The 57,671-nt window shown below is 36.5% G+C and carries 56 protein-coding genes, 2 tRNA genes and 2 riboswitches (1 of these 60 running past the window's edge); of the genes, 20 read left to right on the top strand and 38 right to left on the bottom strand.

The annotated features are described in order from the left end of the window. From BAZ10_RS05835 to BAZ10_RS05790, 9 genes are all read left to right on the top strand, one after another. Positions 1 to 39, top strand: partial view of a sigma-54-dependent transcriptional regulator gene (locus BAZ10_RS05835; protein ID WP_078771266.1) — the final stretch only. Its footprint begins 1,308 nt before the window's first position; 39 of the gene's 1,347 nt are visible here — the last part of the coding sequence; the start codon falls outside the window, past its left edge; the stop codon is at positions 37 to 39. After that, the gene (locus tag BAZ10_RS05830) at positions 39 to 1,358 is read left to right on the top strand and encodes a sensor histidine kinase (RefSeq protein ID WP_078771265.1); all 1,320 of its coding nucleotides are present in this window, start codon (positions 39 to 41) and stop codon (positions 1,356 to 1,358) included. The genes BAZ10_RS05835 and BAZ10_RS05830 overlap by 1 nt, the downstream gene beginning before the upstream one ends. Positions 1,359 to 1,391: 33 nt before the next feature. Further along, entirely contained in the window at positions 1,392 to 1,934 is a 543-nt protein-coding gene (locus BAZ10_RS05825; RefSeq protein WP_078771264.1) for a dihydrofolate reductase family protein, read from the top strand. A 246-nt stretch (positions 1,935 to 2,180) separates the two neighbouring features. After that, positions 2,181 to 5,156, top strand: a complete 2,976-nt coding sequence (locus BAZ10_RS05820; protein WP_078771263.1) for a SusC/RagA family TonB-linked outer membrane protein — start codon at positions 2,181 to 2,183, stop codon at positions 5,154 to 5,156. Between the two features lie 11 nt (positions 5,157 to 5,167). Beyond that, positions 5,168 to 6,613, top strand: a complete 1,446-nt coding sequence (locus BAZ10_RS05815) for a SusD/RagB family nutrient-binding outer membrane lipoprotein (RefSeq protein ID WP_078771262.1) — start codon at positions 5,168 to 5,170, stop codon at positions 6,611 to 6,613. Between the two features lie 20 nt (positions 6,614 to 6,633). Continuing rightward, the gene (locus BAZ10_RS05810; RefSeq protein WP_078771261.1) at positions 6,634 to 8,211 is read left to right on the top strand and encodes a calcineurin-like phosphoesterase C-terminal domain-containing protein; all 1,578 of its coding nucleotides are present in this window, start codon (positions 6,634 to 6,636) and stop codon (positions 8,209 to 8,211) included. 121 nt (positions 8,212 to 8,332) lie between these two features. Further along, the gene (locus tag BAZ10_RS05805; protein WP_078771260.1) at positions 8,333 to 8,785 is read left to right on the top strand and encodes an SRPBCC family protein; all 453 of its coding nucleotides are present in this window, start codon (positions 8,333 to 8,335) and stop codon (positions 8,783 to 8,785) included. 7 nt (positions 8,786 to 8,792) lie between these two features. Next, positions 8,793 to 8,864, top strand: a tRNA-Arg gene (locus tag BAZ10_RS05800). Positions 8,865 to 9,220: 356 nt separating this feature from the next. After that, a complete protein-coding gene (locus BAZ10_RS05790) occupies positions 9,221 to 9,739 on the top strand; it encodes a GNAT family N-acetyltransferase (RefSeq protein WP_078771258.1) in 519 nt (172 codons plus the stop codon). A gap of 282 nt (positions 9,740 to 10,021) precedes the next feature. On the opposite strand, the gene BAZ10_RS05785 is transcribed toward BAZ10_RS05790, so the two are convergent. Then, entirely contained in the window at positions 10,022 to 10,381 is a 360-nt protein-coding gene (locus tag BAZ10_RS05785; protein WP_078771257.1) for a prevent-host-death protein, read from the bottom strand. A gap of 631 nt (positions 10,382 to 11,012) precedes the next feature. Between BAZ10_RS05785 and BAZ10_RS05780 the strand changes: the two genes are divergently transcribed. The 4 genes from BAZ10_RS05780 to BAZ10_RS05765 all read left to right on the top strand — a co-directional run bounded on the left by BAZ10_RS05780 (position 11,013) and on the right by BAZ10_RS05765 (position 14,272). Beyond that, positions 11,013 to 11,903, top strand: coding sequence for a helix-turn-helix domain-containing protein (locus BAZ10_RS05780; RefSeq protein WP_078771256.1), 891 nt, complete (start codon positions 11,013 to 11,015; stop codon positions 11,901 to 11,903). 66 nt (positions 11,904 to 11,969) lie between these two features. Continuing rightward, positions 11,970 to 12,953, top strand: a complete 984-nt coding sequence (locus BAZ10_RS05775; protein ID WP_078771255.1) for a DUF6268 family outer membrane beta-barrel protein — start codon at positions 11,970 to 11,972, stop codon at positions 12,951 to 12,953. A gap of 19 nt (positions 12,954 to 12,972) precedes the next feature. After that, complete coding sequence (locus BAZ10_RS05770) at positions 12,973 to 13,380, top strand: hypothetical protein (RefSeq protein ID WP_078771254.1); 408 nt, start codon at positions 12,973 to 12,975, stop codon at positions 13,378 to 13,380. Then, on the top strand, positions 13,367 to 14,272 hold the full coding sequence (locus BAZ10_RS05765) for an NmrA family NAD(P)-binding protein (RefSeq protein WP_078771253.1): 906 nt from the start codon (positions 13,367 to 13,369) through the stop codon (positions 14,270 to 14,272). Before BAZ10_RS05770 ends, BAZ10_RS05765 begins: the two co-directional genes overlap by 14 nt. 100 nt (positions 14,273 to 14,372) lie before the next feature. Here BAZ10_RS05765 and BAZ10_RS05760 read toward each other — a convergent pair whose 3' ends face one another. Further along, a complete protein-coding gene (locus tag BAZ10_RS05760; protein WP_165689691.1) occupies positions 14,373 to 14,795 on the bottom strand; it encodes a GNAT family N-acetyltransferase in 423 nt (140 codons plus the stop codon). A 357-nt stretch (positions 14,796 to 15,152) separates the two neighbouring features. Between BAZ10_RS05760 and BAZ10_RS05755 the strand changes: the two genes are divergently transcribed. After that, complete coding sequence (locus BAZ10_RS05755) at positions 15,153 to 15,779, top strand: outer membrane beta-barrel protein (protein WP_245803766.1); 627 nt, start codon at positions 15,153 to 15,155, stop codon at positions 15,777 to 15,779. 81 nt (positions 15,780 to 15,860) lie between these two features. On the opposite strand, the gene BAZ10_RS05750 is transcribed toward BAZ10_RS05755, so the two are convergent. The 3 genes from BAZ10_RS05750 to BAZ10_RS05740 all read right to left on the bottom strand — a co-directional run bounded on the left by BAZ10_RS05750 (position 15,861) and on the right by BAZ10_RS05740 (position 17,457). Then, the gene (locus tag BAZ10_RS05750) at positions 15,861 to 16,127 is read right to left on the bottom strand and encodes a GIY-YIG nuclease family protein (protein WP_078771251.1); all 267 of its coding nucleotides are present in this window, start codon (positions 16,125 to 16,127) and stop codon (positions 15,861 to 15,863) included. A 109-nt stretch (positions 16,128 to 16,236) separates the two neighbouring features. Further along, positions 16,237 to 16,713 carry a ribonuclease domain-containing protein gene (locus BAZ10_RS05745; RefSeq protein ID WP_078771250.1) on the bottom strand — a complete coding sequence of 159 codons (477 nt, stop codon included), beginning with the start codon at positions 16,711 to 16,713 and terminating at the stop codon, positions 16,237 to 16,239. 69 nt (positions 16,714 to 16,782) lie between these two features. Next, positions 16,783 to 17,457: a glycosyltransferase family 32 protein gene (locus BAZ10_RS05740; protein ID WP_078771249.1), complete on the bottom strand. Its 675-nt coding sequence runs from the start codon at positions 17,455 to 17,457 to the stop codon at positions 16,783 to 16,785. A 413-nt stretch (positions 17,458 to 17,870) separates the two neighbouring features. On the opposite strand from BAZ10_RS05740, the gene BAZ10_RS05735 reads away from it, so the two are divergent. Next, positions 17,871 to 18,296 carry a hypothetical protein gene (locus BAZ10_RS05735; RefSeq protein WP_078771248.1) on the top strand — a complete coding sequence of 142 codons (426 nt, stop codon included), beginning with the start codon at positions 17,871 to 17,873 and terminating at the stop codon, positions 18,294 to 18,296. 115 nt (positions 18,297 to 18,411) lie between these two features. Here the strand turns inward: BAZ10_RS05735 and BAZ10_RS05730 are convergent, their stop codons facing one another. From BAZ10_RS05730 to BAZ10_RS05645, 18 genes are all read right to left on the bottom strand, one after another. Continuing rightward, complete coding sequence (locus BAZ10_RS05730) at positions 18,412 to 19,068, bottom strand: epoxyqueuosine reductase QueH (protein ID WP_078771247.1); 657 nt, start codon at positions 19,066 to 19,068, stop codon at positions 18,412 to 18,414. 17 nt (positions 19,069 to 19,085) lie between these two features. Next, entirely contained in the window at positions 19,086 to 19,868 is a 783-nt protein-coding gene (locus tag BAZ10_RS05725) for an enoyl-CoA hydratase-related protein (protein WP_078771246.1), read from the bottom strand. Between the two features lie 5 nt (positions 19,869 to 19,873). After that, complete coding sequence (gene mmsB / locus BAZ10_RS05720; protein WP_078771245.1) at positions 19,874 to 20,755, bottom strand: 3-hydroxyisobutyrate dehydrogenase; 882 nt, start codon at positions 20,753 to 20,755, stop codon at positions 19,874 to 19,876. 9 nt (positions 20,756 to 20,764) lie between these two features. Next, complete coding sequence (locus tag BAZ10_RS05715) at positions 20,765 to 21,871, bottom strand: enoyl-CoA hydratase/isomerase family protein (protein WP_078771244.1); 1,107 nt, start codon at positions 21,869 to 21,871, stop codon at positions 20,765 to 20,767. A gap of 38 nt (positions 21,872 to 21,909) precedes the next feature. After that, the gene (locus tag BAZ10_RS05710; RefSeq protein WP_078771243.1) at positions 21,910 to 23,070 is read right to left on the bottom strand and encodes an acyl-CoA dehydrogenase family protein; all 1,161 of its coding nucleotides are present in this window, start codon (positions 23,068 to 23,070) and stop codon (positions 21,910 to 21,912) included. A gap of 46 nt (positions 23,071 to 23,116) precedes the next feature. Continuing rightward, positions 23,117 to 24,613 carry a CoA-acylating methylmalonate-semialdehyde dehydrogenase gene (locus BAZ10_RS05705; RefSeq protein ID WP_078771242.1) on the bottom strand — a complete coding sequence of 499 codons (1,497 nt, stop codon included), beginning with the start codon at positions 24,611 to 24,613 and terminating at the stop codon, positions 23,117 to 23,119. An 81-nt stretch (positions 24,614 to 24,694) separates the two neighbouring features. Further along, on the bottom strand, positions 24,695 to 26,143 hold the full coding sequence (locus BAZ10_RS05700; protein ID WP_059323793.1) for a bifunctional 2-methylcitrate dehydratase/aconitate hydratase: 1,449 nt from the start codon (positions 26,141 to 26,143) through the stop codon (positions 24,695 to 24,697). A 45-nt stretch (positions 26,144 to 26,188) separates the two neighbouring features. Beyond that, positions 26,189 to 27,340 (bottom strand): bifunctional 2-methylcitrate synthase/citrate synthase, encoded by a 1,152-nt coding sequence (gene prpC, locus BAZ10_RS05695; protein WP_078771241.1) that lies wholly within the window; start codon positions 27,338 to 27,340, stop codon positions 26,189 to 26,191. Then, entirely contained in the window at positions 27,330 to 28,235 is a 906-nt protein-coding gene (gene prpB, locus BAZ10_RS05690) for a methylisocitrate lyase (protein WP_078771240.1), read from the bottom strand. The genes prpC and prpB overlap by 11 nt, the downstream gene beginning before the upstream one ends. 320 nt (positions 28,236 to 28,555) lie before the next feature. After that, a riboswitch (cobalamin riboswitch) is annotated at positions 28,556 to 28,751 on the bottom strand. A gap of 352 nt (positions 28,752 to 29,103) precedes the next feature. Further along, positions 29,104 to 29,355: a hypothetical protein gene (locus BAZ10_RS05685; RefSeq protein WP_009089860.1), complete on the bottom strand. Its 252-nt coding sequence runs from the start codon at positions 29,353 to 29,355 to the stop codon at positions 29,104 to 29,106. 263 nt (positions 29,356 to 29,618) lie between these two features. After that, on the bottom strand, positions 29,619 to 30,617 hold the full coding sequence (locus tag BAZ10_RS05680; RefSeq protein WP_034846600.1) for a M28 family metallopeptidase: 999 nt from the start codon (positions 30,615 to 30,617) through the stop codon (positions 29,619 to 29,621). A gap of 124 nt (positions 30,618 to 30,741) precedes the next feature. Beyond that, positions 30,742 to 33,342, bottom strand: a complete 2,601-nt coding sequence (locus tag BAZ10_RS05675) for a multicopper oxidase domain-containing protein (protein WP_078771239.1) — start codon at positions 33,340 to 33,342, stop codon at positions 30,742 to 30,744. A 4-nt stretch (positions 33,343 to 33,346) separates the two neighbouring features. Then, positions 33,347 to 33,817 carry a DUF3347 domain-containing protein gene (locus tag BAZ10_RS05670; protein ID WP_078771238.1) on the bottom strand — a complete coding sequence of 157 codons (471 nt, stop codon included), beginning with the start codon at positions 33,815 to 33,817 and terminating at the stop codon, positions 33,347 to 33,349. Positions 33,818 to 33,922: 105 nt separating this feature from the next. After that, complete coding sequence (locus tag BAZ10_RS05665; RefSeq protein ID WP_078771237.1) at positions 33,923 to 34,312, bottom strand: HYC_CC_PP family protein; 390 nt, start codon at positions 34,310 to 34,312, stop codon at positions 33,923 to 33,925. Positions 34,313 to 34,339: 27 nt separating this feature from the next. After that, the gene (locus BAZ10_RS05660) at positions 34,340 to 35,527 is read right to left on the bottom strand and encodes an MFS transporter (protein WP_185116411.1); all 1,188 of its coding nucleotides are present in this window, start codon (positions 35,525 to 35,527) and stop codon (positions 34,340 to 34,342) included. A gap of 80 nt (positions 35,528 to 35,607) precedes the next feature. Next, on the bottom strand, positions 35,608 to 36,066 hold the full coding sequence (locus BAZ10_RS05655; RefSeq protein WP_021347270.1) for a GNAT family N-acetyltransferase: 459 nt from the start codon (positions 36,064 to 36,066) through the stop codon (positions 35,608 to 35,610). Positions 36,067 to 36,103: 37 nt separating this feature from the next. Continuing rightward, positions 36,104 to 36,676 (bottom strand): pentapeptide repeat-containing protein, encoded by a 573-nt coding sequence (locus BAZ10_RS05650; RefSeq protein ID WP_078771236.1) that lies wholly within the window; start codon positions 36,674 to 36,676, stop codon positions 36,104 to 36,106. A 255-nt stretch (positions 36,677 to 36,931) separates the two neighbouring features. Next, positions 36,932 to 38,266: a Na+/H+ antiporter NhaC family protein gene (locus tag BAZ10_RS05645; RefSeq protein ID WP_078771235.1), complete on the bottom strand. Its 1,335-nt coding sequence runs from the start codon at positions 38,264 to 38,266 to the stop codon at positions 36,932 to 36,934. A gap of 52 nt (positions 38,267 to 38,318) precedes the next feature. Beyond that, positions 38,319 to 38,414, bottom strand: a riboswitch (SAM-I-IV-variant riboswitch). Between the two features lie 144 nt (positions 38,415 to 38,558). On the opposite strand from BAZ10_RS05645, the gene BAZ10_RS05640 reads away from it, so the two are divergent. Next, positions 38,559 to 39,521, top strand: a complete 963-nt coding sequence (locus BAZ10_RS05640; protein ID WP_078771234.1) for an aldo/keto reductase — start codon at positions 38,559 to 38,561, stop codon at positions 39,519 to 39,521. 56 nt (positions 39,522 to 39,577) lie between these two features. On the opposite strand, the gene BAZ10_RS05635 is transcribed toward BAZ10_RS05640, so the two are convergent. Beyond that, entirely contained in the window at positions 39,578 to 39,853 is a 276-nt protein-coding gene (locus BAZ10_RS05635) for a TM2 domain-containing protein (protein WP_078771233.1), read from the bottom strand. 46 nt (positions 39,854 to 39,899) lie between these two features. Beyond that, positions 39,900 to 41,264 carry a signal recognition particle protein gene (gene ffh / locus BAZ10_RS05630; RefSeq protein ID WP_009089839.1) on the bottom strand — a complete coding sequence of 455 codons (1,365 nt, stop codon included), beginning with the start codon at positions 41,262 to 41,264 and terminating at the stop codon, positions 39,900 to 39,902. Positions 41,265 to 41,657: 393 nt separating this feature from the next. Between ffh and pnuC the strand changes: the two genes are divergently transcribed. Then, entirely contained in the window at positions 41,658 to 42,251 is a 594-nt protein-coding gene (pnuC, locus tag BAZ10_RS05625) for a nicotinamide riboside transporter PnuC (protein WP_078771232.1), read from the top strand. Between the two features lie 64 nt (positions 42,252 to 42,315). Here the strand turns inward: pnuC and BAZ10_RS05620 are convergent, their stop codons facing one another. The 6 genes from BAZ10_RS05620 to rbfA form a co-directional block, all read right to left on the bottom strand. Next, positions 42,316 to 42,912 (bottom strand): IMPACT family protein, encoded by a 597-nt coding sequence (locus tag BAZ10_RS05620; RefSeq protein WP_078771231.1) that lies wholly within the window; start codon positions 42,910 to 42,912, stop codon positions 42,316 to 42,318. A gap of 2 nt (positions 42,913 to 42,914) precedes the next feature. Further along, complete coding sequence (ribD, locus tag BAZ10_RS05615) at positions 42,915 to 43,976, bottom strand: bifunctional diaminohydroxyphosphoribosylaminopyrimidine deaminase/5-amino-6-(5-phosphoribosylamino)uracil reductase RibD (RefSeq protein ID WP_078771230.1); 1,062 nt, start codon at positions 43,974 to 43,976, stop codon at positions 42,915 to 42,917. Between the two features lie 30 nt (positions 43,977 to 44,006). Next, positions 44,007 to 45,872, bottom strand: coding sequence for a DUF349 domain-containing protein (locus tag BAZ10_RS05610; protein WP_078771229.1), 1,866 nt, complete (start codon positions 45,870 to 45,872; stop codon positions 44,007 to 44,009). A gap of 66 nt (positions 45,873 to 45,938) precedes the next feature. After that, positions 45,939 to 46,673 carry a shikimate dehydrogenase family protein gene (locus BAZ10_RS05605; protein WP_078771228.1) on the bottom strand — a complete coding sequence of 245 codons (735 nt, stop codon included), beginning with the start codon at positions 46,671 to 46,673 and terminating at the stop codon, positions 45,939 to 45,941. Between the two features lie 114 nt (positions 46,674 to 46,787). Continuing rightward, positions 46,788 to 47,987: an ABC transporter permease gene (locus BAZ10_RS05600; RefSeq protein ID WP_078771227.1), complete on the bottom strand. Its 1,200-nt coding sequence runs from the start codon at positions 47,985 to 47,987 to the stop codon at positions 46,788 to 46,790. 3 nt (positions 47,988 to 47,990) lie between these two features. Further along, positions 47,991 to 48,350 (bottom strand): 30S ribosome-binding factor RbfA, encoded by a 360-nt coding sequence (rbfA, locus tag BAZ10_RS05595; RefSeq protein WP_078771226.1) that lies wholly within the window; start codon positions 48,348 to 48,350, stop codon positions 47,991 to 47,993. A 102-nt stretch (positions 48,351 to 48,452) separates the two neighbouring features. On the opposite strand from rbfA, the gene mce reads away from it, so the two are divergent. Next, positions 48,453 to 48,857, top strand: a complete 405-nt coding sequence (gene mce, locus BAZ10_RS05590) for a methylmalonyl-CoA epimerase (RefSeq protein ID WP_078771225.1) — start codon at positions 48,453 to 48,455, stop codon at positions 48,855 to 48,857. Between the two features lie 75 nt (positions 48,858 to 48,932). Further along, a tRNA-Ile gene (locus BAZ10_RS05585) sits at positions 48,933 to 49,006 on the top strand. 253 nt (positions 49,007 to 49,259) lie between these two features. On the opposite strand, the gene BAZ10_RS05580 is transcribed toward BAZ10_RS05585, so the two are convergent. The 3 genes from BAZ10_RS05580 to BAZ10_RS05570 form a co-directional block, all read right to left on the bottom strand. Continuing rightward, positions 49,260 to 50,090: a GLPGLI family protein gene (locus BAZ10_RS05580; RefSeq protein ID WP_078771224.1), complete on the bottom strand. Its 831-nt coding sequence runs from the start codon at positions 50,088 to 50,090 to the stop codon at positions 49,260 to 49,262. A 534-nt stretch (positions 50,091 to 50,624) separates the two neighbouring features. Beyond that, complete coding sequence (locus BAZ10_RS05575) at positions 50,625 to 51,407, bottom strand: DUF5694 domain-containing protein (RefSeq protein ID WP_078771223.1); 783 nt, start codon at positions 51,405 to 51,407, stop codon at positions 50,625 to 50,627. Positions 51,408 to 51,422: 15 nt separating this feature from the next. Then, the gene (locus BAZ10_RS05570; RefSeq protein WP_078771222.1) at positions 51,423 to 51,632 is read right to left on the bottom strand and encodes a hypothetical protein; all 210 of its coding nucleotides are present in this window, start codon (positions 51,630 to 51,632) and stop codon (positions 51,423 to 51,425) included. A gap of 100 nt (positions 51,633 to 51,732) precedes the next feature. Here BAZ10_RS05570 and BAZ10_RS05565 point away from each other — a divergent pair, with 100 nt between their 5' ends. Beyond that, positions 51,733 to 52,488 (top strand): response regulator transcription factor, encoded by a 756-nt coding sequence (locus tag BAZ10_RS05565; protein WP_078771221.1) that lies wholly within the window; start codon positions 51,733 to 51,735, stop codon positions 52,486 to 52,488. A gap of 275 nt (positions 52,489 to 52,763) precedes the next feature. Here the strand turns inward: BAZ10_RS05565 and BAZ10_RS05560 are convergent, their stop codons facing one another. The 4 genes from BAZ10_RS05560 to BAZ10_RS05545 form a co-directional block, all read right to left on the bottom strand. Further along, positions 52,764 to 53,459: a siderophore-interacting protein gene (locus tag BAZ10_RS05560; protein ID WP_245803765.1), complete on the bottom strand. Its 696-nt coding sequence runs from the start codon at positions 53,457 to 53,459 to the stop codon at positions 52,764 to 52,766. A 184-nt stretch (positions 53,460 to 53,643) separates the two neighbouring features. Then, on the bottom strand, positions 53,644 to 55,194 hold the full coding sequence (locus BAZ10_RS05555) for a DHA2 family efflux MFS transporter permease subunit (protein ID WP_078771219.1): 1,551 nt from the start codon (positions 55,192 to 55,194) through the stop codon (positions 53,644 to 53,646). Positions 55,195 to 55,204: 10 nt separating this feature from the next. Beyond that, positions 55,205 to 56,245: an HlyD family secretion protein gene (locus BAZ10_RS05550; RefSeq protein WP_078771294.1), complete on the bottom strand. Its 1,041-nt coding sequence runs from the start codon at positions 56,243 to 56,245 to the stop codon at positions 55,205 to 55,207. A gap of 28 nt (positions 56,246 to 56,273) precedes the next feature. Continuing rightward, entirely contained in the window at positions 56,274 to 57,620 is a 1,347-nt protein-coding gene (locus BAZ10_RS05545) for a TolC family protein (RefSeq protein ID WP_078771218.1), read from the bottom strand. Between the last annotated feature and the right edge of the window lie 51 nt (positions 57,621 to 57,671).

Raw genomic sequence — 57,671 nt, 5'->3', positions numbered from 1 at the left:
GCAGCACTATACCGCAGAATGGAAAAATTCGGTATCTGATGAAAACAAAATTCTATATTATTCAGATAGCGATTTTATTGCTGGGTCTTGTCTTTGGCATATTGGCTTTTGATTGTTATGAGTCGGAAAAATGGATTACAGCATTGCTTTTTCTTTTTCTTTCGGCTTTCATGATTATCTTGAATATCCGCAATGCCCAACAATCCGGAAGAGAAACGGAACAGATTCTGCAGGCAATTCACCATAAAGATTTTTCTTTATTCCCGGACAAAAAACAACATGATCCGTTAAAGCAAAAAGCTGTTGACCTTTACTATCAGGAAAAAGAGAAAAACACCGATGTATTGTCGTTCAAGGTTCTGTACGAAAATATCCTGAATCAGCTTGATATAGGTATCATGATATTAAAAGAGGATGCTAATGACTGGGAAGTATTCTACTCTAATCCAAAGTTTATTGAAATTCTGAAAGTTCCGAAATACAACAGATGGAGTTTATATGAGGAAAAGAGTCCGGAGTTTTTCAGTCTTATAAAAGATACTGGTTACAGAGAAAGTCAGGATTTTATGGAAGTTTCCATCAACCAGTCAGGTTTTCAGACATACTCTATACGGACAACCCGACTGGAAACGCCACGCGAAGATTTTTGTATTATCTCTCTGGAATCGGTACAAAAGATTATAGAACGGAAAGAAAAGATGGCATGGAATAACCTGATGAAAGTTATTTCCCATGAATTACTCAATACCCTGACTCCTATCAACAGCCTGATACGGAATATGGAGTACATCACCGATCAGGAAGAAATTTCCGGAGACGATCAGGAAGAAATAAAAGAGAGTCTCAAGATTGTGAATAACAAGTCCGAGCAACTACTCAACTTTATAAACAACTACCGACAGGTTGCAGAGCTTCCTAAACCTAAACTTCAGAAAATATCCATCAGACCTGTTATAGAAAAAGTGCTGAGACTGATGGAAAGCGAGTTTCAGAATAAAAACATCACACTTACCACCAGCATCAAAGACTATATGATAATGGCCGATGAAAAAATGCTGGAACGAAGTCTTATCAACCTACTTACAAATGCCCTGCATGCTGTAGAAGATCTGGAAAACAAAAAAATAAGAATATCCACCGACCAACAGAATACCAGAACTGTTATTCAGGTGGAAGACAATGGTATTGGTATCAGTGAGCAGATATCGGATAAAATATTTTTGCCCTTCTTCACCACGAGAAATAGTGGCTCCGGTATTGGACTTACCCTAACCAAAAGCATTATGGAAGCTCATAATGGTTACATTAATTTCCGTAAACAACAACAGGGCAGTGTTTTCGAGCTGTGGTTTACTTAGTTATATCATAAAAAATAAACTTTAAAAATTCACATGAAAAAGGTAGTTTTAAACTTAGCGGTCAGTTTGGATGGTTTTATTGAGGGATCCAATGGAGAAACTGATTGGTGTATTATGGATGATGACATGGGCTTCGAAAATTTTCTCCAAAGTATTGACACTATATTTTATGGCAGAGTAAGCTATGACGCCTGGGGCACTTATCAGCCTGAATCTGATGCTGATATTTCAGAAAAAGAGATATGGAATGAAATACATTCAAAACAAAAATTTGTATTCTCTCATCAGGACAGATCAAATGAGAATGCAAAATTTATTACCTCTGACATCATTGCTAAAGTTAATGAAATAAAAAAACAGCAAGGTAAAGATATATGGTTATATGGAGGAGCCAATCTTATAAAAACATTTATCCATCTGGGGCTTATTGATCTTTATAAAATATCTCTGCATCCTGTTGTATTGGGAAACGGAAAGCCATTATTTGAAAATTTAAAAAACAGGATTGGATTAAAACTACTGGGCTTCCGCATGTTCAAATCAGGGGTTATAGAACTTACTTATCAGCCTGAATAAACTTTGAGTACAGCATAATTACAACTAAATAATTCACACAAAAGTCATTTATTAACATAAACTTAATTTCTTTCATTCTGTTTTCTTAAGCAGAATGTTTTTTTATACATTAATATAGTTTTTTAATTATAAATATTTAGTTTTTACAATTTTAACTATTATTAACTTTAATTCGGTAAAAGTTAAAATTAGCTTAAAAATCTCGTAACATTGGTCTCTTACTTTTGCCGCTAAAAAATAGAGACCATGAATAAGAATGTCAAAAGCCTTTTGGCTCTGGTTCTTACGGGATGTATTACACAAACCGCTTTTTCCCAAAAGACCAAAGACACATTAAAAACCAAAGTTATTGACGAAGTTGTAGTAACAGCATTAGGTATCAAAAGAATGAATAAATCTTTAGGATATGCTGCTGAAAACAAGGATTCAAAAATATTTGAAGACACCCAAAACAATAACTGGGCAAATGCTTTGGAAGGAAAAGTAGCTGGTTTAAAAATCCAGACCGCGGGAGCAGGACCATTAGGAAGCGCCAGAATCACATTACGTGGTGAAAAGTCTTTTGACATGGATAGCAATAGCGCTCTCATTGTTATCGACGGAGTCCCTATGAGTAATAACACAACCGGAACCGGTGCATCCGCTTATGGAGCAGGTGCTGGTGGTGATCTTCCTATTGATTACGGAAATGGCATCAACAGTATTAATCCTGATGACATTGCTTCTGTTACGATATTGAAAGGAGCTTCGGCAGCTGCTTTATATGGTTCCAGAGCAGCAAACGGAGCTATTATGATTACAACCAAATCAGGTGCAGGAAGTAGAAAACTAAGAGTTTCTTTTTCATCTGACACCAGTTTCGACACTGTTCTGAAATGGCCGGATTATCAATATGAATACGGACAAGGAACGCTGAATAAAGATAAAAGCGGAAAATTCTATTATTCATACGGGGCATCTGAAGATGGCGTAAATACGGGAAGTACCAGTAGTGCATTTGGTCCTAAATTCGATGGGCAGTCTTATTTTCAATATGATCCTAATATTATCGGCCCAAGTCTGGAGCGCCAGCTTTGGAAGCCTTATAAAAACAATATCAAAGGTTTTTGGCAAGCCGGTGAGACTTATTCCAATACACTTTCGTTGGAAAATTCAAATGACAAAACCAGTTTCAGAAGCTCATTAGGCTATGTAAAAAATAATTGGATGATGCCTAATACCGGTTTTGATCGCTTTAATTTTTCAACATCTTTAACACACCAACTGAATGAAAAATTAAAAATTACCACTAAGGTTATGTACTCTAAAATGATGAGTGATAATCTTCCTGCAACCGGATACAATAATCAGTCTATTTCTTATTTTATGATTTTCCAGAATCCTAATGTGGATCTGGCGTGGTACCGCCCAATATGGAGACCGGGAAAAGAAGGTATAGACCAGATACACCCGTTCAGCTCTTACATAGACAATCCTTACATGATTGCTTATGAAATGCTGAACAGCGCTAATAATAATCAGCTGAACGCCAATATAACTTTAAATTATAAGATCAATCGCAGTTTCGATGTTATGTTCCGCTCCGGACTGGAGTGGCAAAATGACATCCGTACCCAGCGCAGACCTTTTAGCACAGCTAATTATCCACAAGGTTATTACAGAGAGGAACATATCACCAATCAGGAATACAATAATGATATTCTCTTTAGCTACAAAAACAATCAGACAGGTAGTAAAATAGGCATCAGTGCATCATTAGGAGGAAGCATCAGATACAATGAATACCGCTATGAAATGACGCGTGCAACAGGGTTGAGAAAACCCAATATATATACTCTTTCTAACGGACTTTCTTTGTTCAGTGCTATTCCTTCACCTAAAGACAGACAGGAAAACAGTATTTATGGTTTGGTTTCCCTAAACTATGGAAAATATGTTTACTTGGATCTTACTGCCAGAAATGACTGGACAAGTACGTTAAGAAAAGGAAATAACTCGTTCTTCTACCCTTCAGCGAGTACCAGCTTTATTCTTTCCGATATATTCGGTATAAAAAACACTTTTGATTTCTGGAAATTAAGACTATCTGTAGCAGGCGTTGGAAATGGTACCAAACCTTACAGACTGGACAGATACTATAGTATAGGTGAAATATCAGGTTCAGTAGTAGCTCCCAATACGCTGAACAATATCAATCTTCTTCCTGAAAAGAATACCAATTACGAAGGAGGTATGGATTTCTCCATGTTTAAAAACAGATTAGGTCTTAATTTCACATTCTATAAAAATATTACCAAAAATCAGATTGTTGAAATTCCGGCTCTTACCGAGAGTGGATTCAGATCGCGCTTTATCAATTCAGGAAGCGTAGAAAACAAAGGTTTGGAAATCACACTTAATGCTACCCCAATAAAAAGGCCAAACTTTACATGGAACATTAATGCCAACTGGTCTGCTAACAGAAATAAGGTACTAAGTCTCCCTGCTGAATTTGAAGGTAATCCATATACAGTTGCTTCTGTGGGGGACGTTCTATTCTATCAGGTTCGTATTGGAGGATCCCTTGGAGATATGTATGGTTACAAACTAAAACGTGCTCCGGACGGTCAGGTTATTTATGATCCGGCTACCGGATTACCTGCCAGACCTTCGGATATTGAATATGTAGGAAACGCATTCCCGGAATGGAGAGCCGGACTTCAGAACGAATTTAAAATTAAAAACTTCCGCATAAGCTTCTCGTTTGATGGTCAGTACAAAGGAATGGCTTATTCTCAATCTCATCACAAGATGAGTGAACAAGGAAAACTAGGACATACTCTATGGGGAAGAGAAAACCCGGACGGAATGGTCATTGGCGAAGGCGTTATACAAAATACTGATGGAAGCTACTCTCCGAACACTAAAAAAGTTCTTTTAACCAACTATTATGGAGATTATTACCGCCGTGCCAATGTGGAAACCAATTCATTTGATACTTCTTTCATCAAGCTTAGAGATGCAAGAGTATCTTATACCTTCCCTGATGCCAGCATTGGAAAGCTAAAACTGAAAGAACTTACAATTGCCCTATATGGTAAAAATCTATGGATGTGGACTAAATTCCCGTTATTCGATCCGGAAGCAGCCACACTAAACAACAGCACCATTACTCCCGGAGCTGAAGTCGGACAATTACCTTCTGCCAGGACAATTGGTATGCAGCTTAATCTTAAATTCTAATTCTTTACTTCATGAAATCTTATTTTAAATTTATAATACCCTTAAGTCTTTCTCTGATGGCCGTTTCATGCAGCCGTAATTTCGAACAAATCAATACCGATGAAAGCAGAATAAAAGATCCGACTTCCGGAAGCTTATTAAATCCGGTGCTATACAATATGGCATCATATGGCTATAACAGAGCCAATGACTTTACATTTGACCTGATGCAGGTTTCCATTGATTTTCCGAATGAGGGAAACATTACAAGCCGGTACTATATGACTGATAAAACAGGACAAGGCATGTGGAACACTTCTTATCTGTGGTTGAAACAGGTACGGGATATGATGGATATTGCCAAACAGGAAGGTGATAATAACAATCTGGCAATCGGAACAATTCTCAATGCTTGGATCTACGCTAATCTTACAGACAGCTTTGGTGATATTCCTATGACCCAGGCTTCCCAATTGGATACAGGTGTAAAACAGCCTGCATTCGACAGACAAAAAGATATTTATATCAATCTGCTCGATCAGCTTAATCAGGCCAATAGTTTACTGGACGTAAAAAAGAAACTTGCCGAATCAGATATTCTGTACAAAGGTGAAGCTTCTGTAGATGGTATTGTAAAATGGAAAAAATTTGCCAATAGCCTTTCTCTTCGATTGCTAACCAGAATTTCTGCTAAAAACGGAGAAATCAACGTTCATGAGAGGATCAGAAAAATCGTAAATGATCCAGTTAACTATCCTGTTTTCTCATCCAATGCAGACAACGCCGCTCTTGACATTTCCGGTATAGCACCATTCCTTCCCCCTATTGCACGTCCTCAGGATTTTACAACAGCAAGAGCTGCAGGTGAATTCTTTGTCAATACTTTGTTGGACAATAATGACCCGAGAATCCCTGTTTTCCTGACAAAAGCAAAAGATCTGAAAAATAAGGACATTGGATACAAAGGTGCTCCTGCAGGTTATCCTTTGGGCACTTATTTCGATTACCAGCCTTCCCAGCTTAGCCAGAATTTAGCCAAAGCACCGATGAGATTATTTATGATGACTTATTCCGAGTTACAGTTTATTATGGCTGAACTTTCTTATAAAGGCATTGTCACCGGAAATACAAAATCTTATTACGAAGCAGGTGTAAAAGCCAATCTGGAACAATGGGGAAGCGAAGTACCTGCTAATTATTTCAGCAATCCTAAAGTTGCCTTTAATAATAGCTTCGAACAGATTATGCTGCAAAAATATGTTGCCCTGTTTTTTATAGATCATCAACAATGGTTTGAACAACGCAGAACCGGACTGCCTAAACTTCCGAATAACGGCGGTCTGCAAAATGAAGGCAAACTACCTCAACGATATATGTACACCACCCAATCCCGGGTACTAAACTCCGAGAATTATCAGAAAGCGGTACAACAAATGGGCGGAGACGATATTAACATCAAAGTGTGGTGGAATAAGTAAAACTTTAAATTATAAGTAAGATGAAAGTTCAGTTATTATCAGCCGTTTTACTTTGCGGAATATTATCTGCACAAAACATTGCAAAAGGTTATGTATTTGAAGACAAAAATAACAACGGGATAAAAGATACCGGTGAATCCGGAATTCCCAATATTGCTGTATCCAATGGTATTCAGGTTGTACTGACAGACAACAAAGGTGCATATCAGCTGCTTGCAGGTGACGAAAATATATTTTTTGTTATCAAACCATCTGGTTATAGTACACCGTTAAGTGGCAATAATACACCAAAGTTTTATTATCATCACAACCCCAAAGGTGCTCCAGCGCAATTCAAATACAAAGGAATAGGTCCGACAGGAAATCTTCCGGGAGAAATTAATTTCCCGTTGGTAAAATCAGAAGACAAAAAAGATTTCAATATTATCGTATTCGGAGATCCACAACCTTACACCCAAAAGCAGATTGAATATTTCAAAAGAGGGATTGTACAGGAAGTCAAAAACCTGAAAGAGAACTACACTTTTGGAATCAGCCTTGGCGATCTTGTCGGTGATGATCTAAGCCTTCAGCCGTACTATGCTGACGCCGTAAAGGAAATCGGACTTCCATGGTACAACGTAATGGGAAATCACGATATGAACTATGATACTGCAACAGACGAACAATCTGATGTAACATTCAAAAAGAATTTCGGTCCGAACAATTATGCATTCAACTACGGGAATGTTCACTTTATTGTTCTGGATGATATTCTTTATCCTGATCCTCGTGACGGAAAAGGTTATTGGGGCGGACTTCGTCCGGACCAGCTAAGTTTTATAGAAAATGATCTAAAACTGGTCGATAAAAAGAAACTGGTGGTTATTTCTTTTCATATTCCTATGATCTATGATGAGGAAAACTTCCGAAACGCCGACCGTGAAAAACTTTTCAATCTTTTGAAACCTTTTAAAAAATCGTTTTTAATGTCCGCACATACCCATATTCAGCAGCAACTGACTTATGGAAAAGAGCAAGGATGGGATCAGGAACATAAATTATATGAATTCAATGCCGGAACCACTGCTGGTGATTGGTATTCCGGTACGGCAGACGAATTGGGTGTACCTGCATCTACAATGCGGGACGGAACCCCAAGAGGCTATGCGTTTATTCACTTTAACGATACGGATTATAAAATAAAATACAAGGTAGCCGGGAAACCAAATGATTATCAGATTTCCATATTTGCACCGAAGGTTATCCCATATCCAGGGAAAACATCGGCACAGATTGTCGCTAACTTCTTTATGGGAGCTCCTAATGATAAGGTAGAATTCCAAATTGACAATGGCGATTGGAAACCGATGCGCTATCTTAAAGATTACGATCCTAAATATGTGACAGAAGTTCTGAAATGGGATATTAACCCACAGTTACTGGAAGGTAGAAGACCTTCAAATCCGGAATTCTCTACCCATCTATGGAATGCTGAGTTTCCTAAAAAACTGGAAAAAGGTCAGCATAAGATTAACATCCGTGCAACAGATCGTTTCGGGCAATCTTTTCAGGCAACCGAAACCTTCCGTGTAGAGGATGCCAGAATGATTCCTTAATCAATTTTAAACATTTTACTTTTACTTTATTTTAGACAGCACAGGCTTTTAGCCTGTGTTGTTATTTTTATATAGCGATTAGAAATTATGTTTTAAATTTAGACTTACAAAAATAACAACAATGGAAAATAATAACCATTACGCAAAAGCAGAAATGCTGATAAGAAAACCTGTAGCAGATGTTTATGAAGCTTTTATAAACCCTGAAATAACGACTAAGTTCTGGTTTACCAAGAGTTCAGGAAGGCTCGATGAAAACAAAAATATTACATGGACATGGGAAATGTACAATGTTGATGTTGATGTAGAAGTAACTGAGCTTCAGCCTAATCAGAAAATTTCAGTATTATGGGGGAATTATGAAGAAAAAACTCCGGTTGTATGGACTTTCTCTGAACATGAAGGTGACACTTTTGTTTCTGTAATTAACAGCAATTTTACAGGTGATGAAGATACCGTGATCTCCGCTGTCCGTGACTCTACTGAAGGCTTTACTTTAGTACTTGCTGGCCTGAAAGCTCATTTGGAACACGGAATCGAACTAAACCTTGTGAAAGACAGATTTCCGAAATAATTCTTCTGGCCCTGTAGTTCAACGGATAGAATAGAAGTTTCCTAAACTTTAGATAGCAGTTCGATTCTGCTCGGGGCTACAAATATACACTATTGATAGTACAATATTATAGATGCAATAATTTTACTAAAAATTGTATTCGAAAACAAAATAAATATTAACTTTCAGGAATATGTAAATAGTACTATGGATTTATCAACTGCAGAACTAATCTACCTGATAACATTACCTGTATTTTTAATACTAGGGCTGATATTGCTATTATATTCTTGCTGGCTTATTTTACGAGAAAAGGATGATAACAATAAACTTATGCTGTTTACTATCTCAATTCTAATTCCTATTGTCGGTCCGATATTTAGTATTTACATACTTAACAGAAGTCAAGCCATTCAATAAGATTCTAGGCTCAATAAATATAAATTAATAACAGGTATGAATTCAGTGGCGTTTCCGGTTTTGAAAACTGAAAGATTAACTCTTAGGCAATTATCGATTGGTGATGAGCAAGATATTTTTGCTTTGCGTTCTGATCCCAAAATTAACGAGTTCCTTGACCGCGCAATTTGTAAAACAAAAGAAGATGCCATAAATTTCATCAAAAGTGTCAATGGCAACATTGAAAAAGGCAATTCTTTTTATTGGGCAATTACCTTGACTAAAACGAATACACTTATAGGTACCGTAAGCTTATTTGATCTTTCAAGCGAAAATAACAGTTGTGAAATTGGATATGAATTAATGACGACATTCCAGGGACAAGGAATAATGACAGAAGCGATACAAGCAGTAATCGACTATGTATTTCATACATTAAAGCTAAAAAAGATACTTGCTTTTACCCATTATGAAAATCAGAATTCAATCAATCTTCTGCTAAAGTCAAATTTTATACAATCAACAGAGATGTGTACAGAAAATTCTAATTTGATTATTTTCACTTTAACATATTAATATTCAGCATGTAAATTCCTAAGGGTATAAAGTATAAAAACGAAAGTCTTTAAGATCACAAACTGCAACCTTAAAGACTATGAATAATGTACTCCATGAAATATCACAGTCACATTAATATTAATTAAATGTAAAAATTTATCAATAAAGCATTAGAGCATGTTTAAATTTTAATTCAATAATGTTAGACTTCGACAGGCTCAGTCTGACAGCTCTAAAAGAAAGAAGCTTTGGATAAACAATGTCACTCTGAGCCTGTCGAATAGTATTTTAAATAGGCTCTTAGTTGAGATCGTAATTCAAAATAACCAGGCGTAAAATAAAGTGAACATAATCTTCATCAGCCTGCTTCCTGTTAATAAGTTTATTTCTATACTCATATGAACCCAGTGTCTTCACTAATTTTTCATATATAACCAACTCCTCTCCTTTTATCATAATTCGATTATTGCCATTTTTAGTTTTAACAATAACATCATCTAATGTTCTGACTTTAAATAATACATGGTTAAATTTTAAAGCAGAACGCGTTGACCCAATATGTCTTTCAACAATATTAACTTTGAACGAATCAAATACAATATTGTTAAAAACAAGACTAGAACCTGATCCTTGTGTGTTAAGTTCAAGTTTATAATTCATACATTTTATCTTTTATTAATTTATGCAAAAGCGAAAATTACAATACTAACCATTGTTTTAACAATTTGTTTCGAGCAGCAATTTCACCAATCTCACAATAGTACCTCAACTCTATCTTTTGATGCTTTTACATTCAATAAATATATTTCAGGAACAAAGGAATAAAATTACACATAATACTACATTTCTGTAGAATTTTTTCCACTTATTTTCAAATTTAAAAATAGATCGGAGTTTTGTCACAAAAGAAACAGACATTTTTTTCTACACAAAAAGCATATAACATTGTGTGGTATATGCTGTTAACTTTTTGTTATGACAAAAATAAAGAGAATATCCCGAACAGATTTTAGAAAGAGATAGATAGCGGAGATATATGCTTATTTTGTAATTTTAATTTACTTATTCATCATTAATACAGACAACGGAAAAAAGAATAAATAACCTATAAAATTTAAGATAGAATTGCTCACGATGAACTATAAATAATAGCAAGTATTAATTAGGCTATTTCAAACGGTCAGATTTTATCCAAATATTAATTCATCGGAAATGTGTTAGTGGCAACCGAACAAAATTTTTTTATAAAACATGTATAGCATTGTATGATATATGCTGTTAACTTTGTACTATGGCAAAAATCATGAGAATAACTCCGACAGATTTCAGAGGGCAATATATGCCGGAGATATCCTCTGACTTTGCAATTTTAAAAACACCTATTCAGGTACATGATATAGCCAAGACGTCTGGTTTTATCAAAGTACCCACGCCACTACACAGACCCGAATTCAATTTTATAGTTCATATTACCAAAGGAAACGCAAAACAGCAAGTAGACGCTAATCTGATATCAATAAAAGAGAATGAAATCTTATTTGTCAGACAGGGAAACGTAACTTCACTGGTAGAAGTAAGCCCTGATGCCGCCGGACACATGATTTTATTCGAGGATCAGACACTAAATCAACTTCTGTCCAAACAAGAATTGATTAAACTTTTTTCCGCAAATGTGGTTATTCACCTTCCAAAGGAAAGCAGTATCTGGCTGGACTCTTTATTTGAATTGTTAACGATCGAAATTTACCAACCGGATCCAAAGCTTGGCATCTGCTATTCCCTTTTCCAGGCTGGTCTTCAGAAAATATTCACTTCGGCTAAAGAGCTCAATAAAAATATGAACCGAAGCGCTGAGATCACTTTTAATTTTAAGGAGCTGGTTTACAAAAATTATCTGGAGCATAAATCGGTTATTTTTTATGCAGATGCTTTATCTGTTTCCGAAAACTATCTTCACAGATGTACAAAAGAAACTATTGGCGAGGGGCCAAAAGAATGGATTAATAAAGTTAATATACTGCAAAGCCAGTTGCTTTTGCAAGACCTGACAAAGAGTATCTCCGAAGTTGCTTTCGAGCTTAATTATGGGGATCCCAGTTATTTTGGACGTCTTTTTAAAAAGATAACCGGAGTAACACCTTCAGAATACCGGGCAACTTTTATGCAAGATTTGTCCGAGTAAAGCGTGGTTTAGTTTTAAAGCTTCCTTTGTTTTCAGCTCATCTTTGTATCATTAAATACAGAGAAAATGAAAACATTCGTAATTCTAAAAAAAAGAAGTCATAAATCTCCCTTTTATAGCAAACAAAGCCTAACACACAAATGGTCATATTTTTGTTTAGCCATTCTTTTAACTTTTTTCTTTTCAGGCAAAATTAATGCTCAGATTATTCAGGATATCGGTGGGATATCTGTCACAAGCCATAGTAAAGCAACATTTAAAGATTTACCACCAGAAAGTCCGGATCCGGAAAATAAATTTAGACTGAATACCTATGATGCATGGATACCTATACCCCAAATTAAAATAGGAAAGACAAGCATTTTTGGAAATCTGAATTATCGCCTGATGGATTTTAATTATGATAACAATACCATAGATGATCCAAACCGACTTAAAAGAGTTCAGGAAATAAAACCAACCATAATTATCCGACATCCTATTTCAGAAAAATGGTCTATTCTGGCGATAGCTATGCCGGCACTTGCAGGAGAAAAGTCCGTTTCTTTTGATAATTTAGTTCTCGACGGCATTCTTGGTGTATCGAAAAAATTTGGCCCTGAATCAAATTTCGAAATCGGCGTTGGCGTTCATGCACTGCACTCTTTCGGAGAAACTTTAATTACCCCCGGAATATCAATCGACTACAGAAGTACAGATAATAAATGGCTGGCACAATTTTACTGGCCAAGACTAAATGTGCTCTATAATGTAGGTCCGAATACCCAGATAGGTCTGGCTGGTTCAATAGACTGGACAAGGTTTAAACTAAAAAGTTTTCGCGGCTATAATGGCAAAGAAGCCGACTATGCTCAGTTCTCTACCATTCATGGTGGACTACAGCTAAACCAGCGTATTGCAGGCGGAATATGGTTACAGTTACAAGGAGGAGCAGGGCTTTTCAACAGTTATGAGTTATTTGACATAAATCAGAAAACCGTAAACAATTTTTCTGTTTCCAACATGGCTTACGGAAAATTAACACTCTCCTATCGTATTGGCAAGAAATAAATAATCAACGGAAAATCACATGAAAGAGAAAAACAATATTTCCTCAGATTTCAGTATGCAATCTATGATTGCAGCAGCACTACCTTCCTATATATTTCCTGCTCTAATGTCTTTTTTATCAGGTTACTTTCTTCAGAAAACCGAGCTTATGGCAGCAAGCTACTCAACTATAGGTCTGTCTTCATTACTATCGACAATATTAAGTTTTATCATATTATGGCAATTCAGATTGAGAAAAATTTTAGCGCGGAACAAATCGATAAGATCTTTTTTAATCATATTATTAATGATGACTTTGGGGCTCATTCTATCCTTCATCGCTAATCTTCCGTCAGAACGATTCAATATCACTTTTTCAGCTTTTCTGGGCGCAGCAATAATAACAATCCGTCAACAGATAAAAGATTATAAAGATGAAAAAAACTAAGCCCGTCATTGTTGTTTTTGGGTGTACTGGTACCATTGGAAGAGAAATCATGCAGCAACTAAAAAACCGTGACTGTATGGCACGAGGCGTTCTTAGAAGCCCTGAACGTATCTACCCTGTACCCCTCTCATCAAATATCACTTATGTAAGTGCCAGTCTAAATTCTATAAAACAGCTTAAGGAAGTATGCTCCGGAGCAGATGCCTTGTTTCTTCTGACAGCTACATCTCCGGATCAAATTGAATATGAAATTAACATAATCAATGCTGCCAGACAATGTGGTATCAAAAGAATTGTTAAATTATCAGCACCAATAGTTCAGCCATTATCTATTGTAAAAGTCAGCCAATGGCATAACACAATAGATAATTACCTTATACGAAATATCGATGAATTTTGTTGCCTGAGACCTCATTCATTTATGCAAAACTGGGAACGTAATACGTTTACAATTCAACATTTTGGTAAAATTTACGGATCTTTAGATAATGCTAAAAGAAACTATATTGATAGCCGCGATGTGGCAGAGGTAGCCGTAAATTATTTATTAACATCTGAAGAAGTAAAACAAGACTCCGTTATTCTGGCAGGGCCACAAGCTATTACAAATATAGAAATGGCAGAAAAAATTTCCCTTGTAACAGGCCGTAAAATCGAATATATCAATATTACACCGGATGAATTATTCAGTCAATTAACAAAAAAAGCGAAGTTACCGGAATGGCTGGCCTCGCATATCGTGGAGCTTGATGATCTGGCAATTAAAGTTCCGGAACCGGAAAATGACACCATTACAAACTTAATTTCAAGAAAACCGCGAATAATAGATGAATATCTACAGGAGTCCAGGCATCTTTTTAAAAGAAAACCGCTTTGGAAATTGCTGTTTTAACCTTAGTAGCTGTGAAAGAAATATCCTAAAAGGATAAATCGCAATAAGAAATTCACTGTAAATAATTAAGCATTAATCACAGTATCCAAACACCAATATTCTACCCCTTGTATATTCCAGGCCTGTTGATTTCCATAAAGGATTCAGGCTTTACAGGGGGATTAAATCCAAATTGCCTGTACAATTCATGAGCATCTAAAGTTGCCAGTAAGATTCTCCTTAAATTATGAGTCCATTCTAAGTTCATTATATGCTCCATAAGCATTTTAGAAAGTCCTTTACCTCTGTGATTTTCCAGTATATAAACGTCTGCGAGATAAGCGAATGTCGTATAATCTGTAATAAGCCTTCCAAAACCAACCTGAACATCACCATAAAAAACACCTGAACAATAAGAATATTTTAAGGATTTCTTCACTGCCTCTAAAGAAATACCACTTGCCCAGTAGCTCTTATTACTCAAAAAATCATGAACAGCATTAATATCCATATTTTCATATCCTGATTTTATTTGATACTCCATAACCGTATGCATATTATTTGTTATATGTATTGTGATATACAAAATAAAATATAATTTCCCTGAAATTAAGGTCACACTTTTTATATTTTACAGAGATACAGATATATTATAAAATATAAAATTCATATGGCCGAAATTTATAATTATTTAAAAGTTCGGAAACAAACAGCCTACCACAGGACATTTAGGAACAATATTTGCATGCTTACGCTCTGGTTTTCAATTTAGAATTACCTGTAAATTTTACTAAAAAATTTATGTCTTAAAAAATAGATTTAATTCTTAGGAATGATCTCAAAAGATTCCCTCTGATTGAAAATAAAATTTCATATTAAAAATAATAAATCAGTTATAATTATGAGAAAAATATTTATCCCATTGATGATCTGTTTCGCAGTGGCAGCCCAGGCTCAGGTTAGTATAGGAGTAAGGGTCAATGCATTATTCAACACCTCATCCTCCAATTGGAATACCCTCGGTAATACGGCAAAAAATGCTTTTACCAATCCAAAAGATGTAGCCGGTTTTAATATTGGACTTTCTACAAAATTTAAGCTACCAGCTACTCCAATATTTTTAATGCCCGAGATCTACTATACAAACTTTAAAAGTAAAGTCACCTATGTAGATTATGATAACAGAGATATTTTTGAAATTTCAGCAAAGAGCCAGAGAATAGATATTCCAATATTGGCAGGTATTGATGTTATTGGACCTGTAAGTGTTTTTGCCGGACCTGTATTATCCACTAACCTATCCAACAATAAAGATTCCGGAAATTTTGAAGTTGACGGATCCGGAAAATTATCTGTAGGATACCAATTCGGAGCAAATGTAAAAATTTCCAAAATCATTGTAAATGCCAGATATGAAGGTTCTTTTTCCAGGGACGAACGTAAATTTATCAATAAAACAAGTGGCAAAGCTATAAACTACGACAACAGACCTAGCATGCTTCTTCTTGGTTTAGGCTATCAGTTTTAAGCCAATATATAGTAGGTTTATAAATAAAAATATCTTTATTCTGAATCCAGAATAAAGATATTTTTTGTATCCGGTATAGGATCAGAGCTTTTTTGCTTTTAACTCTTCCTGAATTTCTTTTAGCTTTTCAGCGTGAAATTTTTCCTCACTGCGGTCAACAATTTCAAAATGTATAGTATCTCCACCATAGGTATTATACAAATCCTGAAGTTCCTTATTAGAATGTACTCCTGCTTTTAGCATACGGATATGGTGCTTTATTTTCTGTCGTACAATAATTGACGCATCTATAAATACATCTTCGGTTACTGAGCAGTAAAAAATATAGATTCCCGAGACTAGCTTCATACTGCAAGCTAACGATAATTTACATTATATTTTATATAACAGGATTAAAAGAATAAAAAAGCCTTTACCATTTATTTGGTAAAGGCTTTTACTTTATTAATGTTACTGTCTACTTCTGTGTAAAAGTCTGATAATGATCTTTTGTTACATATATAAGTCCATCATTACTCATAATCAAACGATCTGCATTTCTGTTTCCGCAGTTATAATTAAGATCTGCTTCGTAATAGGTTCTACCCGTCTTTTTTGGTAAAAGCCCTTCTCTGTTCCCAAAGACATCACCACCGATAGCTTTCCCTGGCAATACAGTACACAGATTTCCTTTTGAAGCTACCCAGCCAGCCTTTTGAGCAACACTCTTGGTTACATAGTAGTTAGGTAATTTTTTGTTGTTTTTTACATAATCTACAACAACATCTTCATTCGTAAGCTGGTAAATATCAGAAGCCGCTACAATCTGAGCCTTAGCTTCTGCGCTTAATGCTACAGCCGATCCTTTTAAATCTGCTCTGCTGTCATCGTTACTACATCCCGTAAAAATTGTGAAAATTGCTAAAATAGCAATGAATAAAAACTTTGCTTTCATAAAATTGTTTTGATGATTTACGCAAAGCTAATCTTATTCTACGGTTTATAAGTTAATTGAATATTATATTTAAATATTAACCATTCGCGGATTTATAATATCCATTGTAAGCTGCTTTTGTTTCCAATGTTCGGCCCTGCTCGAGTACAGAAAAAACTTTCCTAGTTTGTATTTAAATTTTAAATATCTCCGAAATTCTATTCCGTCAAAAACTCTGTACGGAGTCTCAGGATTTTCTTTTAAACTCGCTTCAATTCCTTTTGTATAAGCAGTAGGTCCCGTTGTTTTATGAATATCATTTGGATACCTATGATTTTCAATATTATCAACAATATGCTCTAAAACTTTTGCCAGGAAAGGATGCCCTTTTTCATAAATTAACGCCCATTGTACAAAAAACTGAGGATGACGTTCTCTGCTTAATACAGCGGCATCATCAGGTCTTATAAGTGCTTTCAGAGGTTTCGATATCCCACTGTCTACATCAAGATATACACCTCCTTTCTTATAGAGAATAGCATAACGAAAAAAATCTGCTTTCGCAGCCCCGATTGTCAAACGTTTATAAGCTTCGAAATACCGTGGTGGAAATTCTTCCTGCAGAAATTTGTCGATATCATCATCATCGTACAAATGGTAAGAGTAATCAGGATTCAGCCTTTTAATTTTCCAAATATGAAATCTCGTGAGCAGAGGAAGCTTCTTAGTTTTAAATGTCTGAAAGATGTTTTTTTGTATAGACATACTAATTAAGGTTTATTAATTTACTATTAGTTTTCTTTAAGTTTTCTTTAAGCTTAGATAAACTTTTATAAAAGGGGTTAAAAGAAAAAAATAAGTTTAACATCTATTAACAAACAACTAAACAGATATAATTAACGAAAAACAGCCAAAATATATAAAATTAATCTATTGAATATTTAAATCAATATGAAATTACTTTTATATTCAAATTAATAATAAATCAATATATTAAAGAATAAATAGTTTTATTACAAATAGTTATAAATTATTTTCAATAAAAAAAGCAGTAAAAAATAAAGAAACATTCCTGCATATTTTTTTTTCTTTCATGTAAACTTTTACCAGAATTTGATAAAATATACTGAAGCATTAAACTTAATTTTGGAGATAATTCTTATTAAATTAGATTAGCAATGAAAGCAATGCTCAGAAATACATCTCTTATTATTTTCAGTTCTGTTATACTATATGCATGCAACACTGATAAACCTAAGAATAATACTCAGGCGATGGCAGAACAGATGACGGCAACTCCGTCCGACGGTAGATATGCCAAAGGGGACAAAGTACCAAATGAAACAGTGTGCATGGTGAATGATGCTTATATGGGAAAGAAGCAAATAGAAGTTCCCCATGATGGCAAAACTTATTATGGCTGTTGCGAAATGTGTGTAGAACGTATTCCGAAAGACAAAAGTGTAAGAGAAGCTACAGATCCATTTAGTGGAGAAAAAATAGACAAGGCAAATGCATATATTGTAATGGTAGGCGACAATGGTGAAGTTGCCTATTTCAAGAATGAAGAGAACTATAAAAAATTCGTAGCCAAAAATTCTTAAAAGAAGATTTTATACACTAAAAAATACAAAAGGCAGTATCAGAAATTGTGATACTGCCTTTTTTTCATTTTTCTTGTTTTCATTATTATTTTGGAGTGATAACTTTCTATTTTTGTTATATCTCTTCATGGGCTCCATAATATTTTTCACCTAATTTTATTTTCTCCCGTCCATTTTCCATTCTCCATTTGTTGGTATCTCGTAAAGAATAGGCACAGCCACAATATTCCTGCATATAAAATCGCTCTTGCTTACTAATTTCAAGCATTCTTGCAGAACCACCTTTCTTCCTCCAATTATATGTCCAGTAGGAGATGCCATCATAATGCCCGGCAGCCCGTATACCACAATCATTAATTTGTTCCATATTCTTCCATCTGGAAATTCCTAAAGAACTGGATATTATATCAAATCCATTTTCATAAGCATATAAAGCGGTACGCTCAAAACGCATATCAAAACACATCGTACAACGCACTCCTTTTTCGGGTTCCCATTCCATTCCTTTTGCCCGGGAAAACCAATTATCTACATCATAATCTGCATCAACAAAAGGGATATTATATTTTTCTGCAAAGCGTATATTTTCTTCTTTCCGCAAATCATATTCCTTTTTAGGATGAATATTTGGATTGTAAAAGAATATTGTAAACTCTGTACCCGAAGCAATAATTGCTTCCATCACCTCTCCTGAGCATGGTGCACAACAAGAATGTAATAATAGTTTTTTACCTTCTTCCGGCAATACCAGCTTCTCTCTTATCAAACTCATGTAATATTATGCAATCTTTATTTCCCCTTAAAATCAGGAGTACGTTTTTCAACAAAGGCTCCAATGCCTTCATTGTGATCTTCTGTATCGAAGAGCTCTCCAAACAGGTAAGCTTCCTGTTTCAAGCCTTCGGTAATATGTATTTCAACCCCTGTATTTAGTGACTGCTTAGCCTTCGCTACCGCAACAGGGCCTCTGGAAGCAATGGTTGCAGCTAGTTTACAGGCTTCATCCAATAGTTTCTCCGGAGCAATTACACGATTGACAAAACCAAATTCTTTACAGCTTTCAGCTGTATAAAACTCGCCAGAGAAGATCATTTCTTTTGCTTTGTACAATCCTATTGCTCTGGGCAAACGCTGCGTTCCACCAAAGCAGGGTAAAAGTCCCAGTGTAACTTCCGGCAGACCAAATCTGGATTTTTCACTTGCCAGAATAATATCGCAGGCCAATGCAAGTTCACAGCCCCCGCCCAATGCAAATCCATTTACTGCAGCTATAACAGCGAAAGGTAATGCTTCGATAGCATTAAATACTGTCTGGGCAGTAACCGAAAATTCTTCTGCCTCTTTGGGAGTCATTTTCTGCATTGCTTTTATATCGGCTCCGGCTACAAAAGCTTTATCACCAGCTCCGGTAATAATAAGAACCCTTATATCCGTATTTGTTTTAATATAATCTGTAAATATCTTTAGCTCTTTTAATACATCTGCATTTAGAGCATTCAAAGCCTGTGGGCGGTTAATCGTTAATATTCCGGTATATCCGTCCTGTGTATAGATTAATGTTTCGAAATCCATAGTTGTTATTGTTTGTTTAGAAACTGAATAATACTGGAGAAATCTATTTTCCCGTTACCTGCATCGCTCCACATTCGGTACAAGTTTAATGCTGTACTTCCCAGCGGAGTAGCTGTTTTTGTTTCCAGCCCCGCTGCCGCTGCCAGGCCAAGATCTTTTGTCATAAGATCTACAGCAAAACCACCTGCATAATCTTTTGATGCAGGCGCATTTTCCATCACTCCCGGATAAGGATTGTAGACTTCCAGAGACCAGTTTCCACCTGAGCTCTTCTTCATAATCTCACTCAGCACTTTAGCATCCAGTCCTTGTCTTACCCCTAAGTTGATAGCCTCCGAAGTTCCAATCATATGAACTGCCAAAAGCATATTATTACACATTTTAGCAACTTGTCCTGCTCCGGATTCACCGGCATGGAAAATATTCTTTCCCATAGATTCCAGTACAGGCTTTGCTTTTTCAAAGTTTTCCTGTGTTCCACCAACAATAAAAGTTAATGTTCCGGCTTGTGCACCACCCGTTCCTCCTGAAACAGGAGCATCTATCATGCTACAGCCTTTTAACCGTACTTTATCTGCAACAGCTCTGGCAGTAACAGCATCAATTGTACTGCTATCTATCAAAAGTGCATCAGATTTCAGATTATTTATAAACTCATCGGAATACAGATCGGAAACATGTTTACCCGAAGGCAACATTGTAATAACGATATCTGCATCTTTAACGGCTTCTATCGAAGAATCAGCAATATGACCTCCGGCTTCTTTTAAATGATTCAAGGCTTCTGCTGAAAGATCAAAACCTTTAACCTCATAGCCTTTTCTTACCAGATTTGCAGCCATAGGCCCACCCATATTTCCTAATCCTATAAATGTGATTTTTTTCATGATCATTAATTAATTTATACTTAAATTCTTTAAAGGGTGCTCTTCCGCATTCCAGATAGGAGAAAAATAACCATCTACCCATTCTTCGGTAATCTCATTTTGTGTTGCCGGAATCCATTTCGGAGACTGATCCTTATCCACCAACAGAGCACGTACACCTTCTGCAAAATCCGGATGTATACAACATTGACATGATAAGTTGAGCTCTGAACGAAATACATCTTCCAGACTCAGCTTAACTCCTGACTTCAGCTGTCTAAAAATGACAGCAGCCGAACTTGGAGACCCTGATTCAAAGGTTTTGATTCCTGTATTTACCCATTCATCTTCTCCCTGATGTGCTGTTAAAATATCAGCAAATTCTTTTAATGTGTTTACCCCTTCAAACTTACGGATGAACAGCTCACGGGCAGCAGCTTTAGATTCAGGCATTTTAGTACGGGCTGAAAATTTTTCGAGCACCTCAGAAACTGTTTTATAAAGTCCACCGCTCCAGTCTGCCAGTTCCAAAGCTCTTACAAGATCTTGTTTTGAAGCAGATTCTACATAATAATCCGCCAGTCCCAGAAACCTGCAGTCTGCACCATCCAGTCTGGCTCCCGTTAAACCGGAATACAAACCATAAGCAGAAGGCATTCTGTTTAAAAACCAGGTTCCGCCTACATCCGGATACAAACCTATTGTAATTTCCGGCATGGCCAGTTTGCTCTTTTCTGTAACAATACGATGGGAAGCTCCTACCATCAGACCTATTCCGCCACCCATTACAATACCGCTACCCCATACAATTACAGGCTTGGGATACGTATGAATAGCATAATCTACTTTGTATTCTTTAGAGAAAAAATCAAGGCATTCCTGCGGAACTTTCTTTGGATCAATAGCCCTTTGTTCCACAATTGCATCATGAAGTTTTCTCACATCGCCTCCGGCACAAAAGGCCTTTTCGCCTGCTCCCTGCAAAAAGATGCAGGCAACCTCATCAGACAGTTCCCACCTTTTCAGGACGGCACCCAATTGTTCTATCATCGGAAGTGAAAGAGAATTAAGGGTCTTTTCTGAATTAAGTGTAATAAACCCGACTTTATTTTTTATTTCTGTAAGTATTAAATCCATATTTTTAAGTGAAAATGAAGTGAATATAAAGTTAAGCTTTATCTGATCTGGAGCGTAGCTCCTTCCTCCAGTATTTTTCTGGAGATTACCAGTTTCATAATTTCATTTGTTCCCTCTACAACCTGATGTATTCTTGCATCGCGCATTAACCTTTCCACAGGAAAATCCTGCGTACAGCCATATCCGCCCAGAATCTGTAAAGCTTCATTACAGATATTAAAACACATATCGGTAGCCAATCTTTTGGCCATTGCACAGTATGTCGTGGCATTTGGATCATTGGAATCCAGCTTAAATGCCGCCAGATGAATCATCTGCCGGGCTGCAACCAACTCTGTTACCATATCAGCAATCTTAAATTGTAATGACTGAAACTGCGCTAAAGTTTTCCCGAACTGTTGTCTCTCGTGCATATAACGTTGTGCCTGGTTAATAGCTCCCTGAGCAGCTCCTACAGAACACGTTCCAATATTGATACGCCCTCCGTCTAATCCTTTCAAGGCAATTTTAAAGCCTTCGCCTAATGTTCCCAAAAGATGACTTTCATCCACCTCTACCTGATCCAAAAATATAAATCGTGTTGGCTGTGTATTCCAACCCAGCTTTTTTTCATTTTCGCCAAAGCTTATTCCCGGACTTTTCGCAGAAACAACAAAAGCACTAATTCCTTTTGAAGAAGAATCTCCTGTGCGTGCCATTACAATAAGCACATCACTTTCTCCGGCACCGGAAATAAATGCTTTTGTACCAGTTATCAGATATTTATCACCTTTCTTTACAGCTGTTGTTTTCAGGCTTGCTGCATCCGATCCGGCTCCGGGTTCGGTAAGACAATATGATCCCAGAAGATCTCCTGTTGATAATTTTGGACACAATTCTTTCCGGATTTCATCTTTTCCGTATTTATCAATCATCCACGAAACCATATTATGAATGGTAATATAGGCTGTAGTAGACGGGCATGCTGCTGCCAGTTCTTCAAATATAATAGCAGCATCCAGTCTCGAAAGACCTAAACCACCACTTTCCTCACTTGTATAAATGCTACAAAATCCCAGCTCTCCGGCTTTTAAAATAGCTTCTCTGGGAAATATTTTTTTAGCATCCCATTCCGAAGCATACGGTGCCAGCTCTTTTTGGGCAAAACTCCTTGCCGCCTCCTGAAAGGCATACTGGTTTTCGTTTAAGTTAAACTGCATATTTTATTCGGTTAAAAATTGAATACTGAATGTTATGTTCAGTTCATTATTTTAAAGCTATAGTCATGTTTACATTACCTCCCGGTACATCCTCCTCGAACCAGCGTGCAGTAATTGTCTTGGTTTCTGTATAAAACCGTACTCCCTGCTTTCCATAAGAATGCAGATCTCCAAAAAACGATTTGCGCCAGCCTGTAAAAGAGAAGAATGGTAAAGGAACTGGTATTGGTAGATTAATCCCGATCTGTCCAACTTCTATTTCATGCTGAAACTTCCGGACTGCTGCTCCCGAATTAGTGAAAATAGATGTTCCATTACCATAAGGATTGGTATTAATAATCTTTATAGCCTCATCCAATGTATCAGCCTTTAGCAGCAACAATGCAGGTCCAAAAATTTCTTCTTTGTAAATATCCATATCTACCGATACATTACTAAACAAAGTCGGTCCTACAAAATATCCGTTTTCATAACCTTCTACAGTACAGACACTGCCATCCAGCAATACTTCTGCTCCCTGATTGTATGCACTCTGGATAAGCCTAAGAACCTTTTCTTTGGATTGTTTATTAATCAGTGGACCATAAGCTGCAGATTCATCGGACCACACACCAGGTTTAATACTGCTTAGCGCTTTTTTGATATCATCAGTCCAATTCTGCGCCTCTCCCACCAAAACAGCTACACTAATTGCCATACAGCGTTGTCCGGCGGCTCCACAGGAAGCCCCCACCAGATTATTAATGACCTGCTCTTTGTTGGCATCAGGCATTACAACCATATGGTTTTTAGCCCCGCCAAAAGCCTGTACCCGCTTCAGGTTATGTGTTCCCGTTCTGTAAACATGCTCTGCAACAGGAACTGATCCCACGAAAGAAATAGCCCTTATATCAGGATGGTTCAGAAGATGATTCACCTGGTCTTTAGCACCATGAACAATATTCAGTACACCTTTCGGGAAGCCGGCTTCATAGAATAGCTCTGCCATTCTCACAGAAGTCATCGGTGTCTGTTCCGACGGCTTCAATATAAAAGTATTTCCACAGGCAATAGCCATAGGAAACATCCATAACGGAATCATTGCCGGAAAGTTGAATGGTGTAATACCTGCACATACGCCTAATGGCTGTACATAACTATAAGTATCAACTGCTCTGGCTACATTTTCTACTGTCTCCCCCATCATCAGTGTAGGAATATTGCAAGCATGCTCTACTACTTCTATACCGCGCCATACATCTCCCATAGCATCGGCAAAGGTTTTACCGTTTTCTTTGGAAAGTATTTCTGCAAGTTCTTTCTGATGTTCTTTCAGGAGTTGCTGATATTTAAGAAAAAGCCTCGCCCGCTCAGGAGTAGCAACCTCTTTCCATATTTTAAAGGCTGCAGATGCTGTTTCAATAGCTTCATCTATCTCAGACAACAAGGTTAGCGGAACCTCAGCAATAGTTTCTTGTGTTGCCGGATTTTCCACAGGTAAGTATTCGGTAGTTTTACTTTCTGTAAAAGCACCGTTTATTAATATTTTGATTTTTTCTGACATTATAAATAGGATTGGTGTAAATGGTATAAAACGGAAAGCTAAGGTTACCAGAACAGTCCTTAACTTTCCGTTCAGTATAGTTTAAATCACTAGTAAATCGACAAATTCGTTTACGTCAAGATTCACCAGTGTATTGTAATCCAGTGAGTTTTCCAGTAAAATTCGCTGTTGTTTTTCAGGGAAAATACGAGCCAGATTAACTTTATATTTCTTAATCAGCTCCGGAATACCTTCTTCTCTTCTGCGCTTGTGCCCGATAGGATATTCAACAACTATTTCGTCCAGTATCGTTCCGTCATTTAGTTCAACAGTAAGTGCATTGGCTATGGAACGTTTTTCAGGATCATGATAATCTTTAGTAAACTGTACATCTTCTACACATTCCATTTTGTCGCGTAGCACATCTATTCTTTCGTCAGATGCTATGTTGTCTTCATAATCTGCTGCTGTAAGCCTTCCGAAGATAAGAGGTACAGCAATCATGTACTGAAGACAATGATCGCGGTCTGCCGGATTATTCAGAGGTCCCTTTTTATCAATAATACGAATAGCAGCTTCATGTGTACGTATTGTAATCTTGCGGATATCTGCAGTTGTCTTTCCTAATTCGTTCAGCTTTTCATGCAGTGTCATAGCCACTTCTACAGCCGTCTGAGAATGGAATTCTGCAGGGAAAGAAATTTTGAATAATACATTTTCCATAACATAAGAACCATATTCTCTCTGGAACTTAAATTCATTTCCTTTGAAGGAGACATCATAAAAACCCCATGTTTTTGCGGTCAGAACAGAAGGATAGCCCATTTCTCCTGTTTTGGCAATTAGCGCCAGGCGAACTGCTCTGGAAGTAGCATCACCTGCTGCCCAGGATTTACGACTCCCTGTATTAGGAGCATGTCGGTATGTTCGTAGAGACTGCCCATCCACAAATGCAAGCGAAACAGCATTAATCAGCTCGTCTCTGGTAAGGCCAATCAGTTTTCCAACAACAGCTGTGGAAGCTAATTTCACTAACAATACATGATCCAGACCAACTTTATTAAATGAATTCTCCAAAGCAATTACCCCTTGGATCTCATGTGCCATAATCATGGCTTCCAATACCTGTTTTACTTTCAGAGGCTTTTTCCCTTCTGCTATATTGGTTCTGGACAGCCAGTCTGCCGTTGCCAGAATTCCACCCAGGTTATCAGAAGGATGTCCCCATTCAGCGGCCAGCCAAGTATCATTAAAATCCAGCCATCGAATAATAGCGCCTATATTAAAAGCAGCCTGAACCGGATCCAGCTGAAACTGTGTTCCCGGTACTTTAGCACCATTGGGTACAATGGTTCCTTTTACAATTGGTCCCAGCAATTTGGTACATGCCGGATATGTTAATGCCTCCAGACCACACCCTATCGTATCCAATAGACAATAGTGTGCAGTTTTCCAGGCTAAATCATTCTTTATTTCGTAGTTCAGTACATAATCCGCAATAGCTGTTAAAACATGATCAGGTTGCGGTCTTTCATTTGATATATGACTCATTGTAGTTTAAAATTGAATGTTATTTATTACTTAAGGATGTTGGGTTTATTTTCTGTCTGTAATCGAGACAAATTCTTTGTTCTCTGGCCCAATGTAATTAGCACTTGGCCTGATTATTTTTCCATCTTGTCTTTGCTCGATGATATGGGCACTCCATCCTGTGACTCTGGAAATAACAAATAATGGTGTAAACATTAGTGTTGGTACTCCCATCTGATGGTATGACACTGCCGAGAACCAATCCAGGTTGGGGAACATTTTCTTTTCTTCCCACATTACTGCTTCAAGTCTTTCGGCAATATTAAATAGCAGCATATCGCCTGACTCTTCGGAAAGCTCTCTTGCAACTTCCTTAATAACTACATTTCTTGGATCTGATATTGTATAAACAGGATGGCCAAAACCTATAATCACTTCCTTACTAGCAATCCGTTGGCGGATATCTGCTTCGGCTTCATCCGGAGAGTTATATCTGCTTTGTATTTCAAAAGCAACCTCATTGGCACCACCATGTTTCGGACCTCTTAGTGCTCCAATTGCTCCTGTAATTGCAGAATAAAAATCTGAACCTGTTCCGGCAATAACCCTGCTTGTAAAAGTAGACGCATTAAATTCGTGTTCAGCATACAGGTTAAGTGAAATCTGCATGGCTTTCACCCAGGATTCAGAAGGTACTTTACCATGTAACAAATGCAGAAAGTGACCACCAATTGTATCATCATCAGTATTTACCTCTATTTCTTTCCCGTTATGGCTGTAATGGTACCAGTATAATAAGCCTGAACTGAAGGAAGCTAATAATTTGTCAGCAATATCTCTTGCTCCTGCCACATTATGATCGTCTTTCTCCGGTTGTATACTTCCAATAGCCGAAACCATGGAACGCATTACATCCATCGGATGTGCAGCTGCAGGAATGCTTTTCAGAATATTTCTAACAGAGTTAGGCAGTCCCCGCAGTGATTTTAGTTTAGATTTATAATTTTTCAATTGTGCTTCTGTAGGCAGCTGGCCATATATAAGCAAGTAGGCAACTTCTTCAAACTGGGCTTTCACAGCCAGATCAAGAATATTATAGCCTCTGTAATGTAAATCGTTTCCGCTTTTCCCAACACTGCAAAGCGCTGTATTTCCTGCGACTACTCCCGAAAGAGCTACGCTTTTTTTAGGTTTGAAAGTTCCTTCGTTACTTGACATCTTGGTTTGTTTTAAACAGTTTATCTAATTTTTGCTCATAATCGTAGTAGCCAATACTGGCATACAGCTCTTCTCTGGTCTGCATTGTATCCAGTACATTGGCCTGCGTACCATCTTTTCGGATATGTTCATATACATTGAGGGCTGCTTTGTTTGCAGCGCGGAAGGCAGACAGCGGATACAATACCAGTCCTACCCCTGCAGCTTTCAGCTCGTCCACAGTGTACATTTTAATCATCCCGAATTCGGTAATATTTGCCAATACAGGAATACCTGTAGCATCTACGAATTTTTGATAAACACCAAGATCAGGAACAGCTTCTGCAAAAATAAAGTCGGCTCCCGCCTCTTTATAAGCTACAGCGCGTTCCAATGTTTTTTCCAGTCCTTCATTAGCGAAAGCATCTGTGCGGGCACCGATCACAAAATTATCGTCTGTGCGGGCATCTGCTGCTGCTTTCAGCCTGTCCGACATTTCCTCTTTACTTACCAGTTCTTTACCCGGACGGTGGCCACAACGTTTTGCACCAATCTGGTCTTCAATGTGTAAAGCTGCTGCTCCGGCTTTGATCAGTGAACTCACTGTACGGGCAATATTAAAGGCAGATGGACCGAAACCGGTATCAACATCTACTAATAAAGGCAGATTGCATACGTTTGTAATACGCTGAATGTCTGTAAGTACATCATCCAATGTCGTAATACCCAGATCCGGAACTCCTAATGAACCTGCTGCAACTCCACCTCCTGAAAGGTATATTGCATTAAAACCTGCCTGCCTGGCTAGTAATGCATGGTTAGCATTAACAGCACCTACAATTTGAAGAGGATTTTCTTTTTGCATTGCCTCCCGGAATCGTAAACCGGGAGATCCTAAACTCGCATTTTTACTCATTTCAATACTATTGTTAATTTCATGTTTTTCTATCTGTAAAGCCTGTTGCTTTCTATCCTTTAGGACATCAGAATTTCAAAGTCAGTTAGTCCGGTTACAAACCAGAATTACATTCTTTGTAAGCTTTCTAAAACTTTTACGGGGGAATACTAAGAGGATCAGAATACGGAATATACTACAGAAGATAAGATGACTCTGTGTATATCATTCCTGTGAAATGATAATAATGTTGGGTAATACCAGAATATGCTTCTTTTTTACTATTATCAAAAAACAAAATACGTATCATACCTGACTATAAGCTTCAGACCGCGAAAGCATCGTCAATTCGAAAAAAGGCAGGTCTCCTGACTTGTAACAGTTATCATCGTTCTTCCCATTCTGTTATATGAACAGTGAACTAATTGTTGATAATAACCTTATATGTTGTTACTTACAGTTGCGCGACAGTTCGTGATTTTCACACGATTCCCTTTTAATACACGTCTAAGTGTAACCAATTTCGGTTGATATTAGGAACAAAAGAATTTGTTCCTGTTCTAAATATAGAAAATTTTGCCTATCATTTGTAAATATTTCAGTCCGGAGCCGGAAATTATTTATATTTTAAAGTGAGTAAAAAGCTGAATCACCTTCTGTAAGGGCATTATAGATATTTTATATCTATGCGGTAAATAATTTATTTTCCCTCGATACAGTAGTATTTTCCGCCTGATTTTCAGTCAGTATATTCACCTAAAGTTGGCGCGGAAATCCAATATTTTAATTTTCAGACAAGAATATTATTAAATATTCCTAACAGGTTCACTAGGATATAAACTAAAAAAAGCCTCCTTACGGAAGCTTTAATTGTCATTCAATTCTATTTTTATTTTTTAAAAATCCATTCCTGAAGATTCTTCGGCATATCGTGAATAATCTTCTTTACCTCTTCAATATTGTCGCATTTCTCGATATTGATACTAAACTTGAAGTTAGGCATCAAACATAGACTCACTTTTCCATAGTAATCGGATAGTTTCTGATAAAGTTCCTTTCGGATATTTTCGAAATAAAACTTTGCATCACTGAAGTTATCTCCGATACCGGAAACGTTATTATTTACTAACACTATTTCCATAAGACTATATTTTATAATTGCTTAAAAATAAGAATTTTACATAAAACAAAAGGCATTATTTACTAACATTTCCACAATAACGTTCTTAAATTATTGATAATATTTCATTATAATAATAACGCAATATAATAGCAAAAAAGCACTATCAGGGTGTTCCATAACTTTTTTATTCGTATAATTTTTTCCGCATTTACCTGAAATAAAAAAACCGGAGAAATAAATCCTCCGGCCACTTCATAAAAACAGATGTTTTTATATTAACATTATTTTTTATCTACAACAATTCTGTCTGGTCTGTTTGCCAGATCCCATGCTATAGCGAATACTAACTGAGTTCTCTTCATCAACAACGGATAATCTATTTTATCCGGTGTATCTGTAGGCTTATGATAATCTTCGTGGATACCATCGAAGAAGAAAGCAATCGGAATATTGTGCTTTGCAAAATTATAGTGGTCTGAACGGTAATAGATTCTGTCCGGATCTTTTGGATCATCGTATTTATAATCCAGATACAGATTGTGTGTTGCTTTGTTAGCTTTCTCTACAGCTTCCTTCAACTGAGAACTTAGCATTTCTGAACCTACTACATATACGAAGTTCGGGTTATCTTTATGCAATGGATCTACTCTTCCTATCATGTCGATATTTAAATCCGCCACAGTATTAGCCAACGGGAAAATTGGATTATCGGAATAATAGCTTGATCCGAAAAGACCTTTCTCTTCTCCGGTTACATGAAGAAATAAAATAGAACGCTTTGGCCCATGTCCTGCTTTTTTAGCTTTGTGAAAAGCTTCAGCAATTGCCATAACACCAACGGTTCCGGATCCGTCATCATCAGCACCGTTATAAATCTGGCCATTGTTCATTCCTACATGGTCATAGTGTGCAGAAACTACAATAATTTCGTTTGGTTTTTCTGATCCTTCGATGTAAGCAAGAATATTTTCAGAATCATTGATCTTTTTTCTTTTGCTCATGTATTCTGAAGGAACTTTCTGATAATAAGAACTCATGCTAGGCGGATGTCCTATACCGTTCTTCTTGTATTGGTTTATCATGTATTCGCCAGCTTTCTTCTGTCCCGGAGAGCCAGTGTCTCTTCCCTGCATTTCATCACTTGCAATAATATACAAGTCTCGTTTCAGGTTCTCAGCCGAAATACTTTTCAGGGAACTTTCATATACTTTCTGAGGGTTTTGAACAGCACATGAAAAAAGAACAAGTGCTGACCCTACAGCCAATACAATTTTCTTCATAAACAATAATTTTTCCCGAAGATAAATAATTATTACAAAAAAACCGATAACTTTTTTGAAATATCAAATAGTTATCGGTTATCTATATTTTATTCTCAGTTATTTTACAACCTTATAATCAGAGTTAGTAAACAAATGTTAGACCTGCACTCCATCCCATATCACTATCGTAATGCGAGGATAGCTGCAACCATTTCTGAAGTATATAACTAAGTCCCAATCGGTATTCCCGATCCGTATTCACCATAAAATTACCTCTTATTCTCGGCGTTATCGGAATATCCTCACGCTGTAATACTAATCTTACCTTACCATTCTGATCCACACTTGCATCTGCTGTTACCAGCCATGGCAGGATATATTGGAAACCGGCGGTAAATACATGTCGGTTATTGTGTTTTGCCAACTGATTGAACATTGTTCTTCTGGCATCTCCAGATTCCCGGTCCCTGCTTCTGGTCTGGAATCCAACATACGGATATAACCATTGGAATTTACCTAAATAACGTCCAAATCTTACTTCAGCTTCCATACCATCTGTTTTTGTATATCCGGTATGCAATTCCCCTTGTAATTCATAACGGGCATCACCTACTCTTGCAGCTATATGTGAACTTCTTGATTCCAATGCAACAGTAGCTGTATTAGCCCACATATGGTTATCTTTCAGGAAGTCCTTCCAATCTTTCTTAGGATTGGTAAGATTGGGATTAGGTTTTGAATCTTCATAACTAAAGACTCTTCCCATTCCGGCCATCATGTGATACAATATATGACAGTGGAAAAACCAGTCTCCGTCCTGATTGGCCGGGAACTCTATTGTTACGGTCTCCATAGGCATAAGGTCCAGTACATTTTTTAACGGAGAATATTCTCCTTTGCTGTTGATTACTCTGAAATCATGTCCATGAAGGTGCATTGGGTGGCGCATCATAGAGTTATTGTACATTGTAATACGTACAATTTCTCCACGTTTAATCTTTATTTTATCAGTTTCTATAACTGTTTTATTATCCAGTGACCATACATAACGGCGCATGTTCCCTTCCAGTGTGAATTTTAGTTCTTTTACCGGAGCATCTGTAGGTAATGATGTCATTTCTGTAGATGCCAGCATATCATAATTCAGGGTAACAGGTCTTTGTTTCGGCATATCAGCCATATTATGACCAGCATGTTCATCTGCTTTAGAATCTGAAAGCTGTAACGGAGTATCTTCATTTTTATTCCCCATATCATGTCCGGCATGCTCATCTGCTTTGGAGTCTGAAAGTTTTAATGGCATATCACTTGCGGAATGATCTTCTTTTTTAGGCTTAACCTTTTTCGGAGGATTCATCATGTCTTTCAGATGCTGCATTGTAGCTTTTCTTTCTTCTTCGGGAACTTCAGGATACATTACTGAATTAGCATCCATCTTTTGTAATCCCATTTTCATGTTCATCGGCTTCATATCCCCGTTCATCTTCATCATGTTGTTCATACTTTTCATCCCTTCAAAAAGCATCAGTCTTTTTAGTTCAGGAGCTTCAACTTTTTCTCCTTCACCCAGCCATAATGATGAATGTCCAGTTCTGTCTTCGGAAGTTGCCCGAAATTCAAAACTTTTATTCTCAGGAATTGTGACCTCTACATCGTAAGTTTCAGAAATTCCCACAATCAGTTTATCAACTTCTACAGGTTCTACATCGTTACCATCATTTCCTACTACCGTTATTTTTCCTCCACCATATGTAAGCCAGAAATAAGAAGAAGCACCTCCATTTGCAATTCTCAATCTTACCTTGTCACCTGCCTTCAGGTTTTTATAAGAAGTCGAAGGTTGTCCATTCAGCAAGAATTTATCATAATAGACATCGCTGATATCCATAGCCTCCATTCTTTTCCATTCGTTTTTCAGCTTAGTAAAGAAATTTCCGGAAGCAATAGCCTCTGAGTAACTTTGTACTGATTTCTTTTTTATCGCATACCAGTCAGCTACTCCCATCTGTAACCTCCGCATTACCTGATGCGGATGTTCGTCTGTCCATTCACTTAGCATTACAGGAATATCTGCCTGAACCTTCCGGTCAGCTTCGGTTTCACCTCTTTTCCGGAAAACCAACATTCCATACATTCCCATTTGTTCCTGTAACTTCTCATGTGAATGATACCAGTATGTACCGTTCTGTGAGATTTTAAACCTGTAGACATAGGTTTCACCAGGTTTTATGGGTTTCTGGGTAAGAAAAGGAATACCATCTTCTTTATTCTCCAACATTACGCCATGCCAGTGAAGTGCTGTATTTTCTTTTTTCAGTCTGTTATGCACATGGATTTCTGCAGTGTCTCCTTCTGTGAAATACAATGTAGGAGCTGGTAACTGACCGTTAATAGCAAAAGCATGACCGTGCTTTCCGGTAAAATTAACCATAGAGTCACTTACATAAAGATCATAACGCACAATCTTACCTTCAAAATTCACCAGTCCATTCTTAGGATTCCTTTTCAGGTCCATATCTTCCTGTATCTTCTTTTCCTCTTTCATGGGCACCAGCTCCATTCCGCATTTAGGACATTTTCCGGGTTTATCACTTACCACTTCAGAATGCATAGGACAGGTATATTTCTGTACTGTAGCACTTTGCTGTAAGTTGGTTTTTTGTCCGGAGTTTCCCTCATGCTGATGCTGTGCCTGTGAAAGGCTAAAGCCTGACACAAACAATATCAACAATAATTTCCTCATTTGTTTACTTTTTAATTTCAGATTTTACTGAACCACAAGTAAGCATAGAGTTGCCATAATAAGGATTTTTAATCTCCTTCTCGTCACTCAGCCATTGTCCTTTTGCCATAGGACAATATTGTACATAAACAGGAGTTGAGGAAACTTTGAAGTGATTGGCTATTGCAGCCATATTATCGGAAAGATTGAAGAAATAATTTCTTTGTGTTGACAGATTTTTTGCTTCTATAATAGCGCCTGCATCTTTTCTCAGTTTATTTACATTATCTTCTGATAGTACTTTAAAATCAACCGCAGATGCCGATTGTAAGAATACTTTTGCAGCAGCAGAAGCTTTTGCAGTATCATCCTGAGTTAAGGCATCTTTTATAGCGATATAATTATGGTAAAGTTTTTCAATCTGAGTGTTTGACTTTTGAGCAAAAGCGGTGATAGAAGCAGCCGAAAATAAAAGGCTTAAAAATAATTTTTTCATGTCTGTTGAATTTAGATTTTTATAAAATTTGAATTAAAAATAGCTATGCATACATAGCATTACTGGATACTGCTTCAATTAAGAAACAGCTGTTTTAATCAAATTCTATAATCTAAAATTACAGTTCAGTATAAAAATAGGAAGTTGCCGCAGCTCTGGCGGTGCATTGCTTAGATAATCCTGTCCTTTCTCTTCTTCAGAAAACAATACATTCTGACTAATAAAAGAAACTTCAGGCAGCAATGCAAATGATGAGGCCAGTTGTAACTGTAGCAATTCTGCATTTTTAGCTACATCGGTTTTTACAAGCTCCAGTTTTGTTTTGCAACAATCCGGAGTCTTTACAACTTTACATTCGTCGGGTGAAGAAACTGGCGGTGTATGATTCATACCACACGTCATAACTTCCTCTATACAATAATGCATTTTCACTACTGCACCGGAGGATACCGCAGAGTAGAAAAATGCTAATAATATGAGAATGGTTTTCTTCATGACCTTGACAAAGTTATATATATTTTTTTATCTCAACTTATATTTTTCTGGATTAATGTTAACAATAGCTACACAAACTGCTGCTATAAGTAAAACCATGAACTGAATCAACACAAAGTTCCAGCCGCCATAATGCCAGCAGTTAACGCCTAAAACGGTTCCTAAAGCTCCACCGATGAAATAACATGTCATGTAAACCGTATTAATCCGGCTGTTGGCTGACTCATCTAATGTATAGATTGTCGCAATATTGGTAATTTGCATGGCTTGTACACCAACGTCCATTATAAATACAGAGAATACAATCATCCATATATTTGATGGAAATACCATCATCAGGATCACTGAAGCGACTACAACCAAAATACTGTAGAGAATACCACGGGCAGGACTTCCTTTGTCGGCCATTCTCCCAACAATGGGAGCTAATAAAGCTCCACCCAGTGCAACGATACCTAACAGCCCTATTTTATCACTTTTCAGAAAAAATGGTTCTCCTGTAAGGTGAAATGTAATTGTAGTCCAGAATGAGCAAAAAACACCAAATACCAATGCTCCTATAATGGATAATCTTCTCAGTTTTGGGAAACGCTTATACTGTGCAATGGTACTTTTCAGTAACTCCCCATAAGTTCCATTAAATTGTGTTCCTACATTGGGAAGGATAAAATGTATTAAAACCATCATAAGCATTATGACAAAAGCCGATATCATATAGATAGACTGCCATCCCCATAATCTGGCACTATAGCCGCTGACAACTCTGGCCAGAAGGATTCCGGATAGTAACCCGGTAAAAACCATTCCAACTATTTTACCTTTATTTTCGGTTGCCAAAGTTGCCGCCATAGGCATAACAACCTGAGCAGCAGCTCCCATTGCTCCTATAATCAGGCTCATAAGATAGATACCATAAAGATTATGGATCAGCGCCATTCCAAATAATGCTAGAACTAGGACAAAAAGCATTAGCAGGATTAATTTTTTCCGGTTCATCTTATCACCATAAGGTGTAATGAAAAAAAGACCCAGACCATAGCCTGCCTGAGCCAAAGCCGGAAGAAGTCCAACCTCGTTTTCGGATTTGTGTAAAGATTTGGATACCTCATCCAGAATAGGCTGTACATAATACAAACTGGCGACACTAACACCAGCAGTAATGGCCATAATCAAAATCTGTAATCGGGATAATCCTTTTTGTATGCTATTTTCCATGCTGCAAATTTAAATCATATGCCATAAAAAAATCCCTTTAGTAGGGATTTAGACAATCTATTATATAAAAGATACAAGTATTAATTTTGTGGTGAATAAATCATCAGATTGCGGTAATGTTCTTTGAATCCTTTATTCAGGTATAATAACAGAGCATTTTTGTTATGCCTTTCAATTTCCAGCATTACAACTTTTAGCCCCTGCTCTTTGGCAAAATCTTTTACAAAGTCTACTGCCAGTTTACCATAACCTTTACCTCTAGCTTTTTCATTCAGGAAAAGTTCATCCAGAAAAGCTATTCTTCCTCCGAACTCAAAACTGAATATATAAGTCAGGATTACATATCCAATCACCTCATTTCCTTCATTGTACATAACAAAAGCACTTCCCAAATCCGGGTTTTGTACAAACTGGTGGAAGTTCGATCTGGTAAGATCTTCGTTAAAAGGGTACTGATCGATTGCATAAAACTCGCGCATCATTGTTACCATTTCTTCTATTTGTCCTTCATCCAGTTTTCTGAAAAATTGATGTTCCATAAATAATCTGTTTGTAACAAAGATAAGCAAAGCTTTCTCAAGAATCAATTTCCAGATCGTAGTTATCCAATAGGCCGACAAGATTGTGTGCTGAAAACTTCGCTTTTTTTACTTTATTTTTTGACAGATCAACAGAAAAATATTTTGCTGTCCGGAAATCTGTCCGCTCTAATATACTTCCTGAAAATACAGACCCCGACAGATCACTATTATCAAAAACAACATAGGAAAGGTTTGTATCACTAAAATCAGTTTCTATAATTCTGCAGTTTTTAAACAGCGTTTTGGCAATATTTTGCTGATAAAAGGATGAATGCAAGATCTGACAATCCTCGAAACGAAATGATAAACCAAAAGGATTGCAGTTTTCGAAATGCAGCCCCATGAGCTTACAGTCGTTAAACTTTACGTCCTTGAAGCTTGTTCTGCCAAATTTTGTAAGGCTAAAATTACAGTTCACAAACTGGCATTCCGTAAATGAAACTGAGAATAAATCTGTTTCGGAAAAATCACAATTATTAAAGCTACAAAATTCATAATCGCCTTTTGGCAAAGGAGTATCTCTAAAGTTGATTTTTTCGAAAGTTTTATCGAGTTCGTAAACGGACATTGGGCATAAATTTTAAGAAGTCACAAGTTAATGAAAATACCAAAGAAAAGTGCAACCTGTACAGGCTGCACTTCCAGATCAAAACATCTCATTTTTTTTGGTTCAACAAAATAAAAAAGGTTTGCCGACGTGCAAACCTTAATTTTTTTCAAAATTTATATTCTCAGATACAATTATGTCGATGAATAATTTCACTTTCTTATTTTCAACATCTTAAAGTTAAGAAAAAAAATATTCTGTTGGTATGAATCAATGTTAATTTTTTGCAATATTTAAATTATCTGTATCCACTTTGTCTTCCTTAATATTTCCAACATAAATATATATGAACACGGCTATAAGGAGTAAGAAAAGATAGAAACTGTTCTTTAGCAAGTCCGGATAACTAATGGTATTTTTACTATAACCCGTAAGGATAAGTATCTGTGCACCATAAGGAATAATCCCCTGTACAAAACACGAAAATGTATCCAGAATAGAGGCTGTCACTCTTGGTTTAATCTTATATTCTTCGGTAATTTTTTTGGACACTTTTCCGGTAATAACAATAGAAATAGTGTTGTTTGCTGTTGCTGCATCGGTTACGCCTACAAAGGTTCCGATTCCTAATAAAGCAGATTTTGGCCCGTTTATTTTACTCCTGATCAGTTTTAGAAGGTTGTCTATACCACCGGCTTTTTCAACCATAGCAGCCAGCCCACCTGTAAGTAAGGAAAGCAGGAATATTTCAGTCATACTGGTAAATCCTTCATATACCTTTTTACCAAAATCCAGAAAGCTGAAATCGTGGTAAATAAAACCAAAAATACCGCTTAGTACAATACCAATAATCAATACAAAAAACACATCCAGCCCAAAAAATGCCAGTACAATAACGGCAAGATAAGGAATAACCAGTACAGCGGAGGACAAATTAACAGGAGTAGCGGTATGCGCAACTTCATTAGTCCCTGCTCCTACATAAATATAAATAAAGAATGCTATAATAGCTGCTGGTAAGGCAAAGCCTATATTATTACGGAATTTATCCCGCATGTCGCAACCTAAAATCTGAGTGGCAGCAATAGTGGTATCCGAAATAATGGATAAATTGTCCCCAAACATAGCTCCTCCTAATAGTGCTGCTCCTACAACATTGATATCACAACCTCCGGCATTGGAAAGTCCAACTGCAATAGGGCCTAATGCCACAATTGTTCCGACTGATGTTCCGGAAGCGATTGACAAGAATGAAGCCACAAAGAAAATACCTGCCGGATAATATTGTGGAGAAAGATTATTGATCCCAATATTCACTATAGCATCTACACTTCCTATTGATTTGGAAACTGTAGCGAATGCTCCAGCCAATATGTAAATAATACACATGGTAAGAATATTCCGGTCTCCACAGCCTTCCAAAAAGGTAGAAGTCTTTTCTTTGATGGTTCCTTTAATGATAATGAAAGCTGCAATTATTCCCACAACAATAGCTATAGGCGATGGCAATGCATAAAAATCATTGTAATAAATTCCGGCTCCCAGGAATACCAGAATAAAGATAAGAAACGGGATTAGTGATCGTAAAGATGTGCTCTTTTGTGTCGTCATTCAATCTAATTTTTTAATTATTTTGATCAGCACACTTTCAGAAAATAGGGATGATTTCAACATTTTTTCCGGAAACGGCTTATCGATTTCAGCACCTTGCTTATTGTTGCAGGTTGCTACCCAAATTTTGGGGTTCTTGATAATTTTAGAGTGCAAATATAAATTTTTAATTTAAAAAGTGAAAAATAATTTGAGAATGTCATAAGAAAACGAGCCTGTAAGCTACTGAAATGCTTGCGTACAATCTTATGGGAGTAAATCAAAAAAACATAACTTTGATAAAAAAATAATGATGAAATATAACAGATGTGGCAGAAGCGGTGTATTACTTCCCGCAATATCATTGGGACTATGGCATAACTTCGGATCTGTAGATGTCTTTTCTACAGCTGAAGCTATTATCAAGACTGCTTTTGATAAAGGAATCACTCATTTTGACCTGGCAAATAATTATGGTCCTGTACCCGGATCTGCTGAAGAAAACTTCGGAAAGATCGTTAGCAGAAATTTCAATGGTTTTCTCAGAGATCAGCTTTTTATTTCTACTAAAGCGGGTTATACCATGTGGGATGGACCTTATGGTGACTGGGGGTCCAGAAAATATCTTATATCCAGTTTGGATCAGAGCCTGAAGCGTATGAATCTCGATTATGTGGACGTCTTTTATTCTCATCGCCCGGATCCTGAAACCCCAATAGAGGAAACCATGCAGGCACTGGATTTTGCAGTACGCAGCGGGAGAGCTTTATATGCAGGAATTTCTAATTATAATGCTGAACAAACACAGCAAGCAGCCAACATACTAAGAGAATTAGGCACACCATGTCTTATTCATCAGCCTAAATACTCTATGTTTGTACGGTGGACAGAGGAAGGCCTACTAGATGTACTGGAAGATAATGGTGTGGGCTGTATTGCATTTTCTCCTTTAGCTCAGGGACTATTAACAGATCGTTATTTAAAAGGGATTCCGGAAAACTCACGTGCAGCAAAAAGCCATGGCTTTCTTCAAAAAAATGATATTACCGAGGAAAAACTACAACAAATTACAGCTCTGAATAATCTGGCACAGGAAAGAGAACAAACACTGGCGCAAATGGCTATTGCATGGCTATTAAAAGATAAAAGGGTAACATCTGTACTTGTAGGAGCCAGTTCGGTTGAACAATTGCTACAGAATCTGGAAAGTATTAACAATCTCGATTTTTCCCAAAATGAATTACAAAGAATTGAAGAAATACTGAAAACAAAATAGCAAAATAGCCTGAGGCTGTCCTCAGGCTATTTTTATTTTTAAGTGGTAAGGTTAAATTAGAACCATTCTTTTTTACCTTGAATATACGTTCTGTCGAAATCTTCATCTGTTTTTGTTAAATAGATGATACCTTCCACAAAACCAATAATTCCAGCTACACCACATGTAACAACACTTGCAATAAGCTGGATGATTCCTGCTTTAGTATACCCTAAGTAGAACTTGTGAATTCCTAAATAACCTATTAAAATCCCTAAAATACCAGCTACTAGCTTTTTTTCAGATTTATAAGGAACCTGTTGATTGTAGTTTTGTTGTGTTGTCTCTTCCATAATTTTAATACTTGTGTTTATAATTTAATAATTAATTATTTGCTGTTTATTTACCAAACCCTGGCATTCCACCACCCATTCCCGGCATACCTTTGCCCATCATAGCCATTAACTGTTTTCCCTGAGGTCCCTGCATCATCTTCATCATTTTCCCCATTTGCTCGAACTGTTTCATTAGAGCATTTACATCCTCAAGTTTGCGTCCTGCTCCTTTAGCAATACGCTGTTTTCTGGACATATTAATTGTGCTTGGTCTTCTTCTTTCTTCCGGAGTCATAGACTGGATAATCGCTTCAATATGTTTAAAAGCATCATCATTGATGTCCACATCTTTTATAGCTTTTCCAACTCCAGGTAACATGCCTAGAAGGTCCTTCATGTTACCCATTTTTTTAATCTGCTGAATTTGCTTTAAGAAATCGTCGAAACCAAATTCGTTCTTAGCAATCTTCTTGTGTAGTTTTTTAGCTTCCTCTTCATCAAACTGCTCCTGAGCTCTTTCTACTAAGGAAACAACGTCTCCCATCCCCAGGATTCTGTCTGCCATCCTTTCCGGATAGAAAATATCCAATGCCTCCATTTTCTCACCGGTAGAAATGAATTTAATTGGTTTTTCTACTACCGAACGGATTGTTAATGCAGCCCCTCCACGGGTATCACCATCTAATTTAGTAAGAACTACACCGTTATAATTAAGGACATCGTTGAAGGCTTTTGCTGTATTTACAGCATCCTGACCCGTCATGGAGTCAACCACGAAAAGAGTTTCTGTAGGTTTTACAGACTGGTGAACGTTACGAATTTCGTTCATCATCTCTTCGTCGATAGCCAAACGCCCTGCGGTATCTATAATAATAACGTCGTGCTTGTTTTGCTTTGCAAATTCTATTGCATTCTGAGAAATCTGAACCGGATTAAGGTTGCCTTCTTCAGTATATACTGGAACTCCTGTCTGACCACCTAATACTTTTAACTGATCAATTGCAGCAGGACGATAAACGTCACATGCTACCAATAAAGGGTTTTTGCTCTTTTTCTTCTTCAGGAAATTTGCCAATTTCCCGGAGAATGTTGTTTTACCAGAACCCTGTAAACCGGCAATTAGTATAATTGTTGGTTTTTCGGAAAGATTAAGTCCTTCATTGGTTCCTCCCATTAAATCCACTAACTCATCGTGAACAATTTTTGTCATCAATTGTCCCGGAGTAATGGATGTTAAAACATTTTGTCCTAAAGCTTTATCCTGAACTCTTTTTGTAAGATCTTTTGCTACCTTAAAGTTAACATCGGCATCTACTAATGCACGACGAATTTCTTTAACGGTTTCGGCAACGTTAATCTCGGTAATCTTACCGCGTCCCTGGATATTTTGTAAAGCTTTATCTAGTTTGTCCTGTAAACTATTGAACATAATTAAATCTATTCTTTGGTAAGTTGCAAAAATAAGGAAAAGATATGAGATATAAAGTATGAAGTTGATATCAAGATACAAGACGCTAGATACAAGATGCAAGAAATAAGATAATAGACATTGGTCTTTTACTCTTATACATTACCTAATATTATAACAATAAGTTCCTAAACCTTCTGATTAGAGATCAGGCGCTGACAACCGATAACTATTAACTATTAACTGTTAACTAATACCTGTCAACCGACAACTGTTACCAAAAAACCTTTATATTTGTACCTGTCAATGGGGTGCCGTTAGTGGCTGAGATGATACCCAGGAAATTTTCCGCACCTGATCCGGATAATGCCGGCGTAGGGATCTGTCATCTCCTCATCAAAATGATTTATTACAATGATGCAGGAAATTATTCAACAAACAACATGGGTAGAATGGCTGGGTGTTATTCTTTCAATTTTTCAGGTCGTTTTATCACGACAAAATAATCCTATAAACTATCTCTTCGGTGTTGTAAGTATTATCCTTACACTAATCGTAATGTTTAATGCGAAACTGTATGCCGAGTTTACACTCAACCTTTATTATCTTGTGATGAGTATCTATGGCTGGATTTACTGGAAATATGGAAAAGCCCGACATGAAACACCGATTTCTTATACAGACAATACAGATAAGCTAAAAACTGCAGGTATTGTTGTTTTTAGTTTTGGAATTTTCTATTTCGCTCTTACCCATTTCACCAATTCGGATGTACCCATATGGGATGCCAGCGTAAGTGCTTTTGCATGGGCTGGTATGTGGTTGATGGCTAAACGTAAAATTGAAAACTGGATATTATTGAACGTCAGTAACCTGATTTCAATTCCTTTGATGGTTCACAAATCGCTTTACCTGTATGCTATCTTGAGCGTTATTCTATTCAGTGTAGCTGTTTCGGGGTATTTTAACTGGAGAAGGATATTCAGGGAAAGTAAAATAAGTCAATAAATTTATAGAAATATAATATACCTACACTATATATTACAAATAGTAACTATAGCTAAGGGTTAATTTACCTGCTTCTTAGAATACCGGATAAAGCTTCCTGGATTTCGTCTTCGTCTTTCAGCTTTACCAAAGCTTTTATTTTACCATAAGCACCGGAGTCAAATTCCAGTACTTTGGCATTGTATTTATTCAGAATAGTAAATACCTGATTCTGGTGGCTGAAGTCAAACTCCAGATTTAATACCTTTTCGAGTTCTTTGGTTATCATTTCTGCAAAGCTCAACAGCTCTTTGGCTGATTCTTTGTAGATTTTCACCAGTCCGCCAACACCAAGCTTGGTACCACCATAATAACGCACCACAACTAATAGTATATTGGTTACATCGTGTCCCAATAATTGATTATAGATTGGCAATCCTGCACTTCCGGAAGGTTCTCCGTCGTCATTTGCACGGTAATTCTCACCTTTCAGTCCTAATCTGAAAGCATAACAGTGATGTGTTGCCTTAGGATGCAAAGTTTTTACTTCTTCCAGCCGTTTTTTCACATCATCTTCATCCAGAACCGGATAAGCATAGGAAATGAATTTACTCCCTTTTTCTTTAAGAGTAATATCTAAAATTGGTTTGGCGATCGTATTATAACTGTAATTGGATTCCAATATTATTTGTTTCTGTAAATCTTTAACTGATTATCTCTTAGTTGTTCAATAGTCTGAGCTTCATGCTGTAGCTTTGATGCTTTGGTTCCTTTATTCAGAAACAGATTCTCTGCTTTGAATACCCACGCTTCATCCCATAGATTACTTTCTATAAATTGATTTAGGGTATAAGCACCACCTTCTATAATAACAGACTGTATCTGATGTTTATATAAAACAGGCATAAGATCAGACAGAAATTTATCTCCAAAATCAGCTTTCAGCCAATGAATATTACCTTCTGATTTTTCTTCTATTTCATTTATGATAAAAGTTACAGCCTCATTGTTGAATGCCTTATAATCTACAGGTACTTTCAGTTCTCTGTCTAAAATAATACGTACCGGATTATTCCCGCTTACTTCTCTTACCGTAAGCCCGGGATTATCGTTCAATACTGTTTTTGTACCTACCAGAATGGCCTGTTCATCTGCACGAAGCTGGTGATTCTTCTGCTGAGAAAGTGCATTACTAATGGCATACGGTTGAAAATCCTTATCCATAAATCCATCTGCAGATTCAGCCCATTTCAGAATAATATAGGGACGCTGCTTACGATGATACGTAAAAAAACGCTTATTTAATTCATCACATTCTGCTTCCAAAATCCCGGTTATTACTTCTGTTCCGGCAGCTTCAAGAATTGCTTTTCCCTTTCCGTTTACTTTGTCATGCGGATCCATAGAGCCTATAACAACTCTTGGAATTCCCTGTTCTACAATCTTTACAGCACAAGGAGGTGTTTTTCCATAATGCGCACAAGGTTCCAGCGTTACATATATTGTACTGTCTTTCAGTAGTTCTTTATTCTCTACAGAATTAATCGCGTTGATCTCTGCATGAGGTTCTCCTGCTTTATGATGCCACCCCTCTCCTATTATCTTACCGTTGGATACAATAACACTGCCCACCAGCGGATTAGGATAAGTATTTCCTAAAGCTTTTTTTGCCAACTGCAGTGCACGCTGCATGTAAATGTAATGTTCTTCCATATTTAATAAAAAATCCAACATTGACAGAAACATCAATGTTGGACAGTTATATTTTTAATGATCTTACTCTTCTGTCGGCTTATCCTCTTTTTCCTCGGAGGTATCTGCTTTTGGTTGATCGTGTTCTGTTATAATCTGATGTAATTTGGAGCGAAGTCCTTCCAATTCTTCTTTTTTAGCATCCAGACTATCATAAGTAGCCTTTAGCAAAGGATTTTCTCTTGTTGGATTAGTAAAGAAGGCCAGATTATTTTCCAGTTTGGAGACTTCCGATTCCATATCCGAAATCTGATTTTTAATCTTACGTGCTTTGTCAGTAAGTTGGGTTTCGGAAAGGTTACCATCTGAAAGTTCGTAATCTTTCATTCTGTTCAGCCTCATCTTACTTCTAAGTGCTTTATTAAATTCAGTATTAATGTTGATTTTATCACGTGGTACTTTACCAATGGCATTCCATTCGTTTTTGATTCTGTTGATTACTTCAGCACTATTTTCTCCCTCCTCGATATCCTTAAGTTCATCCAGAAGTGCTTTTTTCTTTTTGTAATTAGCCCTCCAGTCATCCGTACCAGCGTCTCCTTTTTCACGGAACTTGGCAAAGAAATGATTACATGCATCACGGAATTCGTCCCATACTCTGTTGGACTGGCTTCTTGGTACATGACCAACAGCTTTCCATTCTTCCTGAAGTTTTTTAAATAAAGGTACTGCAGTATCCCAATCTTCAGAATCCTGATTGTCTTTTGCGGTCTGAATCAACTGTAACTTTCTTTCAAGATTCTCCTGTTGATTCTTTTTTAGCCCTTTATAGAAATTGTTTTTTGAAGCATTAAATGCACGAAGTGTTTCTTTAAAATCTGTCCAGTTCTGATTAGAAAGTTTTTTCGGAACACTTCCTAGTGAAATAAATTCATTCCTTAGTTCCTCTACTTTTTTAATAGCCGACTGCCAGTACGAATGTGCTGGTTCTTTTTCAGGATTAGAAAGTTTTTTAAGTTTTTCTATAATCTCATTTTTCTTCTCCAGATTAATTTTCTGATCGCCTTCGATCTGTGCAAATAATTCTGCTTTTCTCTGGTGGATAATATTGGAAATCTCTTTAAACTCGTCCCAGGTGCTGTCTCTGAATTCTTCAGCTACAGGCTCTGCTTCTTCTTTCCATAATTTATGAAGATACTGGAGTTCATTTAATGCTTTCTGTACTACAGGCTCGTCTTTAAGCTCCTTTGCACGTGCAATAATATGCTGTCTCTTTTCCAGGTTATGTGCATATTCCTGCTCACGGTATTCTTTATTTAGATCCAGCATCTGATAAAACTGATTCAGATGGTGGAAATAATCATTGCTAAGTGTTTTAAATTCAGACTTAGCTACCTGTCCAGCTTTCTGCCATTCATCTTTAACTTCTCTTATTGCTTTAAAAAGATTAGTTCCTGCTTCAGTATTGGTATACAGATTTTTAAGCTTTTCAATAATAGAGCGTCTCTGTAACAGATTTTCTGCCTGTTCCTTCTCTACTTCTTTGTGGTAGCTTTCCTGTTTTTCTTTAAAAATATTGGAAAGTGCATTGAATTTTGATCTTAATGGCGACTGGTATTCAAAATTATCAGGATCTCCTCCATCTGCAATATATGCTTCCTTTTTATCTTTTAATTCTTCTTCCCATGCTGCATTGAAAGCATCGCGAAGTTCTCCGAATTTTTTAGTCTGTGAACCTGCATTTGCGGAGTTTACAATATTTTCGGCTTCCTTAGCTATGTCTTCCATAGACAAATGCGTGTAATCTTCTGCATGAAAATCATGATCAGTATCTTCGTCGTGATCTGCAACATGCTCATGATGTTCTGCAGCCTGACCAGCCTGCTGAGGATGTTCAGTGGATTGATTTGCCTTTAATTCTTCATTCTGATTGTTGTCTATTGAAGCCATAACAAGTCTTTTTTAAAAATACGTAATGTTTCCATTACCTTTAATTGCTATAAATGTATTGTATTTTTAGTCTAAATTCCAAATTTCCCATGCTTTTTCTGCCTGTTGTTCAAGCATATAATAGCCATTTACTGTTTTTGCTCCTTTTTCAGCAGCATTTTTTATGAATTTGGTATAATTGGGATTGTAGATTAAATCGATGATAAGGTGTTGTTCAGAAAGCCCCTCAAACGGAAATATAAGGCAATCTTCAACATTTGGAAAAGTACCAACCGGAGTGGTCTGAATAATTAATGTATGCTCTTTTACAATTTCCGGAGTTAGCTTATCAAAATTCAGTTCCGACTTCCTGGAAACTGTTTTATGAGCAATATTATGCTTATCCAATACATATTTCACTGCCTTTGCAGCTCCCCCGTCTCCTAAAATAAGGGCTGAAGTATGATAATCTTTTTTATGGGCAAGTAAAGTCTTCTCAAAGCCAAAAGCATCTGTATTGAAGCCTTTTCTTCTACCATCAGCAAGAACCTTTACAGTATTTACAGCTCCTATCTGTTTTGCCTCATCACTTAATTCGTCCAGAAAAGAGACAACCTGTTCTTTATAAGGAATAGTAACATTAAAACCTCTCACATCTGGATCTTCTAACAACTTAGCAACTCCTTCAATCTGCTGCAGATCGAATAAATCGTAAGTATAAGTAGGAAGCATAAGCTTTTTGAATTTCTGTTCAAAATGATGCTTGGAGAATGAATAAGAAATATTTTTACCGATTAATCCTAGTTTCACAGGTTTTTCCATACATCAAAGTTAGGGAAAACACAGGGAATAATGAAACACTATTTTTAAAGTTAATAGTTGATTCTAATCAGTTTTAAAATTCTTAAAACTTACGGATTATATAAAAATGATATTCTAGCTTCTTAGCTGGCGTTTGCTCCCTCTGGAGAATATCCAGGAAATAATTATTCCAAATAAAAGCGCTGTAGCAGCTACAATAAGATAGTTTTGCCATTCGATCTTTACAGGGAAAGGTAATGCTGCTGTTGCTTTAAAGAAACCAAAATGCTGCTGCAAATAGCAGATAAGAGAACCTAGGACTAATCCTACCGACACACCGAATATCACAATAAGTATTCCGGTATTAAAGTAAACTCTTCTGAGTTTTGCCATAGACATACCCATTGAAATAAGGGATTTTGCCTGCTCTTTTTTATCCAGCTGAATAATAATAATGGCTCCTGCAAGATTGAAAGTCGTTATGAAGATCACCAACCCAAAGATTAAATAAATCATTAGTTTCTCGGTATTGATCATCTTCCAGAAAGCAGCATTTTCTTCAGCTTTGGTTTTCATCATCAGCGCGCTTCCCAATTTTTCCATCAGGCGTTTTTTTACCTCATTGGCTTTTGTAGGATCTTTAAGCTTTATAACAACTGAATAAGCTGTATTTTTAGGCATTCCAAGCAGTTCGGCAGACAATTCCAGCGGAGCTACGATATAACTGGCCATTTGGCTATTGGTAAACACGCCTGTTGTAAAAAAGTTTTTTTTGTTGAAAATATCAGCTTCTTTACTGATAAGTCCTACACCCGGACGCGGCATCAGGATCTGAGCATAATCATCTTCAGAAGCTACCGGAATCTGCAGTCTGTTGTTCAGCTGAGTTTCCATAATAACTTCGTTGGAATATTTAAAAGACGGATATTTCCCGTAAAATACTGTTGAGTCTATAGGATTTACCTTCGTATAGGCGGAGTCTACTCCTCTCAGATAAACAATTTCTCCGTTTCCTTTGTAGTTAATGTAAGCTTTCTCTTCTATCACCTTAGAAAAGTGTGCGATCTCTTGCTCTTTTGATAAGATCCCTGTAATTTTAGCAATATCCGGAATTGCTTTTCCTTTTTCCGGAGATAATGTAAGATCGGCATGAATATCCGAAATCATTTTTTTATTAAGCTCAATAAGCCCTGAAAAAACAGAAACAATAATAAACATTGCCGCTACCGCTACCATCATAGCAAATGCAGACAGACTTGTAATAAAACTCACTGCCTGACTTCCTTTCTTAGAAATCAGGTAACGTTGTGCTATATAAAACGGAGTAGATTTCAACTCTTATAAAACAGGATTATCGCCTTCGCCTTTTAATTCTTTTTCTATACGCTCTGCATCATCCAGCGAAGTATCCAGAAAGAAACTTAGCTGAGGAATAATACGAACCTGCTTCCCCATCTTTTGTCCCATAAAGTTGCGGTAAGCAGCTTTATTTTCTTCAATCTCTTTCATAATATTCTTTCTGAGCTCCGGTGGAAAAATACTCAGGTATATTTTAGCCACTCCTAAATCTGCTGTTACCCGTACACCGGAAACAGTAATTAACAGGTTTTGCCCTGCGTTTGCAGCCTGCTGTCGAAAAAGTTCTGCTAAGTCTTCCTGTATAAGTTGTGCTACTTTCCTTTGTCTGTTACTCTCCATAATGCTGCAAATTTACTATTTTTGTTTGAATTGGAGTGTTTCTTATTTATGAATAAGCCCGACTCCCTTATAGCAACAATTATAGCAAAATAACAAAAACTTATGCTGGACAAAATTGAACATCTCGGTATTGCCGTGAAAAGTCTGGAAACTTCAGACTCTCTTTTCGCTAAACTTATAGGTAAAGAAGCTTATAAAATGGAGGAAGTAGAACGCGAAGGAGTAAAAACAAGCTTTTACAAGATTGGCGAGAGCAAAATCGAATTACTGGAAAGTACACGTGAAGATAGTCCTATCTCAAAATTCATAGAAAAAAAGGGTGAAGGTGTCCATCATATTGCCTTTGGAGTCGGCGATATCTATGCTGAAATAGAAAGATTAAAAAAAGAAGGCTTTGAATTTATCTCCGAAGAACCAAAGGATGGTGCTGATAATAAGATCGTTGTATTCCTACACCCTAAATCTACTAACGGAATACTGATAGAATTGTGCCAAGAAAAGCGCTAAAAGTTTGGTGTTTTCTAATTTTTTATTAAATTTGCACACCAATAAAAAACAAAGGCTTTTAAGCCCTGAGTTTTAGGCCCTATAACTCAGTTGGTTAGAGTAGCTGACTCATAATCAGCAAGTCCTTGGTTCGAGCCCAAGTGGGGCCACCCTTAAAAAAGCACTTACAGTAATGTAGGTGCTTTTTTTATTGATAAAATACAAGTTCTTTCGAGATAAAAACAAGAAGGAAAATTTATAAACATCTTTATGTATAAACTTTATCTCAAAAAGTTCCGATTTTTTAGAACCAAGTCACCGCCTCACACATTTTAATTCAAGAGAGTTCCATTACTTTTTTAAAGGCAATAAAATAGAGCTGTTTTTAATTTTTTCTATGGAATATATAAGAAAAAAATGATACTATTTAAGTAAGTCAATTTCAATAATATTATTATTTGATTTAAAATCTTTCTTTCTTTTTTCATCAGCATTTTTTAAGAACGTATTTCGGTCTATTTCTTTGCCGTCACTCCCGATATAAGTATTAGTTTCAGCACCTCTTGTAGTAATATCATTGATTTCATAAGCTGATAATTTTCTGTTCTGTATAAATAGTTTCCTATATTGTTCTTCACTAATAGGCTTGTATCTACTTTTGTTTATATTTAATATCGTTGATTGATTTAATTTCTTTATTCCTATAAATTGAAAAGAATGACTTCCAGTTTCATCATTAATCTTTAATATTAGACCTGGTAAAGCGTTAAATTTATATGGTCCATCCTGAATTGGAATATCAGTTGTATACCATGCAATCCAGTTTCTACCATACATAGATGTTTTAGCTTTTTTAACATTATAATTATTAAATATTTCAGAATCTGGTAATAAAGTCCAATTTATTTTTCTATTGTCAGTAACATTGAATACTCCTCCTTTAACAGAAGTTAAAACACTCGGCGGATTTAATCCTTTTTTTATTATAATGTCAGATATTTTGGTGGCGTTTTTTATGAAAAAAATAGGATCAGGTCTTGTTATCATTTTTGCCAAGGCAGAGTCTCGTTGATAGGTTTTATAGCTTAGATATGTAGAAGTATTTTTATAAATATCTAAAATCATAATATCTGATTCCTTATTTTCTTTGGATAAACTATCTCTGATAAACGTATATTCATAGAATACTCTATAATTTTGAGTGAAAAATAATAAAGGACTAAAGAATAATAATATTTGTAATGTAAATTTCATAAAATCTAATTATAAAAATGTTCCGTCACTACATGTGTATGAATTACTACATTTCCTGATTCTCACCCCATAACAATTAATATAGTAATCTCCGTTAAAATTATAAGAGTCCTCTATTAATAGTACCCCCAATTGATTTCTGTAGGTATAAGTTTCCATATTTGAACAATCACCGATTGGCAACCATCACTAAATTCTTTACTAGCTATATTATTAAAGATTTTTACCTACTATTTTTTTTCCGTTTATATAAATTTAATGATTAAATATTTCGAATTTAATTACTTTTTTCGAATAATTTATTCCCATCATAGATTTTGTTAAATTATATAAAGCCCCGATTTTTCGGAGCTTTACCAAATCACATTCAGAAAATATCTTTTTCCCTTTCGATATAATAAATGTAAATCAGATATCATTATAACTTTTACGGGAAATCGTAACAAAATTTAAACAGTTATTCTAAAAAAGAAACCCGGCAACTCGTGCCGGGAAACATCTCTTATTTTAATTTTAGTAAAAAATATAAAAATTCTACTTCAAATAATCTGTAGTATTCACAAGTTCATATTTAGGGCTGCGTTTCATAAATTCATTGAGAAAAGCTGTATGGGTCGCCCCCATAATAATAAATATTCTGTCATCTTTTGTAACGGGAATCTGATTTAAATTTGAAAAAATCCTTAGATTTCTTCTGTAAAATTTACTTGCTTCATCAGCGCCTTCAAAATTTCCTTTGGTACTGATATAGGTTAAAATATCCGCATTGATATTGATAAATTTTTCTAAGCTTTCATTAGAATTAAAGGTTTTTAGCTTATCCAATGTGGACAACTTTTCCATCGCAGCAAATTCTTTGTAAAGATCTTTTACATAATTTTTCGAAGTCAGGCTGTCTACCTGATTTTTCAATTCATTTCCGATATTATAATTATAAGCTGCTGTTGCCTGCTCATCGATACCATAAATCTTTTTCACGCCTGATATTTTGCCAACTTCATAGGCTATTAAAGCAACTTCCCCACCTATTTTAGTTTTATAAGCTTTGTCTTTTAAAAAGCCAGAATAGTCGTTATTCAATTCTTCATTTCTTTCAGGAACTATTTCCACACAAATTATTGTAGGTTTAAACTGCACCAGCATTTTAGCTACTTCATAAGTTTCAGATTTGCTTTTCCCATCATTCTGATCAAATTTCACTTTATGTTTATCTGGTGTATATACCATGTGAAAGGTTGCGAAATTTAAAACTTTCACTTTTTGTGCAGATAAGTTTGCACAAATAAAAATCCCAAGGATTAAAATACTTTTCTTCATTTTTAATTACAGTTTTTAGCATTCAATCCAACGGACAATATATTGACGAATAATTTTTTCAAATAATTCAAGGCTGTTTTCAAATCCTACTGATCCATATTTAATGATCATAAAACAGGATTCCCCTACATTTTTATCACTTCCCATATTTACAGCTCTAATCCCGCCAATAGCAGAAACCACAACTGCAATTATAAACAGATTTAGTAAAATTCGTTTCTTCATGTTTATTACTTATTATTTTGCCCAAAAATATTGTGGTTTATTTTGATAAATACTACACTTTTGTGTAGTTTTATGCAAATTCGAAAATCAGACACCGAAAATGGATTTTAACCCTTTGTTTTCGTCGAAAAACAGAATCGATAGTCTTACTGAAAAAGACTTATTACAACCACTGGATTATATAGAAATTGTAAAAGCTTTTTCGCGGGTTACCTACCAAAGCATTTATATCATCGACTATCAAACTAAAGCATTTGAATTCGTTTCGGACAACCCATTATTTCTTGCCGGGCTAACACCTGATCAGGTATTATCTATGGGCTACGACTTCTACCAAAAGTTTGTACCTGCTGAGGATTTACAAATGTTGATCAGTATAAACAATTCGGGGTTTGAATTCTATGAAAAAATACCATTGGAGGAGCGGAAACAATATGTTATATCGTATGACTTCCATATACAAAATGCAAATGGAAAATTTATTTTAATCAATCATAAACTAACACCTGTTTTTCTGACAGAAGAAGGAAAGATCTGGAAATCGATGTGTATCGTTTCTCTTTCTACAAATACTTCGTCCGGTAATGTGACTATAGGAAAACTAAATTCTGATTTGTTATGGGAACTTGATCTTTTGACTAATAAATGGATTGAACGTAAAAAGACAAATCTTACGGAACGGGAAACAGAAATACTGCGTTTCTATAATCAAGGTCTTAGTATTAATGAAATAGCTGAAAAAATATTTATCTCAGTAGATACTGTCAAGTTCCACCGCCGAAAATTATTTGACAAATTGGAGGTGAACAATATCAACGAAGCCTTGGCGTATGCTATAAATCACAAATTATTGTGATAACTATTTAAAAATAGTGATAAAGTCTAATGTAAAAAAAGCCCCGAAATTAATCGGGGCCAACACCAAATCACAAAATATTTTATATGAAAAAATACTTTACTTACTATAGACAAAAGCCTTGCCAAATAAAATATTTTATGATTTTTTTTAGACATATTAACAAAAATCATGTTTTTTTTTACCTTAAAAGCTTCTTATCAACAACAGATGCAAAAATGGCAGATTAATTTTCGGAAAATTCTACCGATCACTAAATCTGTGACAAATATGCTTTAATAAGGATTATTAAAATTGACAATCCTTACCTGATCTTCTGTAGCTGCCCATTCTTTTTTGAAAAAGTTTGTAAAAAGCTTATTCACCTCATCACTTCCAGCCAGTATTATTCTAAAATCCCTGCTTGTTCTTATAAAATCACTTCTGAAAAGATCCAGTACTCTTTCCGGACTATATGGATATACTATATGATAATTGAGCGGGTAACTCCCATCCACATCCGGAAAAAACTCGCCCGTATGTCTGCTGTAAATAAAACTATTGACCGTGCTGGAAAAAGGAAGATTCCTGTTAAACTGATAAAAAAAAGATTGTGCATCGGCATTGCCAATAAGGTAATAACATTCAGCATTCGATTCCTGTAACATCATTTCCTCAGGGTTCATCCATTTAATAATCTTCCCATTTTGCAGATCTCCCAACCAATTATACAGTTCTTTATCCGGACTGGGATGAATTGTAATATCTGCTATATTACGCATCGCATCATAACTCCACAGCATAAATCTTCTTAATACAGGAATGCCTTGATTATTATAACCAATCATTACAGGAATTACATATCCGGGATTCTTATCTATATCCAACTCCATTGGAAAAATTGTTCTTATTTTAAGGTGCCACGAGGTTGTGGTCATTTTTTTATGATATACAATTTCACCCCGGTTTATATTTCTTAATTCTGATTTCATTTTACATATTTTTAGAATTATATTTTGTTTTTACATCAATAAACCACAACAGAAAACAAAATGTTTCAACTCACTTTAGCTTAACAATCGTTACACAAAAAGGAAAAATAAGGACATACTATTTTCATTAAACTATAGAGGCTGTTGTGGTTATAAATAAATATGATGTATTTTTATTATGACATTAGTGAGCGTCTGCCGAAATTTCTGTCTTTTTCTTTTTAAAACCCTGCAGTAGCACAAACGGAATACAACACAACATCGCTATTCCCAGAAATTGGTAAGCATCTGTAAATCCCATAAGCATAGACTGTTTATTAATCGTTCCTTCCACCGCCCGCAATGCCATTTCTGAAGCATCGGAATGCGAGAAACCTTTCCCCATAAAGCCGGAAATATAATCCTGCATTCTTTCCCAGTAGGCAGAGCCATATTCATTTACGTTTTCCAGTAAATAATTCCTGTGTTTTCCTTTACCTATATGTATTGCTGTTGCAAGTCCTGCAATTCCAAAGGATCCACCTAACTGGCGCATCATATTGTAAAGCCCTGCCCCCTGTCCTATCTCGGGACCTTTCAAATCTTTAATAGCTAATGTAATAAGAGGCACAAAAAGTAGTCCTATACCTATTCCCCTGAAGTAAAGCGGAAAGTAGAAGTCTGTATTTCCGGAAGACAATGTTGCTTTACTCATAATCATCGGAAAAATAAAAAAGCATATAAATCCTGCAATTACAAAAAGTTGTGGAGGCACTCCTTTCTTCAACAGCTTACCTACTGTTGGCATTAAGGCTATAGTGAATATCTGTCCCGGCAGCAAAAGGAAGCCGGTCTGCTCTGCCGAGAATCCCAAAAGACTCTGACAAAACTGAGGAAAGACAAACACCGAGCCATATAATCCTATACCGAAGAGAAAAGAGGTAACCATACCTGCAGAAAAACTTCTGTACCGGAATAATTTCAGGTTTACAACCGGATGATCTGTTGTTGTTTCCCGCCAGATAAACAAGAGTATACCTATAACTGCGGTAACGGTAAGTACAATAATATACTTGGTTGCAAACCAGTCTTTCTCTTCACCTTTTTCCAAAACCGTCTGTAAACTTCCTACCGCAACAGTAAGGAGCAAAATTCCCCACCAGTCAACAGGTTTCCCTGTACTCTCCTTGGGTGTTGACCTCACATACTGATAGGTAAGAATTGCTGCCAGAATACCCAACGGCAGATTAATATAAAATACCCATGGCCACGATAAATGATCCGTAAGATAGCCACCCAATGCTGGTGCTACTGTAGGCCCTACTACTGCTCCGAAGCCAAATATTGCAGTAGCTGTTCCCCGTTCTTCCGGCGGCCAGGTTTCCAACAATATTGCTTGCGCATTGGATATTAATCCACCACCGGCAAGCCCTTGTAATATTCTGAATACAACCAGCTCTGTTAACGTATGCGAGTTACCACATAACATGGATGCTATTGTAAACAGAATAATAGAAAACAGGAAGTAATTCTTACGGCCAAATCGGCTTCCGAGCCATCCGGACATGGGGAGAATAATAACATTGGCTACCGCATACCCGGTAGAAACCCATGCTACATCTTCCAGTATAGCTCCCATATTCCCCTGAATATGAGGTATCGCAACATTTACAATAGTCGTATCCAAAAATTCGAGCATACAGGACAATACCATGGTAAAAGTTATAATCCATTTTCTAAATCCTTTTTCAGCCATTATTTCCGGATTATTTAGTTAATACACTTACCTCTACATTCATTCCCGGACGTATCTTCTTAAGGAGTTCAGCAGAAGCATTAATTTTGATTTTTACAGGAATACGCTGCACTACTTTTACAAAGTTTCCTGTAGCATTATCCGGCGGCAGCAATGACATTTTAGCCCCTGTTGTTCCGGCGTAGTTGTGCACTACTCCTTCTATAGGTTCGTCTGGATAGGCATCCACTACAATTTTGGCTTTTTGTCCTGCTCGTATATGTTGCATTTGGGTTTCTTTGAAATTAGCCGTTACATAAAGGTTATTTTCATCCACCACAGCAAAAAGTGTTTGCCCGGCCTGTAATAACTGCCCCATTTGTACACGACGTTTAGTCACAATTCCGGAAACCGGTGCTTTAATATCGGTATAGGACAAAAGTAACTTCGCATAATCCACATCTACCTGCTGTTGATTTGTTGCCGTATGCGTTACATTAAGCTCCGAACGTGTATTGCCTACTTGTGCTACGGCAGTTTTATATTGTTCCTCGGCAGACATATAAGCAGCTTTGGCAATATCACGTTCAGCTTTAGCTTTGTCAAAAGTCTGCTGCGAAACAGAACCACTTCTGATTAAGGCTGCATAACGATCGTAATCCTGATTCGCCTGCCATAATCTGGCTTTTGCTTCTTCTATCTGAGCTTTGTACCCTAGTGATGCTGCATGTGTAGCTGATACCTGAGTTTCTGAAACTCCAATTTTGGAACCTGCAGTCTTTTGTGCTGCCATTGCCTGTTCCAATTTAATACGATACTCCTGATCTTCCAATGTCACCAGAGTTTGCCCTTTGGTTACACGTTGGTTATCTTCAAAATTTATAGTATTGATATAGCCTCCTACACGCGATACTACAGTGCTAAGATCACCGTCTACCTGAGCATCATCAGTATCTTCATGGCTCTGGTAATAGGTATATTGTTTTACTCCGAAAATACTTCCGGCTATTATAACAACCAGCAGAATTGCCGGTACTGTATATTTTTTTTGTTTTGGCTGAGTTGTTTCCATATTCATAAGTCTTATTTTTCTTATCGTATTATTGATTAATTGTTGAAATTTTACCCGACACTTTTAATAAATTGTACCATGCAACAGAAGCATCCGCACGGGCAATTTCCAGATCGGTAAGTGCCTGATAAAGTTTGGCATCAGCATCTATACGGTCGGTGACTGTAGTGACATTATTTTTGTAACGGTCTTCCTGCATACGGTCATTCTCCGTTGCTTCATCTATAGATGAATGTAGCAATGCTACCTTATTCAGAGCACGCTGGTAGAGCTGATAAGCCTGATTAACTTCTGTACGGATTTTATCTGTCCAGATATTTTTTTCTATCGATGTTTGCTGCTGGCGGATTTTTATTTCGGAACGTTTGTTTTTATTCATCCATAGTGTAGAAAAATCCCATGATACTGTAGCACCTATAGAAATTGGCGCTATAAAATTTCCGTTGACAGGGATAAATGTAGATCCTGCATGAAGATATTTTAAACCGGCATTTACAGATAATTTTGGAAGCTCTTCTGCCTGTATTGTTTTAAAGGAAAATTCTTCCACTTTGTATTGCAAATCATTTTGTTTCAATTCTTTTCTTTCTGCAAAAGCAAAATCCACATACTGTCTTAGCGGAGCAGGAACATCTTCTTTCAGTAAAACCTGTCCTGATTTTAAATCTGTATCTTCCGGTAATCCTAGTAATACAGTCATATTATAACAGATAATTTTTCGGTTAGCTTCCAAATCAGATGCTGTAATTTCTATTGCTGATTTTTGCAGTCTGAAACGCAGCACATCATTCTTGGTAACAATACCATGGCGGTAAAACTGATCGGCCTGCTGGATAAGCTTTTCTATAGCCAGCATATTCTGTTGAACAATTTTCTGGCTCTGGGTAACTTTATACAAATCAAAATACATTTGTACCGCAGTGTAGATTACCTCATCTTCACTAAGAGCTACATTCGTTTTAGCCATTTCTGCTAATAACAATGTCGAAGCTCGCGCATATTTCAGCTTAAAACCATTAAATACTGTTTCACTAAGCGCAACATTAGCATTATATGAATCTGCTCTGTCCGGTAATATCCAATCCAGAGAACCTAGCCTGATATGATTTGCCGGAATTTCAGCATGAGAAAAACTACCGCTAACACTTCCTGTCGGCAATGATAAGTCCTTTGACAGATTGTATTTATTAACTGCAAGATCAATAGCAGAGCGTTTTAATTTTAACGCATTACTATTAGAGAGTGCCATCTCTATAGTCTGATTAAGTGTAAGGATATTCGACTGCGCCTTTACGCTTACCATCATCATGCTTCCGCCGGCATACATCAACAATGATGTTCTGATGGCTTTCAATGGAATTTTTAATGTTTTCATTTCTTCTATTTTTCGTTCGTAACAGAGCATAGCTCCGCCAGGCAGGCTTTT

It is taken from the genome of Elizabethkingia occulta, from assembly GCF_002023715.1.
GTDB classification, from domain to species: domain Bacteria; phylum Bacteroidota; class Bacteroidia; order Flavobacteriales; family Weeksellaceae; genus Elizabethkingia; species Elizabethkingia occulta.
This window is presented reverse-complemented; position numbering and strand designations above follow the sequence as displayed.

Bases quoted from the DNA above. Each gene is read 5' to 3' on its own strand.
- BAZ10_RS05640 (WP_078771234.1), top strand. From the start codon at position 38,559: ATGAAATATAACAGATGTGGCAGAAGCGGTGTATTACTTCCCGCAATA.
- BAZ10_RS05675 (WP_078771239.1), bottom strand. From the start codon at position 33,342: ATGAGGAAATTATTGTTGATATTGTTTGTGTCAGGCTTTAGCCTTTCA.
- BAZ10_RS05755 (WP_245803766.1), top strand. From the start codon at position 15,153: ATGAGAAAAATATTTATCCCATTGATGATCTGTTTCGCAGTGGCAGCC.
- BAZ10_RS05825 (WP_078771264.1), top strand. From the start codon at position 1,392: ATGAAAAAGGTAGTTTTAAACTTAGCGGTCAGTTTGGATGGTTTTATT.
- BAZ10_RS05780 (WP_078771256.1), top strand. From the start codon at position 11,013: ATGGCAAAAATCATGAGAATAACTCCGACAGATTTCAGAGGGCAATAT.
- BAZ10_RS05665 (WP_078771237.1), bottom strand. From the start codon at position 34,312: ATGAAGAAAACCATTCTCATATTATTAGCATTTTTCTACTCTGCGGTA.
- BAZ10_RS05730 (WP_078771247.1), bottom strand. From the start codon at position 19,068: ATGAGTTTGATAAGAGAGAAGCTGGTATTGCCGGAAGAAGGTAAAAAA.
- BAZ10_RS05710 (WP_078771243.1), bottom strand. From the start codon at position 23,070: ATGCAGTTTAACTTAAACGAAAACCAGTATGCCTTTCAGGAGGCGGCA.
- prpC (WP_078771241.1), bottom strand. From the start codon at position 27,340: ATGTCAAGTAACGAAGGAACTTTCAAACCTAAAAAAAGCGTAGCTCTT.
- BAZ10_RS05745 (WP_078771250.1), bottom strand. From the start codon at position 16,713: ATGAAAGCAAAGTTTTTATTCATTGCTATTTTAGCAATTTTCACAATT.
- BAZ10_RS05570 (WP_078771222.1), bottom strand. From the start codon at position 51,632: ATGAAGAAACGAATTTTACTAAATCTGTTTATAATTGCAGTTGTGGTT.
- BAZ10_RS05700 (WP_059323793.1), bottom strand. From the start codon at position 26,143: ATGAGTCATATATCAAATGAAAGACCGCAACCTGATCATGTTTTAACA.
- BAZ10_RS05580 (WP_078771224.1), bottom strand. From the start codon at position 50,090: ATGAAATTTACATTACAAATATTATTATTCTTTAGTCCTTTATTATTT.
- BAZ10_RS05655 (WP_021347270.1), bottom strand. From the start codon at position 36,066: ATGGAACATCAATTTTTCAGAAAACTGGATGAAGGACAAATAGAAGAA.
- BAZ10_RS05735 (WP_078771248.1), top strand. From the start codon at position 17,871: ATGAAAGCAATGCTCAGAAATACATCTCTTATTATTTTCAGTTCTGTT.
- mmsB (WP_078771245.1), bottom strand. From the start codon at position 20,755: ATGAAAAAAATCACATTTATAGGATTAGGAAATATGGGTGGGCCTATG.
- BAZ10_RS05725 (WP_078771246.1), bottom strand. From the start codon at position 19,868: ATGGATTTCGAAACATTAATCTATACACAGGACGGATATACCGGAATA.
- BAZ10_RS05750 (WP_078771251.1), bottom strand. From the start codon at position 16,127: ATGAAGCTAGTCTCGGGAATCTATATTTTTTACTGCTCAGTAACCGAA.
- BAZ10_RS05765 (WP_078771253.1), top strand. From the start codon at position 13,367: ATGAAAAAAACTAAGCCCGTCATTGTTGTTTTTGGGTGTACTGGTACC.
- BAZ10_RS05575 (WP_078771223.1), bottom strand. From the start codon at position 51,407: ATGAAGAAAAGTATTTTAATCCTTGGGATTTTTATTTGTGCAAACTTA.
- BAZ10_RS05685 (WP_009089860.1), bottom strand. From the start codon at position 29,355: ATGGAAATAGTGTTAGTAAATAATAACGTTTCCGGTATCGGAGATAAC.
- rbfA (WP_078771226.1), bottom strand. From the start codon at position 48,350: ATGGAGAGTAACAGACAAAGGAAAGTAGCACAACTTATACAGGAAGAC.
- BAZ10_RS05760 (WP_165689691.1), bottom strand. From the start codon at position 14,795: ATGGAGTATCAAATAAAATCAGGATATGAAAATATGGATATTAATGCT.
- prpB (WP_078771240.1), bottom strand. From the start codon at position 28,235: ATGAGTAAAAATGCGAGTTTAGGATCTCCCGGTTTACGATTCCGGGAG.
- ffh (WP_009089839.1), bottom strand. From the start codon at position 41,264: ATGTTCAATAGTTTACAGGACAAACTAGATAAAGCTTTACAAAATATC.
- BAZ10_RS05770 (WP_078771254.1), top strand. From the start codon at position 12,973: ATGAAAGAGAAAAACAATATTTCCTCAGATTTCAGTATGCAATCTATG.
- mce (WP_078771225.1), top strand. From the start codon at position 48,453: ATGCTGGACAAAATTGAACATCTCGGTATTGCCGTGAAAAGTCTGGAA.
- BAZ10_RS05560 (WP_245803765.1), bottom strand. From the start codon at position 53,459: ATGAAATCAGAATTAAGAAATATAAACCGGGGTGAAATTGTATATCAT.
- BAZ10_RS05670 (WP_078771238.1), bottom strand. From the start codon at position 33,817: ATGAAAAAATTATTTTTAAGCCTTTTATTTTCGGCTGCTTCTATCACC.
- BAZ10_RS05790 (WP_078771258.1), top strand. From the start codon at position 9,221: ATGAATTCAGTGGCGTTTCCGGTTTTGAAAACTGAAAGATTAACTCTT.
- BAZ10_RS05815 (WP_078771262.1), top strand. From the start codon at position 5,168: ATGAAATCTTATTTTAAATTTATAATACCCTTAAGTCTTTCTCTGATG.
- BAZ10_RS05820 (WP_078771263.1), top strand. From the start codon at position 2,181: ATGAATAAGAATGTCAAAAGCCTTTTGGCTCTGGTTCTTACGGGATGT.
- BAZ10_RS05660 (WP_185116411.1), bottom strand. From the start codon at position 35,527: ATGGAAAATAGCATACAAAAAGGATTATCCCGATTACAGATTTTGATT.
- BAZ10_RS05605 (WP_078771228.1), bottom strand. From the start codon at position 46,673: ATGGAAAAACCTGTGAAACTAGGATTAATCGGTAAAAATATTTCTTAT.
- BAZ10_RS05785 (WP_078771257.1), bottom strand. From the start codon at position 10,381: ATGAATTATAAACTTGAACTTAACACACAAGGATCAGGTTCTAGTCTT.
- BAZ10_RS05680 (WP_034846600.1), bottom strand. From the start codon at position 30,617: ATGAAGAAAATTGTATTGGCTGTAGGGTCAGCACTTGTTCTTTTTTCA.
- BAZ10_RS05565 (WP_078771221.1), top strand. From the start codon at position 51,733: ATGGATTTTAACCCTTTGTTTTCGTCGAAAAACAGAATCGATAGTCTT.
- BAZ10_RS05775 (WP_078771255.1), top strand. From the start codon at position 11,970: ATGAAAACATTCGTAATTCTAAAAAAAAGAAGTCATAAATCTCCCTTT.
- BAZ10_RS05830 (WP_078771265.1), top strand. From the start codon at position 39: ATGAAAACAAAATTCTATATTATTCAGATAGCGATTTTATTGCTGGGT.
- pnuC (WP_078771232.1), top strand. From the start codon at position 41,658: ATGATGCAGGAAATTATTCAACAAACAACATGGGTAGAATGGCTGGGT.
- BAZ10_RS05810 (WP_078771261.1), top strand. From the start codon at position 6,634: ATGAAAGTTCAGTTATTATCAGCCGTTTTACTTTGCGGAATATTATCT.
- BAZ10_RS05545 (WP_078771218.1), bottom strand. From the start codon at position 57,620: ATGAAAACATTAAAAATTCCATTGAAAGCCATCAGAACATCATTGTTG.
- BAZ10_RS05550 (WP_078771294.1), bottom strand. From the start codon at position 56,245: ATGGAAACAACTCAGCCAAAACAAAAAAAATATACAGTACCGGCAATT.
- BAZ10_RS05635 (WP_078771233.1), bottom strand. From the start codon at position 39,853: ATGGAAGAGACAACACAACAAAACTACAATCAACAGGTTCCTTATAAA.
- BAZ10_RS05705 (WP_078771242.1), bottom strand. From the start codon at position 24,613: ATGTCAGAAAAAATCAAAATATTAATAAACGGTGCTTTTACAGAAAGT.
- BAZ10_RS05650 (WP_078771236.1), bottom strand. From the start codon at position 36,676: ATGTCCGTTTACGAACTCGATAAAACTTTCGAAAAAATCAACTTTAGA.
- BAZ10_RS05740 (WP_078771249.1), bottom strand. From the start codon at position 17,457: ATGTCTATACAAAAAAACATCTTTCAGACATTTAAAACTAAGAAGCTT.
- BAZ10_RS05805 (WP_078771260.1), top strand. From the start codon at position 8,333: ATGGAAAATAATAACCATTACGCAAAAGCAGAAATGCTGATAAGAAAA.
- BAZ10_RS05715 (WP_078771244.1), bottom strand. From the start codon at position 21,871: ATGGATTTAATACTTACAGAAATAAAAAATAAAGTCGGGTTTATTACA.
- BAZ10_RS05610 (WP_078771229.1), bottom strand. From the start codon at position 45,872: ATGGCTTCAATAGACAACAATCAGAATGAAGAATTAAAGGCAAATCAA.
- BAZ10_RS05555 (WP_078771219.1), bottom strand. From the start codon at position 55,194: ATGGCTGAAAAAGGATTTAGAAAATGGATTATAACTTTTACCATGGTA.
- ribD (WP_078771230.1), bottom strand. From the start codon at position 43,976: ATGTTTCTGTCAATGTTGGATTTTTTATTAAATATGGAAGAACATTAC.
- BAZ10_RS05645 (WP_078771235.1), bottom strand. From the start codon at position 38,266: ATGACGACACAAAAGAGCACATCTTTACGATCACTAATCCCGTTTCTT.